The organism is Exiguobacterium acetylicum, from assembly GCF_022170825.1.
GTDB lineage: Bacteria > Bacillota > Bacilli > Exiguobacteriales > Exiguobacteriaceae > Exiguobacterium_A > Exiguobacterium_A acetylicum_B.
This window is the reverse complement of record NZ_CP081878.1, coordinates 1360092-1417762: the sequence shown is the minus strand read 5'-3', so window position 1 is coordinate 1417762 and position 57671 is coordinate 1360092. Positions and strand designations below refer to the sequence as shown.

The following is a 57671-nucleotide window of genomic DNA, read 5'->3' as shown; positions in this document are numbered from 1 at the left end:
ACGAAGGAGAGAAAATCAGTTGAAGACAGAATCAATTCAACAATTATCGTTCATGATCATCCTACATGCCGGAAATGCACGCTCAAGTGCGTTTGAAGCGCTTTCCGCTGCTAAACGCAGTGACGATGCACTCGTAAAGGAAAAGCTCAAAGAAGCTGAAACCTCGTTCCTTGAGGCACACAAGCTCCAGACAGAACTCTTACAAGAAGAAGCACGAGGAACCAGCAACGAGATGAGCGTCCTACTCGTCCATGCTCAAGATCATCTGATGACAGCGATGACGGTCAAGGAACTGGCGACTGAGATGATCGACATGATCACTAAAATCAACCGACTGGAGGAAACGAAATGAACATCTTACTCGTCTGCTCAGCAGGCATGTCCACTTCGATCTTAGTAGAAAAAATGCGTACGGAAGCCATAGCACGAGGTCTTGATGCAACAATCGAAGCGGTACCCGAATCGCGACTAAAGGAACATACGACGATGGACGTCATCTTGATCGGACCTCAAGTCCGGTACCTCGAGAATAAAATCCGCTCAGCGGTTAACGTTCCGGTTGCTGTGATCGACAACATGGCATACGGATTGATGAAGGGAGATCAAGTGCTTGATCAGGCACTCTCCCTGACCGGCACGGCGCATGCGTAAAACACGTGTGATCGTCAATGCTGATGATTTTGGTCTGACGACGGGTATCAACCAAGGCATCATTGAGAGTCATCTCAACGGTCCAGTCAATTCGACGACGATGATGATGAACGGACATGCGGTCGATGACGCCGTCCGACTTTCTGAGCAATACCCGGACCTCCATGTCGGCGTACATCTCGTACTCTCTTGGGGAAAACCGCTCGCGTCGACGAGTCATTCGTTAACGAAGGCGGACGGGACATTCCGTTTCACGAGTCGCTTTTTAGAAGAAAAGCCGCCAGCTCCTAACGATGTCTATCTGGAATGGAAAGCCCAGATTGAAGCTTTCCTTGCAACTGGTCTACCGCTTCACCATTTAGACAGCCATCATCATATCCATGGCTGGTCCACAATCGACTCCGTCATCGTTGAACTTGCTAATGAATATCAAACGATGTTTCGTGCTACAGGGAACGAGAACCATCAGGATCTCTGGCTTACGAGACGCTTCGATGATCGGTTTTATGGAGATGGTGTCTCGTTTGCGACCCTTGATTCGATTACACCCGGTTCATCCATCGAGGTCATGGTTCACCCTGCTAACATGGACACTTTACTTCCAAGTGTCACGTCTTATGTGAAGCAGCGACTCGTCGAGAAGGATCTTTTAACGCGCTATACTACACCGGACTGGTGGACATGAAAACAACATCCCTACTCTCTTGACGAAACGAGAAGTAGGGATGTTGTATTTCCTTCATGAAACATCAGGCTAAGAAACCGAGTTATTATTTGGAATTAATTTTACATATATCTTGTTTAATGACATACTAATGGTAATACTTTCATGAGGAGGAGATACCTTTGAAAAAACAACTCGCTTATGCTGGTTCTTTTGCGCTCTCAGCTATCGCTATCATCGCCGTTCTTAAATTAGTTGGAGTCGATATCTAAAATCATTACTTCAATCATGACAGAAAGAGAGGACCTCTTATGAACAAATCAGTGAAGTATCAATTTGCTTTTGGTGGTTCGACAGTTCTCGCCATGCTGATCATGTATGGCATTTTAAAATTATTCGGTGTTGATTTTTAATTGAATGATTCAAGCGCTGTTATGATGGATCGTCTTCCGATCATCTGTAACAGTTTTTTCTTGATTCATTGAGATGCAACGATCGGAAGTGATGAATTGAAAAAAATCGGAATCAATGTTTTGATTGTCTTCCTCTTATTAGGTGGACTGCTGTTTTACTTAGACGTCCGTTACGATGAACGATTCGAGCAGCATGTCAGTGCACAAGTCGAAACCTACGTCGAAAAAAAGTATGGTCCAGATCGCGTCGTCTCGCTCCACTCTGCTTACGACGACAAACACCGCGACAAGGAAAAACGCTATAAGATTGCCGTAAAAATCAGTGGTCAAGGGCTCCAAAAAGAGGAGTACTTGCTGTATCGTCTTCAAGACGATCGAGTCGTCGAGATGGGTACGACGACTAGTTTGCCGAAGCGAAGCTAGCTTTCGCGATGATGTCTTGTTTCACACTACATATCATGAAAGGTCAGTTGATTCCGTGTAACAAAGGAATCAACTGACCTTTTCATTTAATCTGTTTTATGACTCCGAAATACCATAAGCCAGTAACAACAAATAGGAGATCATAAATAATGAAATGAGATGGATACCAACGAATAGCCATTTTAGTAAGCAATGCTTTGCTTTGTACCCTGTGTACACACCTACTAACGGAACAACAAACAGAAGTAGGAGATAGGCAGATCCAAACCCGCTTAGACTGATTCCGCTCTTCATCACAATAAATAAGAGACAAAAACAGATGAATGCAGCTAACGAAAGCATACTGTAACGACTCATAAGCCCTCCTCCACTACAAACAAAGCTTAGCGATTTACCGTTTGAAGACCAAAGTATTCCGATAGCGGCACTACCCGCCCCTGTTCATGCCAATTCCGATATGCTTCGAAAGCGCGTAATACATCACCGTCATATCGTTCCTCGATGAGATAGTGGATCGCGAGAAAACTCCGCCAATAGTCGAACATGATACTCGACAGACTACCGGCATATGAGGCACTACCAAATTGATCGATCGACCGATTTCCGTACTCTTCTTGAAAAAGCTCAACGAGTTCCGTCTCGATTGCTGTGATCTGCTTGAATGCTTCGTCCGACAACAGGTGCTTCCGGGGTAAATACTCACACATTCCCTCTTCGAACCAGATTCCGTCTTCCCGTTCATCATCAAACTCATCAACGAACAAATCTAAATGATGAGTCAGTTCATGACCAGCAATCGTCAAGACGTGATCTTCGGCGAGCGTCTCATAGAACTCTTGAATATGCGGTACGTCTTTCCCGTCGAGTTGCGACAAAAATAACGTCCGCCATTCTGAGACATCTGGTGATATGTAAATCAAATTCTTGTTCGTAAATGCTGGAATCGGAATATCTGAGAATATGGTCGTCGCGAGTTCCGCAGAAGTCCAGACGATTCCTTTCGGTACGTCAATCAGTTGATACTTCTCTCGTAAGATGGTTTGATACTCGTCCAATCTTGTGCGAAAGCGATCCGTGATCGCTTCATATTTGGCATAGTCCGTTTTTGTCTCAAACGCAAACAGTTGCTTCATGATTTCAATCATCTCCCATCTTTAAAAATATACGATTTTATTTTAACATATTTTGGATGTTCAATTAAAAAACCACCTGTATCAGGTGGTTGGATGGATCACTCATCTGTTACTGAAATGACAACATTCCCGAACTTTTGTCCGGAATCAACGTAGCGATGGGCTTCGACGATTTCATCAAGCGGATAGATGCGGTCAATCACTGGTTTAAACTGTCCTGCTTCAAACTGTTCATTCAAATAGTGTAAATCCTCTTTCCGTTCTTTTGCGACACCTTGCCCTGCGACGGATGTGAACGAACCGTTTTGTTTGACATGCCGTTTCGCCTGCGTCTTGTTGATCTTCCCGGATGCATCGAAAACGGCATCATATTTGAGCAACAAGCCGTCATAACCGTCCTTCGTATAATCGATGACGTGATCGGCACCGAGTTCTTTAACACGCTCCAGATTTCGTCCACTACAGACTGCCGTCACCTGAAGTCCTTTTGCTTTGGCGATTTGAACAGCAGCCGTTCCGACAGCACCCGACGCACCGTAAATCAAGATCGTCTTCATCTGATCGAGCTGGAGTTTCCGGAAAAAATGAAGTGACGTCGTACCACCGAACGGGAGACAAACGGCTTCCGCGTAAGAGGCATGCTGCGAGATTTTAGACAAGCAACGCTTCTCAGATACACAGGCGTATTCCGCGTATCCACCGAAGCCAAATCCGGTCAAAGCATGGACGCGGTCGCCGACTTTAAACTGTTTGACGTCCTGACCGACTTCGACGACTTCTCCGGCAAGAACGACGCCAAGAATTGGTTGTCGCGGTCGCTTGAAACCAACAGCCAAACGCATCGGAAGTTTTCCTAACGCTGGAACATCGAGCGATCGCATGCGCCGGTCTCCGGAATGGACGGCGGATGCATACACTTTGATCAACAGTTCGGATGATTTCGGAACCGGGCTCGGCACTTCTTTGATGTGCAAGACGTCCGGCGGTCCGTAGCGAGTACAGATGGCTGCTTTCATCGTAATTCCTCCTCTGATTGAGATGATGGTATTACCTTAATCATACGCCGATACTCCTCCGAATCCCTGTTAATCTAGAGAAAGAAAGATTTTTTTGATTCACATCAATCAGTTTCACAACTGGTAAAATTTATATAACAATCTGATTTTGATCAACCATACTTACTGACGAAAGTAGGTGCCTGATGCATGCCGACACGTCGTTGGCTTTTCGCTTTTATTCTATTCCTTTGTATGCCGCTTGGTGCCTGTACACACGAAAATGATGCTCGTGTCGTCGAACAGATTGTCGGTGACACGCTTTTCGTCGCTCCTAGTGAACAGCAACCGGACGAACAATACACATTGACCGAGATTCGCATCACGCCGGACACGATCGTGTATGGTGAAACGGATAACACGGCTGCCATTCAGATGGGTGATACGATTCAAGTGACGCTTGCAAAGGACTTGATTGTTGCGACTGAAATCCGTCGAACAAAAGACTAAGAAAGGGGGTTATCCACGATGCGAACCTTATTCGATAAGCAGCCAGGCACGAAATTGACTGGAAATATAAATCATATGCTTCTGCTTTCACTACGCATGATACAAAAAACAAATTAAAATACATTACTTAGATCACAGATAAATAAGTAAATTTATATATTTTTTAAACATAATTCGTTAATATTATTTAAAAAGGATGGTTATATGAATATTTCTTTAATTTTATCTGCGACTCCTGGAGCCGTTGCAATACCTGTTACAGTAACAAAGGAGACTATAGATTTTCTTAGATATATATGGATATTACCAGTAGTTATAGGTTTCATTACATTTATTCTAACAAATTGGTATAACAGTAGAAAAGATAATAAAGAGTATAGATTAGAACACAGAGCATTTATTACAAATACCTTTTCGACTTATAAAAATCCTTTTAAATTAAGAGAAAATGACTTAAATAAAATATTAATTGTTAAAAATAGTTCAACTAATACTCTAACGAAAACAACAGACGATAGAGTAGTATATTTGAGGTTAGAGAATACTACTAAAAACAGCGTTTTTTATGTTAATATCTTTTGTGATATTAACGGTGAAAAAAATACTTATTTCTTACAATCTTGGAATTCTGATGTAACTCTTCTTATTCCTTTGAAAATAAATGAGCAAAATGAAGAGAGTAAACAACGCTATTCTAATTTTCGAATAACATACAGCACTGTAGCAGAAGAAAAATTTATAACCAAAATCTCTCAAAAAATAAGCGAGAACGGTCAAAGAACATCAAACGTATCAGTTTATTTAATTAAATATAAGATAATCAGAAAAAAAATTTTTTCTAATCTAGTAAAGGGTAATAATTCCGAAAGAACTTCGACAATAACGAGACTTCATGTCCCCAAAAAAATTGATGATACAGAAAACGGATAAAGTTATATTAAGTTAGCTTTACTTAAAACTAGTTTTTAAGTAAATTTTTTTTACAAATCATTACTTTAATATTTCCTGAGTCGACAGTTTTAAACTTTAATATTACTACATAAAAAAGCAGAATGTAGACTGACCTAGCAATATGAGACTCATATAAAACACCTTGATTAGGCTGCCAGTACACCGTATTTTTTCGGTATCAGGTAGCCTAATTTTTCTTAGATTCGTTCTTCATTATAGTAATTTAAGTAATTAGTAACGCGTTCAGAGACCTAATGGTCTCTTAGTGAATTAAATTTGACGTACTAAAACTCCTCAGACTTTAAATTAGAGTGGAACGATTCGATAGCTGCGTTGTCCCAACAGTTTCCTCTACGAGACATGCTTCTTGTTAGGTGATTCTTCTTAACGAATTCTTGAAATGCGTATGACGTATGGCATCCGTTGAGCTGAAATGATCGAAGATTGGCTACAGGAAGGTTCTATGATGAGAAAGTAATAGCGAACGACCTTAGAGAAATGCGGTATCATCTCTTACAGTCCAAGACTTAAAAAGTCAACAATAAGCCACATTGGCCTCAACTTCTTTGATGGTTTGTCGTATAGAAAAATTACCGAATACATATTGGAGAAGCACAATCTTTCTTAATTAAGCAAAAAAGTTCACTTTGTTTTCAGTCTGAAGTGAGCCTCAGGTGAGACTCACTTTTGTTCGTTATGACGAGACGACCTCTCCACCCGTCAAATCAATATGTCCTTCGCCCCACGCACACATCGCGTCAAGAATCGGCTTCAATGACCAGCCGTATTCCGATAACGAGTAGACGACTTTCGGTGGGACTTGTTCAAAGACGGTCCGAATGATGACGCCGTCTTCTTCTAACTCCCGCAATTGTTGCGTCAGCATCTTTTGCGTAATCGTCGGCATCAGCTTGCGGAGCTCACTCGTCCGGCGCTCGCCTTTAATCAAATGACACATGATGACGACCTTCCACTTTCCACCGATGACTTCAAGTGTCGCTTCGACTGGGATATTGTACGGCATGTTCGATCCTTCCTTTCGTGATTCCGTTGAGGGCATAGGTACTTTTTGGTGCCTATCGTACTTGAAAGTGCGTACTTCCCAAGCGGATTGACTGGCTATATGATAGCAATTGTCAACGGAAAGTACAACCTCCTTTTAGACATTGTGTCTTGAAGAAGGGGTAGGGTACTTTTAAGTGCCTATCGCACTTTAAAGTACGTACTTCCCGAAAGAAAGAACCCCCGTTATGCTGGGGTCATGTCAATCGGATCACGTTCGGTCGGGCCCACCAGACACGATCCCTACCGAAATCATTTTTAGGAGGAATCCCCATGAATCAACTAAACCCCCAGGTCCGGGAGGAACAGGTCCCAAGAAACGGCGGACTTGCCTTACTTGCCTTAGCAATCAGTGCCTTTGGGATCGGTACGACGGAGTTCGTTCCCGTCGGATTGCTCGCAGCAATCGCTGGTGACTTAAATATCGGTATTACACTCGCTGGTCTCATCATCTCTGGTTACGCGATCGGCGTTGCCGTCGGTGCGCCCCTGTTGACGGCACTGACGAATCGGATGAATCGGAAAACATTACTGATGGCATTAATGGTCGTCTTCATCGCCGGTAACCTTGTTTCTGCGATTTCACCGACGTTTGAATTATTAATCGTCGCCCGCTTCATCACGGCTTTCTCACATGGTGTCTTCTTCTCGATTGGTGCGACGATTGCCGTCCAGCTCGTACCCGAGCATAAAAAAGCGAGTGCTATTGCCTTGATGTTCACCGGTCTGACGGTCGCGACCGTCACAGGTGTCCCGCTCGGAACATTCATCGGTCAATCATTCGGCTGGCGCGCAACGTTCTTTGCTGTCGCCGCACTCGGAATCATCGCGATCATCGCAAGCTTCTTCTTGATTCCTAAAGACTTGAAACAATCACCACCTGCTAAGTTCTCTGACATGTTCAAACTGTTGACGAACGGACGTTTGATGCTCGGTTTCTTGATCACTGCCCTCGGTTATGGTGGGACGTTCGTCGCGTTTACGTACTTGACACCAATCATGCAGGACGTCACGAAAATCAGCCCAAGCTTGATCAGTATCATTCTACTCGTCTACGGAATCGCTGTTGCGATTGGGAACACGGTCGGCGGAAAACTCGCGAACGGTAACCCGATCAAAGCGTTGTTCTATATGTTCATTCTCCATGCGGTTGTCATGATCGCCTTGTCGTTCATGATTCCGTTTAAGGTCGCGGGCATCATCGGTATCATCTTGATGGGACTTCTCGCCTTTATGAACGTCCCTGGACTCCAGCTCTATATCGTCCAGTTGGCTGAAAAATATGTCCCGGCAGCAGTCGATGTCGCCTCTGCCTTGAATATCGCAGCCTTCAACATCGGAATCGCACTCGGAGCAACAATCGGTGGTCTCGTCGCCGATACGATCGGTCTCGTCCACACGCCATGGGTCGGCGGCATCATGGTCATTCTTGCCGTCATCTTGACAGGTGTCTCACGTCGTCTTGAGCGGCAGTAAGGAGGGTTTCTATGTTCAACGATCACACAAGTTATCAGCGGATGTACCGCGAGGGCGAGCTTACGCTCGGTCTCCACGTCCCGCTTGAGAATTTCAAGATGCGAACACCAACGCTCGATAAACAAGTCGAACTCGCGCAAAAAGCAGAGGACTATGGCTTTACGACACTTTGGTTACGTGACGTCCTACTGAAGGATCCTTATTTCCTCGATCCTGCTGTCGGACAGATTCACGACATGCTGATTTACGGTACGCATCTTCTTAGTCAGACGAAGCAGATCGCACTCGGAACATCAGCCCTTGTCTTGCCGCTTCGCCATCCGCTACGCTCCGCGAAGGAAGTTGCGACGATTAATGCGCTGTTCCCAGAACGTTTGATTCTCGGCGTCTCGTCCGGTGACCGGCAAGCCGATTTTCATGGACTTGGTATCGATCATCCAAGTCGTGGCGCTCAGTTCAAGGAAGCACTCCAGGTGATGGAACAAGCCTTATATGAAGATTATCCGCAAATCGATTCGACGTATGGAGAAGTCAGTGGTGCGACGCTCGTCCCACGACCAAAAAAGAGAATCCCGACGATGATCACTGGTTTTGCGCAGCAAAACATGGACTGGCTCGCGAAAAACGGTGACGGTTGGATGTATTATCCACAAGGTCCGTTCGAACAAGCGCGTGCCATCGAACAATGGCGTGCTGCCAGTCAAGAAGCCGGTAACACAACGTTCCGCCCGTTTTCGATGCCGATGCATCTCGACCTGTCCGCAGATCCGGATGAAGAAGCGACACCAATTCGACTCGGTTTCCGAATCGGTCGTAATCGATTGATTGAGTTGCTCGCATTGTACCGTGAGCTTGGCGTCAACCATCTGTTCTTCGCTTTGTTCGATGGTGAACGCTCAGCGGAAGACGTGATTGACGAACTCGGAACGTATGTCGTTCCACACTTCCCTCCGTTATCATAAAGCCTTAACAATCACCTTTAATCGAAAGTAAAAATCATGAAACCCAGTCTCCCTTTGGAACTGGGTTTCATGTCGTTTAATCGCACACTGAATCGAGTACATTTAGCCATTTTCGGGGATTGTTTTTTAATCAATTGCACATTCCGAACATTTACCACTTTACTTTTGAGTTCTCATGACCTTATAATAAATTCAAGATAACAATTACCTTTAAAGGAGGAAGCGCTGTTGACACTACTCATTGCTTTTCTAGCCATCGTTTTCATCATGCTTGCCCTTGACCTTGGAGTCTTCCATCGTAAGGCACATGAAGTTTCGCTTCGGGAGGCCTGGACGTGGACGTTCGTCTGGATCGCGATTGCGATCGCCTTCGGCGGCTGGCTCTACTTCGATCAAGGTAGCTCCGCTGCGATTGAATACACGAGCGTTTACTTCATCGAGAAGGCTCTCGCGATCGATAACGTTTTCGTCTTCTCACTCGTCTTCGCGTACTTCGCGATTCCATTGAAGTACCAGCACAAAGTTTTATTCTGGGGTATTCTCGGTGCAATCTTCTTCCGCGTCATCTTCATCGTCGCTGGTGTTTCGTTGCTTGAGAACTTCGCTTGGGTGTACTACATCTTCGGAGCGTTCCTCGTCTACACTGGTTGGATGATGTACAAGAACATCGGTCAAGAGACGTCACTCGAAGAGAACAAAACGATTCGTTGGTTAGAGAAACGTTTACCGATCACGCAAGACATCTCGTCTGGTAAGTTCGCAAAACGAATTGATGGGAAACTGTTCTTCACGCCACTCTTGATCGCGCTCGTCTTCATCGAGATCTCAGATATCGTCTTCGCCGTCGACTCGGTCGCAGCAAGCTTCGCGTACTCGCGTGACCCGTTCATCATCTTCTATGCGAACATCATGGCAATCCTTGGACTCCGTAGTCTCTACTTCGTCCTTGCGAACTTGATTGATCGCTTCTACTACTTGAAACACGGTCTTAGCTTCATGCTCGTCTTTATCGGAGCGAAGATGATCTTCAGTGACGTCTACAAAATGCCGATCTGGATGTCACTCGGTACGATCGTCCTCGTCATCCTGATCAGCGTCTTCTACAGCTTCTACAAGACGAAGCCAGGAAAATAATCAATCGTAATGCAACAGGGAGTGGATCCGTTGATCCACTCCCTGTTTGTGTTAGCCGACCTGTTCGAGCCGACCTTGATTGATCCGGTAGACAGAGTCACAAAGTGCGTCGATGTCCTGTTGATTGTGACTCGTCAAGACGATCGTCTTGCCTTCTGCTTTGAACGACAACAATAGTTCCCGCAGACGCAGTACACTGTCGTGATCGAGCGCATTGAATGCTTCGTCCAAAATCAAGATGTCTTGCTGTTCCATAATCGCTTGCGCAATCGCGAGCTTTTGTTTCATTCCGAGCGAATACTGTTTGACCTTCTGCCGATTTCCAGGCTGTAAGCCGACGGTCCGCATTGCTTGTTCGATGTCGGCATCTGTGATTACTTTCCGAATCGCCGCTAGTTGCTTCAAGTTCTCAAATCCAGATTTATGCGCGATATAGCCTGGTCGATCAATGATGACACCGACGTTTTCCGGAAAGCGTCGTGCCGGACCGAGCTGTTCATTCCGGACGGTGATCGTTCCCGCGTCTGGATGGATGAAACCGCAAATCATCTTGAATAAGACTGATTTTCCTGAACCGTTCGGTCCCGTGATGCCGACGATGTCTCCTTTTTGAATCGTCAAATCAACTTCTTCGAATAGCGGATTGCCTTGATACCCTTTCGTGACCTGCTCAAGCTTAATCATTTCCATGATACGTCCTCCTTATATCCGAATGCTTTTTTGAAACAGAACATATAACCAAACAAGTGAAAGTCCCAGATAGATCAACAAGATAATCAAAAGATGTGTCAGACTAAACGACTGCAGCTGGGCGAATCCATTTAATCCGGACGGAAAGATGCCATACCGATTGAAGTTCGGCAGTAAGAATACTGATAAGACGCCAAACAAACCGATCGTCGCGTATCCATCTGAAAATTGCCACAGTAAGATGAAGCTCAAGAGTGAATAGAGCATCAGTTGGAGCATCGAGATACCAATCAGTTGCAAAAGCAATTGGAGCGGTGAAATCGATAAGAGGCTGGTCGTCAGCGACAGCGATAGTCCTTTAATCGTCCCGACACCAAGCGTTCCGATGAAGAGTAACGCCAGTGCAAGTAGATAAAAGCGCCCTTCTTTAACGAAGACATGAAGCGCCCATTTCTCTAGTCGTTGATAACGCATCCACGTGAAGGGTCCGATTGCTGTCATTTGATCCTGCAGACGCAATTGACTTAAGTAAGCGAGTCCGAAGAACAGAATCAGATGTGACAAGAGTTGCAGAAACGAACTGTCCTCTGCACTGACACCGTAAAATACGACGACGAAGAGATCACCGATTGTTTGCAGATCAATGGACGCCCGGCTGCTACTCAGTAAGATGTATAGACTCGCAAGCATCGCATAAATTACATACGGGATGAACTCTTTTTGTGAAGAAAGTAGCTGACGAAACGAGCGAATCCATTGCGCCAGTAAATAGATCAGCATAATCACGAGACTGAGAATGACGAGAGCGATCCAGGGGGGCATGCTATTAGATACAGCCCCGACCGAGAAATACATGGCGGGTGAAAAGAACTCACCTACTCCAAACGATAATTTGAAACAGAAAATACACCACAGCATGACTCCCGCCGCCTGCAGCAGCAAGCCATTTCGCTTTTCGTGTAATAAAAATGCGAGACACATGAATCCATGTAAGGCAATGCTTGCGAGCAACCAAAGAAGCGGTTGTAAGAAAAACACTGTCAGTGGTGAAGCGAATGTCGCAATAAGATAATGGATGATGTTTCCACTAGTCGCTAGTTGACTGTATGCACTCCACTTGAGCGTAAACGGTTGATCAACGGCACAAAGAAGACTCAACAGCAAGACGAATCCGAGTAGCGGCAGGATCGCGCGAAAATACAGTTTTACCGAATAATATAGCCAGTTCCGAAATGAGCCGACCCGAATCAAGATCGTCGGTTCATACTGCTGTTCAATCGTTCGAAATGAGAGGAACAACAATAAAGGCATCAGGAAAAAGAGTATTAGGTACATATCATTTTGAATCGCAAACGTGATATCCCACGCGTTGACGTTTCTGCCGAACTCCTGCGCCTTGGTCAGTACTTCCTGGCGTCTATACCAACCGACGTAGCTGATCACGAGGATGAATAAACTTTTTAATAAAATCGAGATGCTTCGTTTTCTCATCATGATGTAAAGATCCACTCCGGTTTCGGTCGAATCAACGTCAAGTACAGTATTACGTTAACGATAGTCAAGACAGTAAACGGTACGAATACCGTCCAAAGCGGCTGTTCCGTGATGTTAAACGGAAAGACCGTACTGATGGGTGAGAATTGTGGTGCTTGCATGATACCCGAGACGAAATTAAAGATATGATAAGCAACGAACGGTAACGACATCGCGAGATAGACTTGTTCGAGTGCTAAGATCAGCAGGTAAGCAAGTGTTGCGTATAACGCTCCGTTTAAAGCGATCCAAGCAGAATAAATAACGGCATAGAGTAACGGATGGATGTCTGCTAAGAACGAAAATGCATTTGAGGTCTCATATGTCTTCTCGCTAAGAGACCAATAATCTACGAAAGCGAAGATGGGTTCGACGTAATGAATGAAAAGGAACGTAACGATCGTCATCAAAAAAAGGATGAGTCCTGTCAGTAGCGCATTGACGATTCCGACAGCAAGCAAATAATCCTTCAGACTCGCACGCGTTCGTACATATGTAAGATAGTTATCCTTGTATTCCGCAATAAAGATTGGCAAGAAGATCAAGACGGCAAGTATCGGAAACAGCATCGGAATCGCCCCTGAAATCGTCTCCTGGAATACTTCTATCGATAAGAAGAACTGATAGCCCTCATAAATGAAACTGAATTGAAGAGCCGGTAACCCGAGAATGATCAGAAGATATAGCACGCATCGCTTCATCGAGAATGCTTGCGCCCACATGAGCTTGATTTGTTGCGACATCTAAACCCCTCCTATTTTCGTAATGACCAAAACCAATAACCGAGCACGTTAAAGACTATGACTGAGACGATGCTCAATAGATGTAAACGTCCTGCATGATAGAGCTTGATAACGCTCCAGATGATCGATGTCACGAGATAGACCGTTAATCCGATCAATGCAAGTACGACACCGAATTTCGTGACATCAAAGCTTTCCGTCGTCGTCAGGTGTTGTTCGTCAATCAGATAGATACCGTGCGAAGTGAACAACTCCGGTAACCAAATCGACCGGTGAACGGTGAAGTCGCGTGAGGACGTAGCATCTTGTCCAGAAATCGATAGTAATAACAAATTATCCTCTAAAATGTGCTCGTAGGATTCAATCGAGCGTTCGCTGTCATAAATGGCATTCGCATACGCGAGTGACTGTTGCTGGCTCAATATGATCGTGCCAATGAAAAACAACATCGTTACTGCGGCTACACTAATCCCGATCCGGAGTAACCACGAAGCGAACGTCCGCTCTTTTCGATAGACCCATGTCAGAATTTGATCGACGTGTTCCTTGTTCCCATAGCGGTACATGGCGAGTTTCGTCGCTTCTTCTTCCGAATGACCTTGAATCATCAAGTCCCGCACCGATTGCTCGAGGTGACTTCGCGTCTCTTCGATGACGTCGATGATTTCTGGATCCGTCGTATCCGCATCCTGATACAAGTCACGGACGAAATGATCAAGCTTATTCAAGCGCACCGTCCCCCTCTTCAAGAAACTTCGGGAGTAGTTGTTTGAGAAAACGCCATTCGAGACGTTTTTTTGCGAGGAGGAGCTTTCCTTCCGTCGTCAGCGCATAATATTTACGCCGTCCGCCGCCCGCTGCTTCATCACTCCAATAGGATGTGACGCAGCCTTTTTTCTCGAGTCGTTTCAGTGACAAATAGAGTGTCGCCTCTTTTAGTTCGAATTGCTCGTCTGACGTTTGCCGAATTGTCTTCGCGATTTCATACCCGTATCGGTCCTGTTCGTTCAGCAACGACAAAATGATCGTGTCGACGTGCCCCTTTAACAGTTCTTTGTCGATTTCCATCCCGTCCAACCCCTTCCTTATTTTGGATGTATTAGTACCTTAACGATAAACTGAATTACTCTGTAATGCAAAGTACTTTTTACAACTTATGGTAATGATTCAACAAAAAAAAGCACGCTCTTTTTCAAGAGCATGCCCGGTCGGTTCAGTTCAATAAGTCGTTTACTTTCTTTGAATCTTCGATAAAAGGCTTCGTGAAACTCTTCAGCGCTTTCTCATTATCATACGTCGTAAAGTCTTTTCCATACCAGTCGCGCAGCTGTTGTTTCGTGAAATGATACGAAGCATCTTCGATCGTTACATTCACTTGATCGACATTCGGAATCAGTGTGAAAAGTGCTGTTGCATTATAGATTGCCGTGCGATTACTTTTTTGTTCGACTTGTCCTTCTTCATAACCTGCATATCGTAAGGTCAATTGATAGGGCTTCTCTTTCGTCGCAAGTTCCATTTTCTTTAACTGATCGCCGTGTGGTAGTCGTTGGACGATGTCTCGTACGCTATTGTTGTCACCCAGATATGTTCCTTGTTGTTCAAATAAATCGGTTTGTGTCGCTGCTGTTCCACAACCACCGAGTATTAGCATGCCGCTTGCTAGAGCGAACGCGCCTATTGTCTTTTTCATGTTTATGTCTCCAATAATTTGACTTGTCCTCATCTTAATAAACGGATCAATCAAAGAAAAGTTTCAAAATAAAGGAAAATTTTATTCCTATCATAACTTTATCAACTCTTTTAATAAAAACCTCTAAAACAATAATCATTTTATTATATATTGTTAATTGCTATGTTACTCTATTACTATTCGATTGTTCGAAAATTTAGCTATACATATTCACGGAGGTCTTTGATGCTACAACTGTCTAAATTACTCATTATGCTTTTCTTATTTATCCTAATGACATGCGGATTTGTTTTCGCGTTATTCTGGTTCATCAAAAAAGTCAAATCGTAATCACAAAACAACCCGGTCTCTCAGATGAGAGAAACCGGGTTGTTGTTCGTTTCATACAGCTGTAAGATACGATCTACGATTTCATTCGCTGTTTCCGGTACAGGCGGCATCCAGAGTCCCGTCACCGGACCGTAGACAACAGGATTGATTGACACTTCGTAGCCACCATACGGATATTCTTCTGCTGTCGGTAAGTAGCCGATGTAACCGTTCGTATAGCCCCCGAAAAACGCGAGTTCTGTTTGACGAGTCTGTTGGATCTGTAATGCAGTCTCACAAAACGGCTCCATTGGGATACCGGAGAACGAACCTTCATTTAACTCGAATAACTGAATCTCAATCGGAATCGTAAATGACGTTCCTGATTTCTCTTGTACGTACGCCAACCAACGTGCTGCACTGACTCCCCATGTCTGTTCAGCGTAATCCGCCATGTCTTGTAATTGGTTCGTCGTTGGTAATTCTGTTAAGTGCATCGGGTGAATGATTGACTGAATCCGGTGGTACGTTAACGGTTGATACGACACGTCTGGAATCGTCGTTAAGACATGACCACTTAAAGCAAACGCCATCTTCTGTATGCTTGCTAGGTCACCGCGATATTTCGCATTGATGTTCCCCGTCGCCCCTTGGACGATTACAACGGGACAGCCGAGCGCCTGTTCAAGCAACGTTCGGGCGACACCGGGATAATCATTCGATAGAACGACGCTGTCTGATTTCAAGACGTTCGGATGCGCCGTACAAAAGACGAAAGCTCCAACAAAACGCAAATCGTCAGTCCGCCGTATTAATAATGTCCCGATCCGGTCGTCCGTCACGCCAAGTGGATCTGTTCCCATCACTGCTTGCCCGTCTCTCTTTTCCCGTCGGTTGACACCAAGTTTTCCCTTTGTGACACCCCAGCCGATCTCAACCGGTTGCATCGCTTCACGCGCTTTGACAGCTGTCGCAATCGCTTGTTGCGTCAAAATCGTTTTGTAAGCGACAATCAACGTCTCATCTCCTGCTGTCGCTGGTCCAGAATGCGTATGCGTATAGACAACTGTCACCTGTTCCTTAGATACGTTCAAACGATCGGCAATTCCTTCACGAATGACATCCGTATCAGCAACAAGCATTCCGATATTATCGATGCTGACGAAGATCGACGTCGTCTGCTCACTTTCGAAGATGCTCGCTGTGACATAGAGCGAATCGTGAACGGCTGCGACACCATTTTGCCGGTGATAACCAATGAACGATGCGCCGAGTGGCGGATTAATCAACTCTTTTTGAATTCCAAAACGGCTCATGACTGATTCTCCTTCTTGAACAATCGTATCCTTCTTCCATATACTAACATTAACTACATTAGAAGAGGATATGAAGATGTCGATTCGTTGGAAGGAAAAGATGCTTCAGTTCGAGACGTTACGTGAAGCCGAGGTCTGGGCAGACTCGATTGCGAATGAGATGCACGATCGTTCGATTACTGGTTATGGTACGCCAGACTTTAAGGTTGCTACGATCCTTGTCTTTTATTTAGCACAAGTTCCTGAATCTCGAGTTCATACTGCGATTGTTCCACTCGATGCAGAGATGTTCTATCAAGTCTGGATTGAAATCGAAGATAATTTATAAAATTTATGCTCTTTCGTATAGATCAATCATCGCTTCAACTGCCGCGTCCATCCGCTCCTCTAAACCAATCTTATTCAAGACGACGAGTCCTTCCGTGAAGACAAATAGTAACGCCGTTTGCTTAGCAACGTCTTCGTCTTCCGCTGGCACATATATCTGTTTGATCCAGTCGTCGAATGATTCTCCGATCATCCGCGTGATTGATGTATACGGCTCACCCTGACTCGTTGCGAGATGGGTGATCTCGAACCAGAGATTCAAATATGGTTTAATCCGCGGCTCATCAATTGCTTGTCGTAAGAAACGGACGAATGCCGTGAACTCAAGCTTAAGATTCGGTTGTTGCAACAGTTCGATCAGCTCTTGGCTGATCGCGGTCAACACGGCTGTCTCGATGTCCTGTTTATCCTTGAAGTAATGCATCAGCATCCGGTCACTCGTTCCGGCAGCGGTCGCCATCTTCTTCAGACTCATCTCCTTGATGCTTGATGCTAACGTCGCTTGCGCGATGTGATGCGTATAATCTTGTCGTTTTTGTTCAAACTTGTCCACTTTCGATCGACTCCTTCCCTTCCCATCATACTCGTTTTTTCCGAGACGGACACTACGCAAAAAAGCATCCGCGAAGGATGCTTCATTTTAAAAATCGACTACTTATCTTCTTAAAGCTGAGATCCAGTCGGACGTTCTCGTCTTTCGTCAGCTGTTTCGCGTCTTCAAAAACAACTGAAGCTTCGTCGAATTTGTTTTCATAAATCAAAATCGTCACTTTCCCACGTTCCGGTCCGACGCGTTCACTTGACTTCTCCCGCTCTCGTAACATTGCCTCTGCTGCTCGATCCAAGCGCTCGATCCGGTCTTGCTTACTGATTTTTTTCTTCATCAGTTTTCGTTCGAGTTCCTGTACGTAAGGAAGTGATTTAATCAACGTCAATGCTGGATCAAGGGGTCCATATTGGGCGACGAACGCTTGCATCTGCTGTCGCTCGTACTCCATGACCTCTTGATACAATGGTTTGCTTTCCTTCGCTAGTGCCTGCTCGACTTTGACCAGTCGTTTGACTTCCGTTTTCATCGCAGTCATTCGTTTGTCGAACGCTTTTTTCTCAGACGATGTATCGACTGCTTTTAGATCGACACGCATCGCTCTGATTTTTCTTGATTCCTTAACTTGATCTGAATCGTATTTTTCCGCTTTCGGATTATACTGTTCCACCGCAGTCCGATACGTTTCGTTTTGATAATAAGAAGGAATTTTGATTTGGGGTTTGGAGCTAAGATCCGATAAGATGTTGCCGTACTTCGTGATGACCTTCAATTGGTCAGCACGATATTTTTTATAATCGAACGCTTTTTTCGCCTGAACCACTTTTGCTTCGACATGACTGCTTCCACTTCCGATACTCACTCCACTCATCAATACTGCTACAGCCGCACTAATGGCGAAAATCGTTCGCAATCGCTTTCCATTCATCTTTTTGTTCCTTCCTTTCTCGCTATGCTACGCCTCTTTTTCCGTATTATACCAAATTGATAGTCGTCACTATTCATCCTTTAATGATTCATGGGAATACATTCACTTCTATATCCTCGATTGACGTTTCATTGTAGTACATGCTACATTTAATTGTAGTAATCACTACATTAACTAAGGAGGACTATTCATATGAATGATTCAAATGCTTCGTTCGTAGACGTTATTCCCAAACCGTTAATTGCACTCCTCACGATCGCCTTCGCAATTTTAACTGCTTTTTCGATTCTTGACTTTGGTGTGCTCGGCATCTTCGTTGAAGCGACAAAAAACACAGCGACACTTCAAATCTTCATTGACCTCATTCTCTGTGCTCTCTTCATCATCGTTTGGCTTCGCCACGATACACGTCGCATAGGGCGAAGCTTTCCGCTTTGGGCGATTATCACGCTTGCGATTGGTGCATTTGGTCCATTGTTGTATTTATTAACGAGAAAATCATGATCCTCCCACAAGTGCTGCGTCTTCAGTACGTGTTTTTCTTAAGGCAAACTTAAGAAAACAACTACGTCCATCATAAGAACTCGACCGTATCATGAGGAGTAGATTAACGCATAAAGGAGTTTGACCTCATGAAGAAAGCCATCTTTGATACAATCGTTCACTTAAACGCTAGACCAGCAGTCGCCAATACCTTGAAACGGTTTGCGATGAGTCGCTTCAGTAAACCATTAATCCGACCATTCATTCGCACCTATCAGATTCAGACGGATCAAGCGCTTAAGCCCGTCGATTCGTTTAATTCTTTACACGATTGTTTCGTACGCGAGTTACGTCCCGGGATGCGACCGATCGCATCAGCACCAGATGCCTTTGTCAGTCCGAGCGACGCTGTGCTCTCAATCGTTCCGGCGTTAACGGAAGATAGTCGTTTTACAATCAAAGGACAGGACTATACCGTTGCCGAATTGATTGGTTCGACCGAGCGCGCGCAGGATTATGCGAACGGTGTTGCCTTGATCTTCTATCTCAGCCCAACCGATTATCATCGTGTGCACTCCCCGATCACAGGCAAAATCACGAATAGTTATACGCTCGGACGAGAATCGGCACCCGTTAATGACATGGGGCTACGGTTCAGCAAACGTCCATTGACGCGGAATTATCGTCGCGTCATGCGCTTGCAAGTCGACCATCGCTCGATCGAACATGTCATGGTCGGCGCACTGAACGTCAATACGATCGTTCAGACACACCAAGGACGTCTGCTGGAACGTGGAGCAGAGTTCGGCTACTTCTCGTTCGGCTCGACCGTCATCCTCGTCTTGCCACCAGACACTGTTGAACTCGCACCAGGCATCGAGCGCAGCGTGCAGATGGGCGAACAAATCGGACGCTGGATCCCGTAAAAATGGATTCCCTTTTTCTTAAGATTCATGACTAAGTAAAGCATTTGAATTTGCTAGACTAAAGGAAATGACTGTCCAGGAGTGACCTCTATGTCCAAGCGCTTATTCAAGCGAACCATACTGATTGCATTCTTACTTTTCCTCACGCTTTTCACGTTCTATGGCATTCACCGCGCTTCAGCGACACTTGAACCCGAACTTCTCATCTTTCAGGCAAAAGGCGAGTCCTGGAACGCCGTGATTCATGTACGGCAAGTTAAAGAGCGCCCTTTATCCTACCGAGTAAGCGAAGGCTACGCCCTAACATATATCGGAAAGGATCTGAAACGAATGGAACACCAACAGAAACCTGTGACCTGGTTTGTCGATAGTCAGTTGTCAGATGGTCGACATGCTAAACACTCTAGCCATTTCCAAAGCTTCATTGGAACTGAAAGAGATGGCGCAACCTTTGAGACAAGTGCCGCCTTACAGATCTTTAAAGATACTGACACGTACCATGTACGAATCAAATGGGATGGTGATCGTGAAGAACAGTTGACGTTAACATGTATCGACATGGAATAACATACAAAAACGAGAAAGAGGTTATGTCATGAAAAAAGTCGTTTTAATATGCGCTTTCTCGATCATAACTGTATGGATGTTAGTTGCTTGTAGTAATGAGGAGACAATGCAAAGTTCTAGTGAAAAACCGACGGCTTCAGAAGTATTAGATGAGGATTCTAATGCTGACATTTTTCAATTCAATGATACGATCTACAAATCAGATGTAGAATGGGCAGAGAAAACCGAAGTCACTCAGAATAAAAAAGTTGGAGTAATAAAAAGAATGAATTCTGATAAAGACGATTTTGATAATGGGACTGCTACGAAACTCTCTAAGGGTACCGTCATATACTCTACTAAAGAGAGGGAAGAAATTCTTTTAGTGAGTTTTAAAGGGAAGTTAAAAAAATACGTTGCGTTAGGTGAGGGATAAATTTATTAATGCATGTAGAAAACCCCTCATTTCGATTACGAAATGAGGGGTTTTCTACATATTGAGGCATCCTCAGATGGGATGCCTTTTCTTATTTAGATACGATGCTGATCAGCCGTTGACGACCTTTTCAGACACTGCTTCATTCATCGACTGACGATTGATTGACAGTTGCTCGCCCTCTTTCAAACGTTTTCTGTAATCAGCTGTCGCCGTGAACAGAACGTCTGTTGACGAATTGAGCGCTGTCTCAAATGAATCTTGCAAGACACCGATAACGAATCCAACAGCGACGACTTGCATCGCAACGTCATTCGGAATCCCGAATAAGCTACATGCGAGCGGAATCAAGAGAAGCGATCCCCCAGCGACACCAGAAGCACCGCACGCACAGACAGCAGCGAGGACACTTAAGATAATTGCTGTCGGAATATCAACTTGAATGCCGAGCGTATTGACGGCAGCAAGTGTTAGGACCGTGATTGTAATCGCTGCACCCGCCATGTTGATCGTTGCGCCAAGCGGAATTGAAATTCCGTATGTCTCTTTATCGAGACCAAGCTTCTTAGACAATTCCATGTTGACCGGAATATTCGCAGCCGAACTGCGTGTAAAGAATGCCGTGATCCCACTCTCGCGTAGACACTTAAAGACGAGCGGATATGGGTTTTGGCGAACGTTGATATAGACGATCAATGGATTGACGATCAGTGCGACGACAAGCATCGTGCCAATCAGTAACCCTAGCAAGCTCACGTAATCAAGAAGTGACGAGAGACCGTTCTCCGTAATCGAACCGATGACAAGCCCCATGATACCGAGCGGTGCAAGCTTGATGATCCATCCAACCATTTTTGCAAGTGCGTCTGAGAAATTCGAAATGAATGTTTTTGTTGAATCTGACGCATTTTTTAGCGCTAATCCTAAGATGATCGCCCATGTCAAAATGCCGATGTAGTTCGCTTGGACTAATGCATTGACAGGGTTATCGACCATGTTGAGGACGAGTGTCTTGAGGACTTCGACCGCGTTACCCGGTGCTGTCAGTTCCTCCGTGCTCTCCTTGAGTGTAATCGTCACCGGGAACAGGAAGCTGACGATGACCGCAATCGCTCCAGCTAAGAACGTACCGAGTAGATACAAAAAGATGATTGATTTCATGTTCGTTTGCTGTCCCTTTTTATGTTGCACAATCGAAGCCATGACTAGGAAAAAGACCAAAATCGGCGCGACTGCCTTTAGTGAGGAGACAAATAATGTTCCAAAGATGGTCAATGAACTCGCTACTTCAGGAATCGTGACGGCTAAGATAACCCCTACGATCAAGCCAATCGCGATTTGTTTCACTAAACTGATTTGGTTCCACATCTTCAACAATTTCATACGTTCCCCTCCAGGCTTTCAAAAAATAAAGTATTTAGAATTCGAAAAATGATGACTTCTCTCTTCTACTCAAAAGGATGAATAGTCTAGCCATTCACTTTTCTAAAAATTCTCGCAGTTTGTTGTGTTCTATTTTTGCATAAATCGTGTGAAATAAAAACTAGTTTTTTGCAAGAAATATGATTCCTTTTCCTGGATATCGCATGAGCATACGAATGCAATCGATTGCATAATTACAAAAAAAGTAGCAAACGACTCATGCCGTTCCCTACTTCATTATGTAAACTAAATTGTTTCATAAACGTTGATTGACCTTTATTTTCTCTTCAGCAGTAATCTCGAATTTCGTGCTGACAGGTATCGTTAACGCTCTTTTTGAGTTCAATCAGTTATCGCTTTTATCCCTTTGATCGTCCGCTTGAATTTCGGATGATCCTCAATCCGATGGGTGAAGTTTTGAATCCAGTGTTCTATAACGTCCGAATCTTCATGCCACTTCATCACACGTAACATCGTTAAAAATTCCGGTGCATACGCAAGCTCCATCGATTCGACGATCGTCAATCCTTCTAAGAAACACTGACTTGCTTCTTTCTCTTCACCTAGTTCAAGATGCAACATCCCGATATAAAGAATCGTACTTGATCTTGCCAGTGGTTCTTCTAACTGCTTGACATGCCTCGACAATAAATCAATCGCACGTCGTCTCATATCAAATATTGCTAACCCAACAGTAGCACGGGTAATCCAAGTGTAACGATTCATAATAAAATTCTACTCCTCAAGAGATAGTTGATTTTTTACGTTTAACGATCAATAGAACGATCACGAACAGAATTTCAAGAATCGTAAAGATACCGGCGAAGAAATAGACGACTAATACCTGACTGATACCATCGACTGCGATCGTGTAAAACCAAAGTAATGAAATACCAATTGTGTACAAAAGATTAACGATCGTTCCACTAATCAGACTAGATTTTAAGCTTTTCTTACTCCGAGCCTGACTCACGATGATGATGATGGCACCGATTGCCCAGACGATTAATATGAGTTCAAGGATAGATTTGTCATTCCATTGTACATGCATTCCTAATTCTCCTTTTCAGTAGACTGACTAAAATAATTTAAGTGATAACTATATTTTACAGCACTATAAAGTCTTGCAGTCTTCTGAAAGTTGAGTGAATACATTTTTAAAGATCTAAGTCATCAGGATAGTCCTTCATTTTCCTAACCCGAACACTTTCCTCCTGACCGATGTGATCGGTTTCTTTCAAACGATGTTGCACAACGAGCAGAACCAACACGACTGCTGATAGCACACAAATCGTCGCATAGTACGGTTGCACGATGCGCTCGAATTCTAAAGCCGATAGCACCTGTAAGATCGTCAATCCAGCTAACATCCCGTGGAAATATCTCTGATAATTGCGCGGCATTCCCGCTTGCCCAAACGTCTCATACCAGACGTACAATCCGAGTCCGAACGCGAGTCCGTTTAGGATCGGCGAAGGCAGGAGAAACAGAAGGATTCCAAGAGCAAGCATTAACCAAGCGTACCGAATAGCTGGCTTGAAGAAAGCAGGATCGAGCGTCGGTTCTTCTTCCTCGATGACAGGCGCTGCTTTCTCTTCTTCGGTCAGCGGTCGAAAACCAAGTGCTTCTCTCTCTTCTGCTAACTCGAGCATCCGTTTTTTCATTCCGAAATAGAACGGAAAACGTTCTTTAATGATCTCCCCTTCATCCGTTTGATCATCGGCTCGTTCTTGTACGGATACCTGGTAAAGCGTACGCCCCATTCGGTAGCTAACCCAGTACTCGGTCGTTTGTCCATTATTGCGTTTAAGTTCAATCACCTTCGCTTGTTGATTCGTCATGATACGTGATTCCTTTCGTCGCTAGGTCTTTTAATTGTTCCGCAGCATATAACAGGAGAATGAATCCTGAAACGAGACAGACGACTCCGTTAATCGAGAGATTAATCGATGATAAATAGTTTTTCGATGAGCCGGCTAACGCGAACATGAAAAGTGCTCCTGACCATCGATAAATGCGTACACGCGCAGATTTTCCTTCGAGATGCATCGGCCAGAAAAGCATCAGTACAACGAGTGTTATGTATCCTGGAATCGGTAAGATATCAGTCAGCGTCAGTAATCCACTCAATAAGATCAATAAAGCGCTTAAAATGCGCAACTTTATGATCCGTCGGTCTGCTCGAAAATCCATCACTTCAGACATCGCAAACGGCGATTTCATGTATCCATCGTCTAATTTTTCACGTACCCATGCTTTCTTCTGACGATATGCGCGCAATGGATTTTTGAAGACGATTCGTTTCGTCGCGGACTCTTCATTCGTTTCCATCATATCCTCGCTATCGATCGCCTGCTCTTTTCGGGCAACTCCTTCCCGGCAGAACAAGGTGCGACCTTCTTGGTAGAAGACGATATGGTACACGCGATCGTCGACTTGTTTTAGTAATTGAATCATGATTTGAGCTCCTCTTTTACCTTGCTGTATCGCTTCTTTTAAAGATTTACCATGCTGCACTGACACCGTATAGAGTGAACAATCCACCTAATACACAGATGTAACCGTAATGCCTGACAGTCAATGAACAAAATAGGATGACACCAATTGACATAATGATGCCGAGAACGAATGAGTCGACGCTATCTCCATGTCCCGCTAGCAGTGTCTTTTTCGCATGCTTCGACCGAATGAAGTAGATGCCTAACGTCAGCAAAACTAATCCGATAGTAAGACCAAGAAACGGTAACACCATAGACGTATCCTCCGACATATAGATTTGTGTAATGTAGTAAGTAATTATGGTTCATAAAATTATTATACAACTAATAAATACGATATTTTCCTTATTTAAGTTCCATTTTCTAATTTTTTCCAATAAATCAATTAAGTATTATTCAGTAAATAGCTGGACATGTATCCTATAATTAAAATTCATTCATTTTTAAGCCATTTCCTATAAACGCTGCAAATGATATGCGAATATATGAGCTTACTTTTTACGAATCATACTCCAATTATGCTATATTTCGTTTTGGTAATTCTTTTACGAACTACTCTGTCATTGTATTTAACTTTATTGGATAAAGGGGTCATCGTTTTGAGTAAATTTAGTATTCCTGTCGAAGCAGCTTTAAAAGTAATCGGTGGGAAGTGGAAAGTCGTCATCTTATGCCACTTGTTTAAAGATAAGTACCGGACGAGCGAGTTGAAACGTCGCATGCCGAACGTCTCTCAAAAAATGCTCGTTCAACAGTTGAGGGAGTTAGAACAGGACGGCGTCATTCGACGGGTTATTTATCACCAAGCTCCACCTAAAGTCGAATATGAGTTAACGGATTATGGTCGGTCGTTAAAATCGACCATGGATGTCTTATGTGACTGGGGAGAGCAGCATCTCCAAAATGAACACTTGAAAAATAGCTGTTAATTTTTCTGTATTTCCATAAACAGCCCTGCATTTTCGAATGCAGGGCTGTTTGCTGTTTGATTTTTTTAACTTTTGCCCTTCCCTCGTCCCAGTAATCTAGGAAAAGTCACTTTTTGGTGACTATGGAACTTTAAAGTGCCGTCTTCTTATTTCTGATTGCTCCCGATATGATGATGTCACACATACAGCACGATTTTTTTGCTGTAATTTTGATAAAGGAGCTAGATGAATATGAAAATCTCTACAGTACGATTAAACAACGGTGTGGACATGCCACAAGTCGGATATGGCGTATTTCGTGTCGAGGACGGTGCGGATCTCGAGCAAGCGATCGTAACTGCGATTCGCGAAGGCTATCGCAGTATCGATACTGCAGCCATCTATGGCAACGAACAAAGTGTCGGAAAAGGCATTGCGAAGGCTATCGAAGAAGGACTCGTAACACGCGAAGAACTATTCGTGACATCAAAAGTCTGGAATGCACATGGATCATATGAAAAAACACTTGCTGCTTACGCAGAATCCTTAGAAAAAATGCAGTTAGAGTATCTTGATCTCTACTTGATCCATTGGCCAGGGAAAGCTAAGTATCAAGCTCCTTGGAAAGCACTTGAAGAATTGTATCAAACGGACAAGGTCCGTGCGATTGGTGTGAGTAATTTTCAAATCCACCATCTCGAGGACTTACTGCAACATGCAACGATCACACCTGTCGTCAATCAAATCGAACTCCATCCGAAACTAACTCAGTCGGAGTTACGTCAATTCTGTAGCGAACATGGTATTCAAATTGAAGCCTGGTCACCGCTTATGAATGCGGAACTTCTAGAAAATGAGGTCGTTCAGTCGCTCGCTACACAATACAAGAAATCAGCTGCTCAAATCATTCTACGATGGGATATTCAACAGGGCATCATCACGATTCCTAAGTCGATGACACCTTCACGGATGCAAGAAAATCTGTGCATTACTGATTTCGAACTCCTTTCAGAAGATATGGAACGATTAAACAAATTGAATGAAAATCTGCGGAGTGGACCGGATCCAGATACGTTTGACTTTTAATCAAAATGGATACTCTAACCCATCTTAAAAGGAGCTTACCGATGTCTATTGAAGATTTGATACAACAGACCCACCAGGAAGAACATACTTTACGATTTAACCGATTCACACATGATGATATCTTTCCGTTAGGATTGACTTTGATTAAAGAAGCACAGAAAAACAATGTATCCATCGCCGTTGATATCACAGTCAATGGTATCTCGATGTTCCATTATAAAATGCCAGGTACGACCCGTATCAACAGCGAATGGATCGAACGAAAAAAACGAGTCGTCGACTACCATCTCCACAGTTCTTACTTCATGCAATTATGGGCTGCACGTAGTGAGGTGACGTATAACGAGGAACATCGACTAGACTCAAGCTTTGCTGCTTTCGGCGGTTCTTTCCCGATCACACTGGATGGAGGACTGATTGTCGGAATGATCACCGTTTCAGGTCTAACTCCTGAAGAAGACCATGAGCTCGTAGTAAATTCGATGCGCACATACCTAAAAGAACAAGAGGTATTCTGATGCCATTACTTTCTCTAAATACTTGGCCTGCGATGTCACGTGATACGAAACGACAACTCATCCATCAACTGACGAATACTACGGTCGAGACATTGAACATGATTCCTGACAAGATTCAAATCTTGATTCACGAACAAGAACCAGAAAACTTTGGAAAGGCAGGTGCCATGGCATCCGACCCGACCTTTTCTTTTGATAGTCGCATAACGAATTGGCAGACACGAGTTTCTTATGGAACAGACGCCTCTCCTGTCGCTTCAATGGCTATCTTGACAATTGATGTGTGGGATACGTTCCATCAAGAAACAAAAGATGCTTGGGTGAACAAGTTAACGGAAGATCTTTCACTTTTCACCCATGCACCGGGAGATAAAATATTGATTCTTATTCGAGAAATGCCCCCAGGAAACTGGGCGCAAAACGGAGTGACAGGTATCCATGAAGATTTTTTAACGAAAAGTAGAAGAGTTTATGATCTACTTTCATATTTTTTAGATTGAATCGCACTTACCTAGAATATTTACAATTTGAATTTCAGCTCTTCAAAGAATCATTATTCAGGATTATAGCCCAATCCTATGTACTAAAACCTCACTTTGTATTACAATGTATTACAAAGGAGATGATATTCATGAGCACCATTTCTGTCCGTCTGGATGATCAGGATACACGACTCATCAAGGAATATGCGAAGGCAAAGAACATCACGATTTCTACACTTGTTCGCGATGCCGTCCTCGACCGTATCGAAGACGAAATCGATTTACAACTCTATCATGATTCCATGGCAGCACACCGTAAAAAATCAGAAGCGATATCTTTCGACGACATGATGAAGGAACTTGATTTAGAATGACAGCTTATAATGTAGAGTTCGAGCGCGGAGCTCAAAAGTCTCTCAAAAAGATGGACCCACAACAAGCGCGGATCATCATGTCCTGGATCAAGAAAAACCTTGTCGGGACGGATGATCCGCGTCGTCATGGGAAAGGACTCGTCTCGAATCGCTCTGGCGAATGGCGTTATCGCATCGGCGACTATCGTCTGATTGCTGACATCCAGGATGAGAAAGTCGTGATTTTGATCCTTGAGATAGGGCATCGTCGTGATATCTATAAATAAGATGACTAAAATATATGAATGAACTGAACCCCGAATGATACATTTTTTCAAGTGTCTATCATTCGGGGTTCAATTCATATAGAAATATGTATACGCTTTTTTCTATCCAAACATCATTAAGTCATTTGATGGAGTTTCACATGACTTTTTAAGAAGACGATAATTTAGCTAGACTAAAGAATCGTTGTAAGTTTTTGATAGACGATTTTTAGAATACACTCATTCGTCCATCAAAATGAAAGACTCAATCCCTAGCCTTCAGAGATTGAGTCTTAAGGTTTTACCATCGATCAAAACCATTGTTTAAATGCCGTGGTCGCCGTGTCCTTCTTTTTTTAAATATAAAATAATCATGCTACTTACAAAAATCAAAAAACAGACAAACATGACATACGTATTCAAATTGAAGAACTGTGAATTCATAAAAGGAGAAAAAATACCACTGGTTATGCTATCTATATAATCCAAATCTTTAGTCACGCCTTCAGCTAATACTATCTCTTTAACCAAGTTCTTGTATCTTGAATACTCATTTGATTGATACAAGAATCCAACGATCACATACGACAAAGATAGAATTATCATAGTTACTAAAAAACCTAATTTTAATCTTAGATTTTTTAAAGTAATCATTATGAAATAAATAAAAATAGGAATAATGAAAACAAGTGCAATCATAGAAAGAATCGCTAGATTACCATTCCCACTGCTACTTCCAGGAGCAGCAGTCATCTTATTTCCAAAATAAAATAGAAAACCAGATATGATTAGTAGTACTATCAATATCACTTCTGGATTTTTATTAGAATTCATGATTGGTGCACTCCATTTCAGTTCATCATCAATTTAATTTTAACGGCTATTGCAATTAGCACGAATCATCGTCAGATAATCATTGCAAGTGTTCCATTCATACCAACGATTATCTTTATTATTTGCACCATGGTCAGGTTCTTTAATAGCAAAACAAGCGCTGAACGGAGTATACTCATACCCAACATCTAATATGAAATGATAATCAAAATCCTCTGCTTTAGGATTACCATAGTTTGATGCATACAAGATGCGGTAATAACACCGTTAACTAATCCTAGATATTCTTTTTCTCTTCATAATTCATGACTCGATTGAATATCCTATGAACCTGACCACATCAATTTTATAGGGTCTAATCATGGATAGCGATACAAGACGTATTATACCTGACGCTCTGGATCTTCTAGGAAGCGCAGCAAATCTTCCTCTCCATGTACACAATCTAATAGATAAATGTACACTGTGATATCTTCACTCGTGTAGCGGAATATCCTCTGATCCACAGCGAAGTTCTCAACGAGTGGATATATGACAATTACTTGTTCACTCACGTACTTCTTAGCATATGCAAACATCTGATACATATCGGATTGTGAAATCCCCAAATTATTTACCTTAGGATTAAGAAGCTTCCATTTCATATCAATGATTCGTGTCTTTGTTACTTTATCGACAGGACATACATACTTCATAACGATGTCTGGAATGAGTCTAAACGATCCGCTATCGAATAGATACTTTGCTGGTTTCTTAAGTGATACTTCCCAGCCTTCTCCAGTATGACGTTCGATGAGTCTTCCGACGTAACTTTCAAACAACTGATTCATTGAAAAAAGGAGAGACTGAGTCCGCGTATGGCCCACCATATTTGAAATATTGAAGTCATTTAGTAAGAGTCGCGACCATTCTAAGGAATTCGTATAATATCTAGTCTTTCGATTTTTAATAACACTCGCGAACTCTTGATCAAGCGCATGACTCTCCGTAACACCATCAAAATAATGTAAGAGACGACGTGCCTCGTGACGATTCCTTGGATCTAATGCTATCAGCATAGCCTTTATCAATGCTTTTTTAAGAATTCGATTCTCTGGACAATCGATGCTGTATTCATCAAACGCAACATAAAATCGTTCTTTATGGACATGGTTGATGGTAAGCTGACGCGCAAAATTCATCTTACCTTTATAGAAGCGTACATTTTCTTCTTTCGTCCGATAGTCAGACTTCAATCCTCGCTTCACTACCCTAGATACTTCACGAAGAAAAAGAATTATATAGACTTCAAACATTGTCATTTTCGAGGTACCGAGTTCCGTTGCATCAAAGGATTTACTCGGGAATGTACGTAATGTTTTCAGCATTTTAAGCATCGCTGTGCGAGCATCTGCGTTTGTTGCATCAATTTTTGGAAGGATTTGAAGTTGTCTGCCGCTTGGCATCTGTAAGACACCAACATAATTCCTCGCGCGAATCACCTTTCCGACACCTTTTCTTAAGGAAAGCGTCAAGAAATCTAACCCATCCCATCCTTCTTCCGATAGTTCGAGCATGAGACTTTCTAGTTCCTTAAAGGTTTTTTTATCGACATTACGACGTGGTCCTGTACACGTGATGTCTTCATATTCCATTACCTCAATAACGTCATACGTTTGCATATCGATTTCCATAAATCGCTTGATATGTCTCCGGTTGAGTAAGAATGGCATGATTGATACGATAGCTCGTCTCTAAATCATTTGGATCAATTGAGGAGTCAAACAACCCAAAGGCTGGCACATCTTGAATGAGAATTGGATAAGTCCTATCATTTCCGAATATAGCGTTTATTTTTTCAACATTATCAAAGAAGTACTCTTGCAATAAAGGAATAATTGATTTTAAAAAGATTTGCTGCAATGCACTTATATCGTCACTTGATGACAGTGACGAGAAGTAGGCATGACCGATCATATGATCTCGATCATATAGTGCTGCAATCCGCCGATTCATAATATCGAGGACATATTCTAAATGTACACCTTCGATAGAAACACCTCGAAGCAGACGCGAATCAGGAGCCATTTCGATAAACTGGAAGCGTCTCCGCAACGCAGTATCCATTAACGCAATAGAACGGTCAGCCGTATTCATTGTCCCAATAATATAGATGTTACTCGGAACACCAAACTCCTTTTTGGAGTATGGGAGCTTAACAAGCGTCTCTTCCATTTCTCCAAGGCGTTTTGACGGTTCAATGAGCGTAATCAACTCTCCTAGGATTTTCGAAATATTCCCACGGTTAATTTCATCGATGATGAATACATACGGTTTTTCGCTTTGAACGTTTACATTCGAGATACCGTATTCAATTTCAAGCATGCGTTCGACTTGCGAGACAGACAAACGATCTAATGGATACACGGTCTTCCGTGTCAAATTTTTCCGCATATTCATTTCATGTATATCAAGTGAGATATGTTTAGCAAGCCAGTTCACTTTCCGGCTACGTTTGTAGTGGTCTTCCTCTTCTAACCACTCGACTTCCCCATCAATGATTCCAATACCATCAATATGTCGTTCATCTTTCAATGATAGAACAATATCGCCTATTTTCATCGTTTCGTAAAAATATGTTAAAACACTTCGTTCAGAAGGATTCATGGAAACCGTACTATTAAATGGTTCTTCTCCATATTGATCCCACCCGATCCGCATGATATCTTTTTCAAAGCAAACTTTCTTGAGAGGATGATCTCCTGATCCTCCAAGAGAAACTTTCCAAATACGCGCCTCACTATCAATTGAAACATCATACCCACCAAATCGTCGTCCGGTAGCAGAAAGGTCGCAAAACTCCTTAAAAATACCAGACTCGATGTTAAATCCAATCTCGTTCTGATCCGCTGCTACGACGGGTTTGATGCCTTCAATAAACTCTTCATATCCATATGATTGATGGAATGTCGTAAAGGCGATTCGGTTCTCGTCTCGATATTTTGCGTATCTTCTCTTCACTTCCGGGTATCCATCCTTCTGAATTTCATCGATAGACTTTCCTTCAATGATGGCGACGGCGTATAAGACCGTATGATAGGTTTTGCCCGTTCCTGGTGGACCTTGTAAAATCATATTCTTAGGATGCATTATTACCCCTCCTTTAACATTGTCAACTATAGCTGGTGCTTGCTCCTTAGTGAATGCAGGGGCAGCCTCTAAAATCGATTCGTATCTTAGAATCATTTGATCAATCGCTTCACGTAGAATATTAGTTAAATCTTTGACTTGATTCTCTTCGCGGTTGTTCACAGTATGCGTAAACACTAACTCTATGTTCTTATTTGGCTCATGTTCAACTTGTTTTTTTAACGTACCCGGCCTTTCAATTTCCGACTGTGATTCATAATGGAATCCATTCTCATTAAGATAAGGCATGCTTAAAAGCCGACTATGCCGGATTAAATCTTCATCCGAAGGATAACGTTTTTTTGTTCCTGTTCCATAGCGACACTGAAGTACAATACGAACAACAACCTGCTCTTCTTCCCGATTCCATCGAAGGTCTACTTGTAGTCCATGAGGAAGTTCTTCATATCCTTTCTTTTTGAGGACTCCCCATAATCGTTTTCGTCTATTTATTAATCTGTTCCCATCCGCTAATACCAAGTTGCTATTAACAATTAAATTCTCATAAAAGTATTTCTCTGCTTCTTGTATAGCGATAGCTTCCTCATTTGATACGTCACCTTCTCCCGACAGATACTCGAAGAGAATCGTTGTAACTTCATTTTTCATTTTTTTACTCCTTCCCAACCATCCCTCGATCGTCGTAAGTAAGTTGTACATCACCTTATAGATAATGGTATGTTCCTCAGTATTTAAATGATTTCAAAGTATTATTCTTACAAAAGGACTATATAGATTTATTTTCATTAAGATTTTAAAAACAAAGTGCGTTTATATAAATAACACTTATGAGAATCAAAGGTTGTTTCTGCTTTATGCATAGATTTTTCTAAACTTAAAAGATTTGAAGAGATACGATTCAAGAGTTTTTGCATTCATTTCAGCATCAGTTTTTAAATGATTTATAGCTTTCAATTCCATATGATTTATGAACTATCCTTCATAAAAATTTCAGGCAACTCCTCCTGTCGAGTGAATTTTATTACGAAATGATGGTTGCAAAAGTACATGCTATCGCAGACATCGTCTAAGTACAAGATTAAATCATCTAAAGCAACGCCGCTGTTGACTAGCATTTTTTCTTCCTTACGCGTTTACGATCATTTATCTACTACACTGATCTTTCCAAAATGCGCAATCTTACCATTCGTACAAAAGTGATCGAGCATGCCAAATCGACCCGTTGCATCGCGCGTCACGATGAAGTTATACGCCATCAATAACGAGAATTCAGACATGAAGTCCTCCAGCGTTTGTTCTGAGGAATGCGAAGATTTCCCTATCGTCACTTCTCTTCGATTCAGCAAATGCAATAAATGTTCTTCAAATACCGTTTGCCAATTGGTATCGTGCAATGTCATCACGTGAATCGAATCAGCATTATCTAGAACATCCCGACCACAAAAGACGACCTCGACCGGAAACGCTGCGTTTGGTAAGACCGCATCGAAAAAGTTCTCATATTCTGTACCTGATTCATCAAGCTCCTCATATGCAACTCTATACATCGATACACAATCGTTCGTGACCCGGACGATGCCTTGTCCTTGTTTTTGGACGATGAGTGTCAGTTCTGCTTCAGTCGCCATTTCCCGCTGTTCGATGACAAGATGTTCGAGAAATCTTTCAAGCTGTGAAGCATCGGTCATGATGAAATGGGACTGGACCGTCCAATCCGAAAAATCGCCGATGTTTGGATTTTGCTTGAGTGGTCGTTCTAATAACTTTACTTCAAACGGATACGTATGCTGATTTACTTGAAGACGGACGAGGTTTTGCCAATCGTCGCGTGGCAGCAGTTCTCGGAACACATCAATCCATTCGTTTTGTTGAAAGGTCAATTTCACCTCAATCACCCTCTTCGGATTTCATTCATAAAAATGTCTGTCCCTTGGAACGCAGAAATCATATCTTCTCCAAACATAGTGATACTACCCTCCCACGGATGACCGAGGTAACCCCATCGGAAATCGCGAGCGATGAAAAAGGAATAGTCGCCATCTGGAACGGCTGGAATCATCCAGTCTCCTTCTTCATTTCGAAGAAACGGACGTCTTGGGTCAATCCAGTATCCTTGATGATTCCAATCGAGTGCCATAACGCGTTCTCCGTCAACGGTCAGCTCAGTCAGAATACGTTTTAGCTCCCGCTCGATCTCTTCTCGTTTCTCATAATCCACTTCGTATGTAATGAACGGACTTGGGGCATGGAAGGATGGAAAAACCGTCGTACTAGGCGAGAATTGAAATTGTTGATCGATGACGTGCCACACCTTTTCGTCCTCCGCTTGCGTCATCGGAATCCAGCTCCACGGTTTCCCCTCACCAATCAAATCAAACGTCGCTCCTTCAGGATAGAGAACGGTGTACACTTCTCCTTCTTGTACTGCAATTTTTGGTTCGTCTTGTACATCGCGTGCTTTCATTTCTTCAAAGATCAGTGCGACGGCTGCTTCGACATCAAGGACATAGTAAAAGATATTTGTCGTACCACTACCAATATCTCCTCCTTCGCAGTATCCGTTCCCCATATGAAGCAAACTATCATTGATTACTTCTTCCATCATGTGACGTCGCTCGAGTGCTGCTTCTTCCTGACCTTTCTCATAAGAAAACTGAACAACCAGTCCGGTATAATCGGTCTCGTTCAGCTCGCGGTAACCTTGCCGTTCTAACTCCTCAACCAGCTGCAAAATCTGTACACCTAATCGTTTGAAGCGAGAAACGCGCATCTGTTTTACGTCTTCTGCTTTCACCCACGCTCCAACGATCCCTTGATGCTGCACAATGGTGCGTCCTTCCGTATAAATCGTTTGGTAGAGCATATCTGAGCCGTTTTGTTTTGTCAGCTGTATCATATGGCTTCTCCTTAGACTCATTATATTTTCAGTTTCGTCACTCTTTTCTTTATTCACTCCCACTGACACGATACGCTTTGATACGTTTCAAACTGTAGATACACGAGTTGATTCGTACCAAGGTGAGTGAGTCTGAGTGATTGTTGTGATGGTTGCGTGTAAGGCAATTCGAATCTGACACCTTCGACTTTTTTCAATAAAAAATAAGCCCAGTGCCGATCGTATTCATTCTCGGACAGTGCCTCCCATAACGCATCCTTACAATGATTCGCCTCGTAGGTATACAATTTCATGATCGTATTCTCTGCTATCAAGGGTAACTCCGAGAATACGGGAGGGTTCGGAATTCGTGGTTTCTGAATGACCAAGGTATAGCCATCTTTCAGAAGACGATCCAATTGTTCTCGGCTATCCGAAATCTCCTCTTCGATGACAGAAGCCGGAAGTTCTCTGATCCTGATCGGTAATCCCACATCATATTCAAAAGGATCTTCGAGTGCGAGTAAGTCTTCACGAGAATAGATTATTTTCATGAGATCATCCTCACATTCTTTTATGTAGTGCTTTAAGGTTACAAGCGCGCCATGCATCACGGACGATATCTTGGAAAGTCGTCGCTTGGCGTTTGAGTTTAAGTGTCCGGTAGTCAAAACAATAGACGGCTTCTTCTGGTCGCTCTTTCAATACCGCATAGTATTCATCCTGTCTAAACGACGATCCAAAAAAGAAATACTTGTCACGGATCGCATCGAACTCGGTTAACGCGTATTCCTCGAGACTGACGGAGAGATTGCCTTGGATCTCATGCGATAACCCGTTCCAGCTCGTCAGCGGAATACCATATAAGTTCAACTCTTCGGCAATACTTACACCGTTACAAACCCGTAAAATCTCTTTATACCAATCTGGAATCGTGAAATGATTGGTCTCAAACGCTTGAATACGCGCTTCTGGACAGGAACTCTCCACTGCCACTTGATAGTTTTGAATGGAGGATGAATAATCATACAAATACAGTTTGTGCTCCACCTTCTGACCTTCGATCGGAATACTGTACTTCAAGGATTTTTGATCGTTCACATAAAATAATCGCATCGCCTGAAGGATACTCGTAAGAAAGGCATCGTCAGGCAAAGCAGTGTTCTGATGATTCAGTCGTGGTACGTCGACGTCTTCCAGCGATATTTCTTCCCCGTCATCGTGCTCTTCAAAATCGTCATGTTCTCCGAGGACGATCGCGATACCTGTCACGTTCCCGTCTTCTCGTCGGACGAGGACTTCATAGTGTCCGTCCCCCATCAACTGAACGGCGACACCGAACGGAAACAGAAAGATCTCGTCTTCCATCATTTTGTCTGAAATCGCGATATAGAACGGGTCGATTTCTTCGTCGAACTCCAACGTATTTCGAATCTCCCAGTCGATGGCTTCCCGTCTTCCGTAATCCGCTATGTTCATAACGACGAGCTGCGCTGAATCGACAACGACTAGATCGGATAACGGCTCGAAATCGGGTGGATCCATCTTCATTTTTTCGTTCACCGTCAGGTAAAGCAGATTGATTGATTCGAACTCGTCTTCGTCATAGAAGACCGTCCAAATCGAACCTTGTTCAACCGGAATCGTCACGTTGTATTCTATATCTGGCTCAAGGAAAGCCGGGTCCGAGACGATTAGATTGCCTTCCTGACTTGTAAATTCACCTAGTTTTTTCATGGTTTATAACTCCTTAGATCCATTTATATTATCCTTCACTTTTATTCAGACGATGCGTTCAATTTGATATGTTGTTTTTTGAAAAGATATAACCATAACAACATCCCTGTTCCAATCGATAGAATCGGAAATAGATGTGGAATATACTGCACTTGTCGAAAACTGATATGCATCAAGAAGTAATCGATGAAACAGATGACACGTAACCATAGCGGTAACTGATTTTTACTGAGGAATGCTAAGAACATCAGAATGATACCAATACTTAATACGACGATTGGCAAAATAGTGAACGGAGTCACGAACTGGAACAGACCGAGCCCCATAAGAAGATAAGCGAGCCATGACGTCCGTCTCCGAAACTTCTCGCGTTCCTTTCGTCCGGGTTGCATCCCGTAAATATCATCTTGTCTATATCCTTCCGCCTGTTTCTCTGCAACTAATTCTCTCAGTCGTCGTTTTGCTTGACGCCGAAATGTATACCGTTCTTCGATTGAATCGTTGACATCTTGATCGAGTTTCCATTGCTCGGTGACACCGTGATACATCTGAATTGTCCGTCCATCGCGGTACATGAACCAAAAATAGGTGATGCCATCTACTTGTTTACTGAGTGTGACGATCATTTTTTATCATCCTTAATCCATTAAGTTAATCTTCTACAGTTTTTGTCCATGGCGATAGATAAGCCACACATCTGACATTCCATCGACTTGTTTCAAAACGCCAAAATCCTATTAACCTTCTAAATCGGCTAAGACATCTTCCGGGTCAAGCTCGAGTCCGACGAGCTCTGGTCCCCAGTTCAAGCCACAATACAGTCCGTCGTCACTCATGTTCGGTAACCAGCCATCCATGAATAAATCTAGCTCCAAACGAATCAAGTGATAGTTCGCCCATTCCTTCGTTTGCAATGACTTTGCGGCTTCTTTTGTCGAAAAGAATAACAGTACGTCTGTCTCCTCTTGATTCGACGGACAATATGCCCAGCCCGACTGTTCAAACTTTGATAAACCATAGACAGTTCCTGTCTCAATAACCGTTTGTACGAAGAGTTCTGCTTGTTCCGCACTCTGCTCCATTTGTTGTTCCTTTTCAATGAACGCCTTCAACGTCGGTGCTATCGGAAATAACTCTTGTTCCTCGTGGTCCCACAAGACGATCGTCTCTGTGTCCGGTAACTGATATCCGAGTTCGTCACCTGTTCCGTCCGCCGCAATCCGCAAGAACCCTTCTGGATAATCTTCTGCATCCTCCGCATTGAAACGAACGAGGTCGTCCCATGTCCGCTTGATATACTGCTCGTCCTTGATCGGATGAAACTCCCATTCGCCGACGCTGAACTTGTTTTCACGTTTGTATCGGTTTCGTAGTTCTTTAGGAAGCTCGAAGCCGAGTACTGCCTCTACCTCTTTTAGTCTTTCTTCCGTGACACCAGGTAATCCACTCTGATATGTCATTCTATATGACTCCTTTTATCTTAAATTCAATTATTCGAAAGTATTTAGTACATGATCAATCTGATACTCCGTTGGTAAAACCACTTTTAGCTGATCGACGGTTTGAAAAGCATCTCCATTCGAAAACCACATGAAACCGAGCGCATCATGCGAAGGAAGGAGAAACGGTAGTCCATCACGTGCATCAATTACATGCGTGTATTTCGCTTCTTTAAAGATCCATTTTCCAGAAGTTTTCAACTCAAACGCGGATCGAGCGAACGTGATAAGGTACGTTTCACTATAAGCAGACCGAAAGAAAGACTCTTTTAAGACGAAACGTAAATCGTTCGCATTCAACACTTCGATACAACAGTAAAAGCTGGTGCGTCGCTGATCGCCTTCGTACCGCGGATGTTCGCAGCACACGAATGGTCGCGATTTTAAACGCTCTAAGAGATCCATCTCATCTTCCATCTTCTCATCAAAATTAGTCGTGATATACAAAGGAAAATGATTGTAGCGAACTAGCGTTTCATACAGTACTTTTTCCGTCAATTCACTCGTAAAGACACCTACTGTATGGTCAAAACACATGATTTCGTAGATAGTTTGCAGTTGACTAAGCACATTAATTTCATATATCCGAAGCTTTCGCTGAATATATTTTGTCTGAAAGCCTTGTTCAAAGATTGTCAGCTCGTTCATCCTGTCCCTCCTACCTGTGTCGTCATTGCTCAATTTTTCCGGTTAAAATTTTTTCCTGCCGGATAGAGCCCAGTCAAGCGTCTGCCATAATGAACCTTTGCCTGCCCCATTCGGATTTTCTTCACATTAAACTGTTCCTTAAAATAATCAATGACGGGTTCGACGATATAAGACGGTTCCAAGACATGAAGGACGAATTCGATCGTCTCTGGACCATAATCATCCTCAACAAAATAACCGTTTCCGATTTGAAAAAGAAATCCGTTGAGGTCTTCTTCAATGTTCGAACGATGTTCACTAATAAGATCATATTCCTTATCCTGACAAAAGATCTCGACGACAACTTCGTGGTAATCCGCTTCTTGAACAACGGTGTATCCGTCTTGTTCTTTCTCAGCTACGAGCTCTCGAATATAAGCATCCAGATTAAAAAAGCGCGAGAACTTCTGCTCGCTCATTGGTTCTTCTAACCGCTCTCCCATGATGCCGTGAAACGTGTGGAGTGTCCGTCCATCCTTTTCGAACAGCCAAAAATGATTCTGACCGTTAATTGGTTTGATGAGTTGCATATTGTCACACGATCCTTTACGTAATAAATCGATGAAATTTATAGTGTCTTATCAATAGTTGTTTTCTTAAAATTAATTTCTCTACTTCATTATAAAATCTATAACCATTTATGGGAATTTTTATTTTTTTGCGAAAAAGCGCGCCCTCTTTGTTTATTCATACAGGCAGAGCTACCATAAATCAAAATCCAATTCAGTCGATATATTCCAATTTGATTACAATTCAAAATTAACGTGTTTTTATGTAAGCGTTATCATTATACTGAATACGGTACTTATTCTTTATTTAGGAGTTGGATCAAATGGATACGGTCATCAGTCATTATTCGAAATTTAAGTGTCCGCGCTGCCGTGAGAAATTCAAGGATGAGATTCTGATTGAAGATTTACATAGTGTATCGTACGAAGAACGCCGCTTAGGTATCGAAATTCAGTATGATTTCTCCTCGGAAGTCGCTTGTCCGAACTGCCATCATCAATGGCCCATTGAAGGAAACGTCTGGGAGTATCCTGAAGGCGTCATCGATGCCATCGAACTATAATGTGATCACCATGAAACACTTCCCTTTTTCTCAAGTGCACTACATATGAAGTACTACCTTGATGTACACTATCGTTAATACAAAAAGTGTATTTCGGAGGTGTTCGCATTTGAAAGTGAAACTTTTATCGATACTGCTCTTTCTGGTAATCTGCCTAGCGGGATGCAGTGATTACGATCAAGACGGAAATACGACGAGTGAGAAAGCAAAACAGAAATATGATGCAGCCATCAACCAAGTCTTTAAATCTGAAAACCAATACTTAACGAAACAACAGGACAACCGACAATTGAAGAGAAATACCGGTGAAACGGGCGTCATCGTTTATGAGGATCAAGGTCTCATTGAAATTTATTACGACCAATTATCTGGACGAGAGACAGCCATTTATCAAAAAGACGGATCGACTTACGTGCGAAAGACATATACGAAACAAATCAACAATAAAATTGATGCTTCTGAAAAAAAATACCTTGAGAACATTGGCATCAAATGATTCCAATCCTATAAGGCTACTGTGTTACTTGTTTAAATGGTCGATGACTCTATTCTATAATGGAGTCATCGACCTTTTTCGTGTTTTCTTACCCTTCTCTTTCATGCAGCCATCCGTTTTGTGGTACAGTTCAGTTGGTATTTTTTTAAATATTTTGTTTAAGGTGGGAATTCCTATTGGAAAAAATCATATCAATCATCATTCCTGTATACAATAAAGCCGCTTACTTATCGACTTGTATCGAGTCAATTCAGGCACTCACGCTCTATTACTCAACAATCGAAGCGATTTTCGTTGATGACGGTTCGACGGACGAATCGTTATCGATTCTCCATACGGCTGCCAAAACGATGGATTTCATTCGCATCATCGAACTCCCTGAAAATACGGGCAGTCCTGCACAACCGCGAAACGTCGGAATTGAAGAAGCGACAGGTACATACGTCACTTTCTTAGATGCTGATGATCGCCTTGATTCGGTCGGATTCCCTCAACTCGTCGCACAAGCCGCTTCGAACGATGCCGATATCGCATTCGGTCAAACAATCAAACATACCGACACGTCGATTCAAAAAGTTGGTCGCTTCGCATCGTTTACGACAGCGAATCAGCTGGTTCCGTATGAAATCGACAAAGTGTTCCGCGCAGTTGGACCTCCAGGAAAAATCCTAAAGCGCTCCGTCTTGATCGAGCATAACATCCGGTTCAGTCCGATGAAGTTCGGTGAAGATAAACTCTTCTTCTTTGAAGCCATCTCAAAATGCCAAACGGCTTCGATGAATCCGGCACCGGTCTATCACGTCAATCGATTCGCGATGAATGATTCGCTTGTCGGGCAAACAAGTATTTTCGAAAAGACGGCCTTCAATTTACAGGTGCTTGAAAAAACGCTCGAACTTGATATTCCAGCAGTCGCTAAAACGCATGCTTTGAGTCGCTTGATCGAGATGGACTTCCTCTCCCGACTGTTCAACAACAAGCGTTTCCTTGAGCATCCACAACATCAGACCTTTTTCGACCTGTTCCACGAGATGATTGCCGTCTTTGAACGCCATAATGCAGATCCGGCGGATTTCATTTTCGATGACATCTTCCAAAAACAATACGCCTTGCTTCAGCAAGAAGATTACGACAGCTTCGTCGCCTTCATCACGCTTCTTGTCCAAAAACATAAAGCACCGCGTTATACATCGGAGGGTCGTCTCTATTACCGGATGCCGGAATCGTTACACCATCTCGGACCTGTCCTTGAGCCGTTCTTCGCTACGTACGCCGGCACACGACTCGTCGATGACGTCTTTTATGAAGTCGTGCAATTGCTCAAAGACGACACAACTTCAGTCGATCACGTTCTCTTGATTGCGCCTAACGACGAAGCAACGGAAACCGACGTTCCGTTCCGCGTCAAAGGGAACGAACTGTTCATTCCGACAGAGGCACTCGAACGGCATTCACATCCATTCCAATTGATGCTGATCCATGACGACTATCATCCGTTCGTCGTGCGAATGACGTTACCAAGTAGTGTCGACGGGATGCATTTGCATTATCAGCAACTCAAAGCCGAATTTCGTCCAGAGGAACAAAAATCACCGTTACAGAAAATCGACGCGACGAAGTATCATGTCGAAGCACCAACGCAAGTTGTCGTACTCGAGAAAGCCTTCTTGTATGATGACCTCGAGTTCGAACATAAGCAGACGGCTCTTGAAGTCGGTCAACTCCTGACGATCAGTGATCTTCAGTTGACGATTGCTGGCACACCACGACTCGTCACTGCTGATGGGGCTTACGTCACGGCAAACAAAAAATATGTCCATCTCCCACCTGCGATTGATGACGAGACCTATCTGACAGTACCGCCGAAAACGGTCCGGATTTTGAAGACATGTAAACAGTACGCCGATCGTGACTTTAAAAATGAACTGCCGACGAAAAATACACCCGACACGGTACTTCAAATTGAGAAGGTCGTCCTGTCATCGAAAGGAACACCACGTTTGAAAACGGCTCAGGATACGTACATCACAGCCAATCGATCATTCGTTCAATCCGTCAATGAAGCTTAACGTTACGCCTAGGGACATCTCCGTGCCCCTAGGTTCCTTATTATTCCAACAAATTATGCTATAGTATGGGCAAGGTTCACCAATGTGACCTGCATTTCATGTCGTCGTTTAAAAATTGTAAGCGCTATATAAGGAGATGCCTATGAAACGAGATTTGTTTTTTACATTGAACATGTTAGCTGCCCAGCGTGGTGGTTTATCAAAAGCAGTCATCAAACGAGCGAACGCCATCGTCGCCGCTGATCCGGAGCGAAACGTGACACTCGTGACGTTAGGAATTCAACCGAATCTTGAAACGATACGCCAAGAGATGGTCGAAGCACGGTTGCTTGACGCTCGCGTTCAGGTCGTCAACGTCATCAATTATTTAGCCCGTCGACAGCCAGACAAACGATCCGTCGTCTCTTCAAAAGCAGAACTGATTCCACGCTGGAAAAAACGGTATACGTTATTCCTCGATGCGAGTCGCGCGGAAAAGGATTCCTATCGGTTGTTCGACAATGGTACATACGTCCAGTACGCCCGGTTCGATGCTCATGATCAGCTCGCTTTCATCGATTATTTTTCAGAAAATCGTCATCGCCTGCGCCGCGAAGAATATCTCGCTAACGGTCAGTTGGTTCAGACGATCCAGTACTCGTTTACGTCGAACAAGCCGGTCTCTCGTTCCTTCTTCCACAGTGACGGGACGTGTTATTTGACGATTTGGCATAAAATCAACTCGACAGACTGGAGCCATCTGTTTTATTTCGAAGCCGGTCAGGAAAAACAATTCAATGATCCAGCAACCTTTAATACGTTCGTCTTGAACAAAGTGTTAAGTCAACATGAAGCGGTATTGATTTCTTCTGAATACCGGGATCGTCTTGCCAACCTTCCGAAAAAGAACTTGGATGCGGTCATCCTAGACATCAAGCATCCGAATATTAAAAAGATTGCCTTCGGGCATAGTAATCACTTCGTAGCACCATTTAACGAGACAGCAACGGTCAGTGGTGTCTGGGATACGTTATTTGGTCGCCTCGACGAATGGGATCGAGTCATCACGGCAACACCTCGGCAACAAGCGCATATGACCCATCAATTTGGTCATTCGAAAACGTTCCATGCGATTCCACACGGTGTTGGTGCGGTGCCGGAAGCGGATTACACATCACTTCCTGAACCTGATCCGAATCGGTTTATCGTCGTCTCGCGCATTCAAATCAAAAAGGATGTCGCTGCGAGTGTCAGAGTCATGCGGAAGATCGTCGACCATAATCCGAACGCCTTCCTCGACTTTTATGGTTTTGGTTACAACGACCAGCTCGAAAAGGATCTCCACGCTTTGATCAAGGAATTGTCATTGACGAAACAGATCCGTTTCAAAGGGTTTGTCACGAACATTCAAGACGCTTATCATGGTGCCGTCGCAACGATCTTTACGTCGCAATCCGAAGGGTTCGGAATGGCGATTCTTGAAAGCATGGGCTACGGTGTTCCGGTCATTGCCTACGACGTTTGTTATGGTCCCCGTGAAATCATTGAGCATGGAACGACTGGTTTTATCATTCCACCTGGAGATTCGTCAGCCTTTGCTGACGCAGCGATTCGCTTGATGGAGCAACCATCCCTCAGACGTCAAATCGGCGAAGCAGCGCTACATTCGATTGATCGTTTCTCGGATGATGTGTTTACGACAAGATGGCTCGCGCTTTTGAACCAGCTCGACGAATAGTTCGTCGACCTCCTCCCCTGTGAGGAGGTTTTTTCGTGTATCCGTCAAAGTCAGTATTGTTTTTCAAAAATTGGGATGTTTTAGCTGGTGATTATGATAGAATGCTAATGGAAGATAACGCTTTCATAAAACATCATCTAGTAGGAGGTTCCTTGATTAAATGCTGTTTAAATCTGTTCTCCGGGCGCTCCAATTCGGGCACACCGTACTTCCGAAAAAACAGAAGAAACTCAAACGATCGGCATTAAAAGAGTCGTTACAGATTCAATCTTCGCCGACAGACTATACGCTATCCGGTCAATTGAATGACCCGTTATTGACGATCACGTCCTTACTCATCCGCGATCGCTTGCAAGAGACGGTCCTTGAAGTGACCAACCAACAGCACGATCATCGCTTCACGTTTCAGCTGCCGCATACGCTCGTTGCGCAATTGAGTCAGCACGCTGCTCACATGCAGGAAGAACCAGACATCCCGACGGTCGAGGAGGATGGTCTTGCTGAGATCGAGTCCGTCGAAGCGGATCAAGACTCACCCTATCCGGTCGGACGGTTTTCCCTTTGGCTTAAATTCACGAAAAAAGTCGAACATCTCACACCGGAGCAACTACAGAAATGGGAAGCTGACGGGTTACCGAGCCATGCTACGCTTGACGCGTCCGCCTTCACTCGTGAAATCCTGTTAGGACGGTTCGTCGATACGAAGATCACGGCTCCTCTAGCGCCATTGATGGATGAGACGTTCAATGAATTCGTCCACTTGTATACGGATTTAAAAGGCAATCTGCGTCTGTTGCTGAATAAAGAACCGCAAATCAAACCTAAAATCCAAATCGATGCTGTCCGCAACGAGACGAAAGCGACGACCGTCATCAGCGGGAAAGCTTTCACGCGCCATGCGTTCATCAAGACAGGACGGTTACTCCTCGTTCACCGCGAGAGTGGCGCTCAAGTGCCGGTCGCGATTGATTGGCTGTATCAAAATGAGACGAGTGCGAAAAAATTCGGATTGTATCGTTATCACTACACGGCGACAATCAACTGGTCGCAACTCTATCAAGCATCGCAATTGCAAGAAGGCGTCTACGATGCCTTCATCGCACTCGATTTCTATCATCGGTCGGAACCAAAGTTGCAACGTCTCGGTCGCGCTCGCTACATCACACGTCAATTGACACCGGAAGCATTAGGGAAAGATGAGACGTCGACGATGCACATCATCCCGTACTATACGGTCGGTCACCGGAATCTATCGTTTGAGATGACGGAGTTCACGAACGAAAATTACGCTTATTTGAATCATTTGATGACATTTGCTCCCCTCTACCGGCTGTTCGCTGAAAAGAACACATGGCTTGTCGGAGAACGTCCGTATAAAGCGCAGGACAATGGCTATCATTTCTTCAAATACATGCGCGAGAGCTATCCGGAGCGACCGATCTATTACGTCATCGATCCGACATCAAACGAATATGCGCAAGTCGCTCCGCTTGGAAACGTCTTGCCGATCAAATCGAAGGAACACATTTATCACTCTTTGATGGCGAAGAAGGTCATCGGGACACATCACGCCGAGTACTTGTACCCGCTTCGCTCAGAGCCGTTCAAACGAAAGATGCGCGCGGATCGTGTCTTCATCCAACACGGGGTTCTCGGAACGAAGAAGATGAATGATCAGTACGGGAAATTTGCCGCCGCCTTCGACACGGATTTGTTCCTTGTCAGCTCGGAGCGAGAAAAACGACTCGTCACGCAGGATATGGGATATGCCGATCGAGAGGTCAAAATTACTGGTTTGTCTCGCTTTGATGCACTCTTGAACGACGACGTATCGGTCAAACGTCAGATGCTCGTCATTCCGACGTGGCGGTCGTGGCTACAGACGCCACTCCAGTTCTTCGAATCGGAATACTATCAGCAGTATCAAGCGTTCTTATCAAGTGATCGTTTGCACGCGTATGCGAAACAGCATCGTCTCGAGATCGTTCTTTGCCTGCATCCGAACATGCAACAATATTCAAGTCACTTCGAGAACTTACCGATCACGGTCATCCACCAAGGCGAACGTGATGTTCAAGGGTTGTTAAAAGAGAGCCTGTTGCTCGTCACCGACTACTCCAGTGTCGCTTTTGACTTCAGTTTCTTGAAACGACCGGTTCACTATCTCCAGTTCGATCCGAAACGCTTCATCGGTCCACTCGGTTCGTATCTCGATCTCGAGAACGAATTACCAGGTCGAATCTCAAAAACGATTGATGACCTGTTCGAGGATCTTGACGCAACGGCACGCCGTGATTTTGAGATGGATGACAAATACAAACGACGGGCTGACGTCTTCTTGACGAAAACGGATACGACCTATTCCGATCAGGTCTATCAAACGATCACGAACTACACGAAACAGACGAGCCTCGTTGAAAAGATCCAGACGAACGAAGCGGCGAACATCCTCTTTAAGATCTATCGCCGAAGCCGGTTCTACTTCCCGACGATGAAGGCAGGATATCGACTCATGCAACGCGTCTTACCGGTCGATCCGAAACTCGTCGTCTTCGAGAGCGGACTCGGGAAACATTATGCGGACAGTCCGCGTTACATTTACGAGGAACTGAAGCAACAAGCGCTTGGCTATAAAGTCGTCTGGATCTACAACAAAAAGCTCTATCTCGGTGATCCAAATGCAAAAGTTGTCAAACGCTTATCTCCTGCCTACTTCTATTACATGGCGACAGCGAAATTCTGGGTCAACAATCAGAATTTCCCGCATTACATGACGCGACGGGAAGAGACGACGTACATCCAGACGTGGCACGGTACACCTTTAAAGAAGATGTTGTTTGACTTAGATGAGATCCATGGACGGGACGAAGGCTACGTCGAGCGCGTAACGAACGCGATCAAACAATGGAGCGTCCTCTTGTCTCCGAGCCCTTACGCGACGAACATCTTTAGAAATGCGTTCCAATATAGCGGTCCTGTCGTCGAATCTGGTTATCCGCGAAACGATCTCTTCTTTACGGCGAATAATGAGGCGACGATCGAACGGATTCGGACGCAACTTCAACTGCCGGAAGACAAGAAGGTCATCTTGTATGCACCGACGTTCCGTGACCATCAGTCGCTCGGTAAAGGAAAGTTCTACTTCGACTATCCGTTTGATTTCGACCGGGTCGCAGAAGCGCTAGGCGAGGAGTATGTCTTCTTGATTCGGACGCACGTGCTCATCACGAAAAAGCCGAAGATTCCAGCGCAGCACCGGGAACAATTCATCGACGTGACGGCGTATCCAGATATTCAAGAACTGTACTCGATCACCGATTTGCTGATCACAGACTATTCTTCTGTGTTCTTCGACTTCGCGAACATGAATCGTCCGATGATGTTCTATGCCTATGACCTCGATCTTTATCGGGATACGTTACGCGGCTTTTACCTGGATTACTACAATGACCTTCCGGGACCAATCTTAGAGACGGAAGAAGCATTGCTTCACGCCCTATCAGACATTCCGCGTCTAACGAAAATGTATCAAGCACAACTCGATACGTTCCGTGCGACGTACGGTCCGATGGAGGATGGTTTTGCCGCTTCTCGTGTCGTCAATGCGTACTTCGGAACGAATTCAAAGGTTCGCGCTGAAGCCCTTGATTTACTCGAACAACTAGACGGCAGTTACTCTGTTTAACCTATGATACGAAAAACGGCTTGCACCCTTTTCTGAATGCAAGCCGTTTTATATGCTTATTTGCCCGTCGCTAACTTTTCTGCGAGGACCTCGTTGAGCTTTTTCTTAAACATCGGAGCAAAACTTTCCGCGTACGTATTCGTCATGTGGCTGTTGTCGCGATAGATGACGACATTGCCGATGACAGGGCGATATTCCCCTTTGACGTGGAAGTAACGCGTCAAATCCAACTTATAGAGTGATTGATTCGTTTTTTCAAACTGTTTCCAATACGTCTCATCCGTTTGATTCGGTTGTGTGTTCATCCGTTTCGTCGTATCAGCGATGCTTGTCGTTTCCAGTGCCTCGAGCACGTTGAAATCGTACCGTGGATTATCCCGAAGCGCCAACCCATCAATGCCATACTCGTCTTTGACGAACTGCATCTGATCGACCATTTGTTGATGGATGCTGTCTTTTGAAGCATCCGCTGCTGTCACGTGCGAGATGATCAAATCAACATCGGCATCTTTCAAGTAGTTCAAGACGTTCTGATTCCAGATGCCTTTTAACGAGTCCGATTCGTACCCGGTCGAAAAACGTGTTCCCGACCGCGTCAGATTGAGCAAACGAATGTCCGCCCCTTTGACCGCTTCATGCAAGGCACCAAACCATTGCTCTGAGTGCGAGCTACCGACGAGTGCAATCGTTGCTTTATAATCCTTCGTCTTCCCGTATTCCCCGACCTTTGCTTCCGTCTTTTGTAGCCCTTGGTTGCTACCATCCGTATGGACGAGTGGCAAGTCGTTAAAGACGTTCGCATACGATGGGAACGGATCTTGTTTTGGTACAGTCAGTGCCTGTTCGATCGCTAAGGCACCTGGATATTTATTCTTGCTGACAGCTTGTTTTAGCTCTTGCTCTTCCATGTAAGAGAGTCCAAGTAATGACCCGATCAACAAGACGTTGACTGACAACATCAACCCTAACTTCTTGAACGCGGTCCGGTTGACGGTCGCTGTCCGAATCGGTTTTTCAATCCATTCCGTCATCAGGTAGGATAAGCCGATCGACGAGACGATGATCAATGTGCCGACGAGCAGACCAGGTGTTTGTTGGACGTTGTAGCGATAGAACTCAAGCAGTACCCAGTGCCAGAGGTAAATCCCGAAGGCAATCCCACCGAGCTTGACCATTGGCTTAGATCCGAGGAATCGTTTTAATCCGAACCGTGTCTCTTGCGTTCCTGATAATACGATCATTAAGGCACATGTCATCGGCCAGAGTGCGATATAACCAGGGAACATTTGCGAGACATTAAACAGGACACCGGTCGTTAGCAATCCAATCAGACCCACCCATCCGATGATCGTCGCCACTACTTTCGGGACACGAATCGCGGATAAGTTCACGCATAACAAGCTACCTAAGGCAAATTCCCAAACGCGCGTCGGTGTAATGAAATACGCCCAAGGCTGATTGACTTCTGTCAGATAAATCGAATATGCAAGTGACGTGACAAACAAGAACCCGAGTAGACCATTGAGGACGGCTTTGATCGACCGGATCTGATACTTGTTCATCATCCATAAGATGAATGAGAACAGAACAAACCAAATCATATAAAACTGCCACTGGATCGATAATGCCCAAAAATGTTCGACGGGTGATTTCATTTGCGTCGCGTCCAAGTAATCGGTACTTGAAACGGCGAGTTGCCAGTTTTGATAGAAGAACATCGAGGCGACGACTTCACGAATCGTTTTACCGAGAATCGATGCTGGTAATAAAAACGTACTTAATACTAAAACGACGCCTAAAATGAACAAAACGGAAGGCAACAGTCGTTTCAGTAACTTTGTGACGTACGGCAGGAACTTAAACTCCCCTGTCCGGTTAATCGTTGAGATGATCGATGTCGTAATCAAAAAACCTGAGATGACGAAGAAGACATCGACTCCTCCAGAGACACGATTGAACCAAATATGATAAATCGCAACGAGTAAAGCAGCTACCGTTCGTAACCCTTCGATTTCTGGACGAAACCGACTTTCGATATCAATCCGCTTCGGTCCAGACTGACCAGATACTTTCCATTCTTGCATACTTCTATGTCCCTCCAACTACTCCTACGCTAACGAATCCTAATGATCGCAACGCATTTCTTGTACAGTTCGGTATGTACTCACCATATTAAGAAAACGTTTCCATTCACTATGATAGAACATATTTCAAAAAATACAATGCTAATGAACTATATTGTCACAAGAAACTTGGAAAATATGTAAAAGAAGTGTGGAGATTACGAATTACGTTAGAAACTGATGCAAATAGTCGTCAAAAATCCGTTGCATGACTTTTGGCGTATTTTCGATATAAATCCGCATCTGCTCGAGGTTTGCCTCGACGGCGTCTTCTTCCTTCTCTTCGGTCGGAAAATCGGAGATGCCTTTGATGATGATACATTCAACTGCGTTTTTCTGACAGATGTAAGCAATAGCCCCTGCTTCCGTATCGGCAATCGTCAGGCCGTTATCTCGCAACTCAACGTAATCTCGCCACATGACGACGGCACGGTCTGCCGTTCCGATTGTTCCGAGATGAAAGTCATTGCCGTACTTTGACACGTCAAGATCGACGACGAACGAAGGTTTGATGAGTGGTTCGATTTCCTTGACCGTGCAATCATATTGAACAGCTCGATTCGGAACGATGATGTCCAGTACATCATGTCGTGGATCGATCCCGGCACACGTTCCGGCGACGATGATCTTCGTCAATGGAAAACGGAGGATCATATATTGATTTGCACCAATCCCATTCACTTTTCGAACCCCTGTGCTGTAAAACAGAAGTGATTTTCCATTCATTTCTCGCGTGAAGTATTCACCATATGGATAAGCGATTCGCTCTTCCGACGAAACACGAAAATACGCGAGTGTCGCGTCAAACTCCCATGTGGTGGCGATGCTGATTCCGATCATGTCGTATTCCTCCCTTAAGTTCTTCTACCCAATGTATGTTTTATTTTACGATAATTTATTCTGTTTTAAACTGGTTTTTCCCAGAAGATAGCAATTATTATCAAAAAAGGTTTCCAACTCGGGTCTATAATAAAGAGGTAAACAAAACAGAAAAGGAGTCCTGCCGATGATTCTCGATTTATTGACGTCCATTGTAGCCGAAATATTGCATAGTCTGATGTACTCATCTTCTACGAAGCGCTCGGAATTACCTGAACGATGACTGCCATTGATGTCATCCTCAAAGATATCGAAGCGCATCTATTCGATGAATGGTTACTCGAACAACTCGCAGAGCGCCATCACTACTCCACGTTTCATTTCGGACGACTTTTCAAACGACAAATCGGTCAGACGCTCGGGGAATATGTCCGTTTACGCCGTTTGTCAGTCAGCGCCACTCTTTTAAGAGATGGTGTCGACTTGCTCGAAGTTGCATTGATGTGCGGGTATCAATCGCAAGAAGCATATACGCGGGCGTTCAAAGGGTTATATCATTTACCTCCACGAAAATATGTAAAGTTGATGGAACTCATGACGAATAAGGAGATGGTGCAAATGGAAGAACAGCATGTTGAAGGTTGGTTTTTAAGCGGCAGTCATGCCGGATCCTATACACTTAGCATCGATTCAGACATCGTCCATCAAGGACGGAGCTCCGGAAAAATCAGATGCACAACTGACACGGAAGAAGCGGGGATGTTCGGTACGATGATGCAAAGCATACAAGCGACCACCTATCGAGAGAAACGAATCATGGTCGCAGGCTTTTTGCGAACGGAAGCAGTCGGTCAAGCAGCCATCTGGTTCCGTGTCGATGACATCCACGGCGATCCGTTACAGTTCGATAACATGACGAATCGTGGATTGACCGGTGATCAAGACTGGACGTATTGTGCCTGCGTCCTTGACGTTCCCCTTGAAGCAGCATCACTTCACTTCGGTGTATTACTTGAAGGACCCGGTACGGTTTGGGCGGATTCGTTCACCTGTCACGAAGTTCAATTGTCCACTCCATCCACGAATCAATTACATCAGGAGGTTCTCCCGTTACATCCGACCAATCTATCGTTCGAAATGACGATATGATACCAAGACGAAAAAATCCAACGAAGATGGACCATCCCTCGGTCTTCTGCGTTGGATCTTTTTTTCACTTCATATCATGACATCGCATCAATCTCTTTTTGTCGCAAAATCTCAGCAATCTGATGGTGTTCATTCTCAAGTGCCGCGTCCCGCGCCGTTCGTCCGTCTGCGTTTCGATGAAGTGAATCAGCTCCGTAAGAAAGTAATATCCGAACAACGCGTTCATAGCCGTAAGCACTCGCTAAAGCGAGCACTGCCGTATCACCATCCGCGACATTTTCTGCCTCGATGTCTGCCCCTGCCTGTAAGAGAACCTTCACGGCTTTTGGACGATTATTCCCGACTGCCAGGTACAGCGGTGTGAAACCATCTAATCCAACAGCATCAACCTCTGCTCCCGCTTCGAGTAACAGTTTGACTTTTTTCGCCTTACCTTCTTGCGCTGCGTAGTGTAGCGGTGTCACACCTTCCCCGTCATCGGTCCGTTGATGTAACAACTCCACATTTTGCGCTAGTTTCCGTAAGACTTTTTTATTACCGGATCGTCCTGCTACTAAATGAAGCGCTGAGAAGCCGTACTCATTTAAATCAAGATGGGCTCCCCGCTTGATCAACAGCAACGCGATGTCCGTCTTTTGATCATACAGTGCAATATGCAGCGGTGACATCCCGTCTTGATTCGGAAGGTTCACATCCGCCCCGTGGTCGAGCAACAATTCGACGATCCGCAAGTATCCTTCCTGAATTGCCCAATGAAGTGCCGCAAACCCTTCTTCATCGAGTTCATTCAGATCATCACCGCGTTCGATGCACCGCATTACCTGTTTCCGTTTCCCCAAAAAAGCCGCATCTTGAATGGATCGCTTCGTCATGTCTGTTCGCCCCTTACCTGTTCCGTCGTTGTCTTTCTTATTTTACATCAAGAACATCGAGAAATGCGCGAAAACGACTTTGAATATCAGCTGTCTATTGTAGCAAGTTTGGTTCGTCCATCATTACATATATTTATTTTAAGGTAATCAATAGAATAAGATGTAAAATAAAAGAAAATCTATTAAAGGAGCTACTTTTCATGATCATGAAGAACAAGCTGATTCGTCTCACTCTAGTTGCCTCTGCCGTTACGATGCTTTACGGTTTTTCAAATGATTCCACGGCGCATGACGCAGAATTCAAAGTAATCTCTACGAGTTATTCGAAACCCTTTACGTCCATTCAAGTTTTTAAAAATTTTAAAATGGTCGAGACGAAACAATACAACATTTCAGGAGTAACCAAAATCAGTGACGGTTTGATTTTTGATATGTATGGAGATACGTTGATTGATTTGAAATCAAAGGATAAATCCGTACATAAGACTGAGGTAAATCCACTAAACATCAAGAGAGTCAATGATGGACTCGTTTCATTAAACAACTCGAATTTAAATGAGTTTTCGATTACCAAATATACGACTAATTACAAAAAGAGCCAAGGTACGAAACGGTTCGTAGGTCATGCGAGGGATTTCATAATCGACCAAAGTAACATCTATGTCTTGGCAAATGTCTACGGTGAGACAAGTCGGGACGTTACGCTTTATACGATTGACCGGAAAAGTTTAAAAGTAAAGAGTGTAAAAATCATCCCGCAACTTACTTTTGGATTCTACTTTAAAAAGATTGATCAGCAGATCAAGATTTACGGAAACCTGACGGAAGAAAACGAAGAGTTAGCAATCAGTACGTATAACATCAAGACGAAGTCTAGTGAATTGACTCTCACAGTACCCGAAAGTGTGATGTGGGTCAGTAAAACAAAGCAAATCTCAAATCAGAAAGAGCTTCTATTAAATGTGTATTCTTTACTCGAAGTCGATTATAAGACGAAACAGGTGAAGCGAGCTTATGCTTCCAAAAATGCGTTGATTGATTTTCGATATCACGACCTAAACCGATGCTATTACGTCCTAGAAGGAGATTTTGAGCGAAAAGTATATACCGTCACTATACTCAATCAGAAGATGAAGAAGATCAAAAGTTCCATCATCACACCACCGCCACATACGTTCCCCGTTAAACTTTCACTGTAAGCAATACTTTTTTTGAATTCGCAACAATACATCTCACACAAAAAAGACCACCAACAACAGGTGGTCTTTCGTGTATCTCTTACTTTTCACTCGACTTATCCTGCATGAAGCGCTCCATTAATAGCACGAAAACGACCGCTGTTAGGACGCCAAGCACGCCTGGTATCACCGAAACGACTGGATCGCTGAAAAAGGCGGTCGGGATGAGTTCTGACATGACCCACTTCACACCATTCAAGATCGTTAGCGCTAGGAGTAAGATTAGAAAAATTGTTTTCTTTTTTACACCGGCGAAGAATTGTCGTTCTGACTTTTGGTCATTCTTTAAACCAAGCCACGTTAACACATGTAGCACCTCTCTTCTCATTTCTACTACGTTTCGACTAGACAGGTGGGTTTCATGATTTACAAAAAACCACCCTGAAGTTTTTCAGAGTGGTTCACCTTTTTAGATGTCTAATGATTTAATGAATGCTTTCAGTTCATCTTTCATTTCCGCATCTTTCAACGCATATTCAATCGTTGTCTTGACGAAACCTAGTTTCTCTCCGACATCATAGCGGTTCCCTTCAAAGTCATACGCAAAGACTTGACTATCGGCATTCAAGCGCTCAATCGCATCTGTCAATTGGATTTCGCCGCCTGCACCTTCTTCTTGATTTGCTAGATAATCAAAGATATCCGGTGTCAGCACGTAACGCCCCATGATGGCGAGGTTCGATGGTGCCGTTCCTGGAGCCGGTTTTTCGACGAATTTCTTTACGTCATACAGTCGCTCGTTCTTTGATTTCGGATCGATGATGCCGTAACGATGCGTATCTTCCGGACGGACTTCTTGTACACCGATGACCGATTTTTCCGTCTGTTCGTAGACGTCCATCAATTGTTTAATTGCCGGATCGTCCGACTCGACGATATCATCTCCGAGTAAGACCGCGAACGGTTCGTTGCCGATGAATTGTTTCGCTGTCAGGATCGCATGCCCGAGACCTTTTTGTTCCTTTTGGCGAACGTAAAAGATATTCGCGAGGTTCGTTGAGAATTGCACTTTCTCGAGTAATTCCGTTTTTCCGGAATTTTCGAGTGTAATCTCAAGTTCTTTCTGATTATCGAAATGATCCTCGATTGCTCGTTTATGTTTACCGGTGACGATGATGATATCTTCGATTCCGGCTTTCGCTGCTTCTTCAACGATATACTGAATCGTCGGTTTATCGAGAATCGGTAACATCTCTTTTGGCATGGCTTTGGTCGCAGGTAAGAAACGTGTCCCGAGTCCTGCTGCTGGAATAATGGCTTTTGTGATTTTTTTCATATCGTTCATCCTCTTCATCGTTCAAGTAGTAGATTTAGTTCTTTAACTCTTCAAGTAACCGTCCATAATTCTTTACCGCTGTTTCAAGATATAGAGATGGTTTCGTCTCGACCTTCTCAAGCGGTTGTTCGACGAGTCGAACCATCGCTTCAGCGAACGCTTCCATATCGTTAGCCGGAACAAGGTATCCGTTCTCCCCGTGAGCGATGATTTCGCGTGGTCCGTATTTGACGTCATAAGAGATAACCGGGCAACCGACATTGATACTTTCCATGACCGTCAATCCGAATCCTTCAAATTCACTCGTTAACAACGAGGCCTTTGATTCACGGAAGACTTCTGCCGGATTCGACGTGAATCCATGGATTTCGATATCATCTTGTAGGCCGAGCTCTTTGATTAAGCTTTCCATCATCGCGAGTTGTCCTTGCTCATCCATTCCATAGAGGACAAGTTTTGTCGCGTGACCTGACTGTTTAAAGATCGCATAACTCTTGATCAAATGATCCATCTGTTTTTGCAGACCGAATCGACCGATGAAACAGAATTGATCTTTGACTTGTTCCCGCCGCTGTACTTGCTCTGGCACGATGAAGTGCGGAATGATTGAGATTTTCTCTTCTGGAATGTTGTACCGATCCAAGATATCTTCTTTTTGATGGTTCGTCAGACTGATGAAACGGGTCACCTTCTCGGACTCCGAGAACATCGTCGCGTACGAACCTTTAACGGTCGAACCATCTAAGTGCGAGTTATGAATGACCATGACACGTTTGACATTCGCTTTGATATTCAGAATCGAGCGATCAAGCAAACGCGCATCGACGAATAAGACATCGCCATCCTTAAATAGACGATTGAAGTAGTACTCAAATAAGTCTTTCTCTTTTTTAAAAGCTTTATACATTCTGCCGTTCCGGTATAACTGAATCAAGACGAGCTTCGGACGAGCCATTTCATTGTAGAACTTCTTACAATAAACATTGCCTTCCGAATCGTACAGTTCTTCCATCATTTTTCCGTGATGGACAGGAGAGTAGATTGTTTTCCGGTGCAATTGACCGTAGACGTTATATTCCCAGCGCTCAACTTTTTTAGGAGAGGCATTCGTCATGAAGTCTTCGAACTCGACGACTTGCGTTCCTGGATAAAATCGACGGTACAGGACATACTCATCCTCATCATCATAATAGCGGACAGCGTCACTGCCTTTTTTCTCAACGCTTTTCAATCCTTCGATTTCACGCGCCGTTTCTTTAATGATCGGCTTATTTCGAAAACGAGTTGTCGGAATACTTAACAGTTTGTAATCAGACAGCCAATCGTAAATATTTTCGAACTGGACCATCGGACCAACCTTCTCTTCCGTTCGGAACAGCTCGTAGACTTCCATATAGTTTGCATTGTAGTTCGTCGTAACGATCGTCGATCCAGCACCGAGTTCTTTTTCCATAAGCGCAATCCGACTCAACAACGATTTCGTTCTGCCACCATGTTTCGGCGGTAATGTCGATGTAACCGTATACAGCATCTGTAATTACTCTCCTTCAACCTTTAAGATTGATCCCTGTTTTTTTATATGAGGTCAACCTCTGTATATAACCATTTTTATTTCTTTTTAAACCTATTCTTATACAAATCGTCATAATCAATACAATTTCTATTTATCCCCTTTTTGACGAACAAAGTCAATTGGTTTTGCATAATATCCAATCATTGTCACACTTCTGCAACTAGTGGTCGTCGCAAAGCGATTTAATTGGTTTAGATTCAGACTACATCTTTGCAGAAAACGGAAGATATTGTATGGTGTAGGATATAGTTTAAAAACTGAATGAATCAAAGTGAGAAGGGAAACCGTGCACCAATGAAAATCACATGTCAGGATCACACATTTTTAATTGAGAACCTACCGCAACAAACATTATTTTTAGCCATCAATGAACAACCGATACCTGTGCAACAAACAGAAACAGGCTTCTCGCTATCCATCGATACATTACTCGATGT

64 protein-coding genes (2 of these 64 cut by a window edge) are annotated in these 57671 nt (G+C 43.7%); 29 read left to right on the top strand and 35 right to left on the bottom strand.

Features of this window, described 5'->3' with window-relative positions; all coding sequences use genetic code 11:
• The 5 genes from celB to K6T22_RS07290 form a co-directional block, all read left to right on the top strand.
• Positions 1–23: the 3' portion of a PTS cellobiose transporter subunit IIC gene (gene celB, locus K6T22_RS07310; protein ID WP_238239716.1), read on the top strand. The gene continues 1297 nt to the left of window position 1, outside the view; the window shows 23 of its 1320 coding nt (coding positions 1298–1320); its start codon lies off the left edge, out of view; its stop codon occupies positions 21–23.
• Positions 20–352: a PTS sugar transporter subunit IIA gene (locus tag K6T22_RS07305; protein ID WP_283205705.1), complete on the top strand. Its 333-nt coding sequence runs from the start codon at positions 20–22 to the stop codon at positions 350–352. The genes celB and K6T22_RS07305 overlap by 4 nt, the downstream gene beginning before the upstream one ends.
• The gene (locus K6T22_RS07300) at positions 349–651 is read left to right on the top strand and encodes a PTS sugar transporter subunit IIB (RefSeq protein ID WP_023468108.1); all 303 of its coding nucleotides are present in this window, start codon (positions 349–351) and stop codon (positions 649–651) included. The genes K6T22_RS07305 and K6T22_RS07300 overlap by 4 nt, the downstream gene beginning before the upstream one ends.
• A complete protein-coding gene (gene chbG, locus K6T22_RS07295; protein ID WP_238239715.1) occupies positions 644–1336 on the top strand; it encodes a chitin disaccharide deacetylase in 693 nt (230 codons plus the stop codon). The genes K6T22_RS07300 and chbG overlap by 8 nt, the downstream gene beginning before the upstream one ends.
• Before the next feature lie 488 nt (positions 1337–1824).
• Positions 1825–2151: a hypothetical protein gene (locus K6T22_RS07290; protein ID WP_238239714.1), complete on the top strand. Its 327-nt coding sequence runs from the start codon at positions 1825–1827 to the stop codon at positions 2149–2151.
• 383 nt (positions 2152–2534) lie between these two features.
• Here the strand turns inward: K6T22_RS07290 and K6T22_RS07285 are convergent, their stop codons facing one another.
• Entirely contained in the window at positions 2535–3284 is a 750-nt protein-coding gene (locus tag K6T22_RS07285; protein WP_238239713.1) for a collagenase, read from the bottom strand.
• Positions 3285–3382: 98 nt separating this feature from the next.
• Complete coding sequence (locus tag K6T22_RS07280; protein ID WP_238239712.1) at positions 3383–4300, bottom strand: NAD(P)-dependent alcohol dehydrogenase; 918 nt, start codon at positions 4298–4300, stop codon at positions 3383–3385.
• Between the two features lie 189 nt (positions 4301–4489).
• Here K6T22_RS07280 and K6T22_RS07275 point away from each other — a divergent pair, with 189 nt between their 5' ends.
• Both K6T22_RS07275 and K6T22_RS07270 read left to right on the top strand, forming a co-directional pair.
• Positions 4490–4789, top strand: a complete 300-nt coding sequence (locus K6T22_RS07275; RefSeq protein WP_238239711.1) for a hypothetical protein — start codon at positions 4490–4492, stop codon at positions 4787–4789.
• 204 nt (positions 4790–4993) lie between these two features.
• The gene (locus tag K6T22_RS07270; protein WP_238239710.1) at positions 4994–5719 is read left to right on the top strand and encodes a hypothetical protein; all 726 of its coding nucleotides are present in this window, start codon (positions 4994–4996) and stop codon (positions 5717–5719) included.
• Positions 5720–6434: 715 nt separating this feature from the next.
• Here K6T22_RS07270 and K6T22_RS07260 read toward each other — a convergent pair.
• Positions 6435–6764 (bottom strand): winged helix-turn-helix transcriptional regulator, encoded by a 330-nt coding sequence (locus K6T22_RS07260; protein ID WP_023468096.1) that lies wholly within the window; start codon positions 6762–6764, stop codon positions 6435–6437.
• A 311-nt stretch (positions 6765–7075) separates the two neighbouring features.
• Here K6T22_RS07260 and K6T22_RS07255 point away from each other — a divergent pair, with 311 nt between their 5' ends.
• The 3 genes from K6T22_RS07255 (at position 7076) to K6T22_RS07245 (ending at position 10374) form a co-directional block, all read left to right on the top strand.
• Positions 7076–8278 (top strand): MFS transporter, encoded by a 1203-nt coding sequence (locus K6T22_RS07255; protein WP_238239709.1) that lies wholly within the window; start codon positions 7076–7078, stop codon positions 8276–8278.
• A gap of 11 nt (positions 8279–8289) precedes the next feature.
• Positions 8290–9240, top strand: coding sequence for a TIGR03571 family LLM class oxidoreductase (locus K6T22_RS07250; protein WP_238239708.1), 951 nt, complete (start codon positions 8290–8292; stop codon positions 9238–9240).
• A 228-nt stretch (positions 9241–9468) separates the two neighbouring features.
• Complete coding sequence (locus K6T22_RS07245) at positions 9469–10374, top strand: TerC family protein (RefSeq protein WP_214804804.1); 906 nt, start codon at positions 9469–9471, stop codon at positions 10372–10374.
• Between the two features lie 51 nt (positions 10375–10425).
• Here K6T22_RS07245 and K6T22_RS07240 read toward each other — a convergent pair whose 3' ends face one another.
• From K6T22_RS07240 to K6T22_RS07210, 7 genes are all read right to left on the bottom strand, one after another.
• Positions 10426–11064, bottom strand: coding sequence for an ATP-binding cassette domain-containing protein (locus tag K6T22_RS07240; RefSeq protein WP_238239706.1), 639 nt, complete (start codon positions 11062–11064; stop codon positions 10426–10428).
• Positions 11065–11076: 12 nt separating this feature from the next.
• A complete protein-coding gene (locus K6T22_RS07235) occupies positions 11077–12558 on the bottom strand; it encodes a hypothetical protein (protein ID WP_238239705.1) in 1482 nt (493 codons plus the stop codon).
• The gene (locus K6T22_RS07230; RefSeq protein ID WP_238239704.1) at positions 12555–13340 is read right to left on the bottom strand and encodes an ABC transporter permease; all 786 of its coding nucleotides are present in this window, start codon (positions 13338–13340) and stop codon (positions 12555–12557) included. Before K6T22_RS07230 ends, K6T22_RS07235 begins: the two co-directional genes overlap by 4 nt.
• 11 nt (positions 13341–13351) lie before the next feature.
• Positions 13352–14068, bottom strand: a complete 717-nt coding sequence (locus K6T22_RS07225) for a hypothetical protein (RefSeq protein ID WP_238239703.1) — start codon at positions 14066–14068, stop codon at positions 13352–13354.
• Positions 14061–14408, bottom strand: a complete 348-nt coding sequence (locus K6T22_RS07220) for a PadR family transcriptional regulator (protein ID WP_238239702.1) — start codon at positions 14406–14408, stop codon at positions 14061–14063. The genes K6T22_RS07225 and K6T22_RS07220 overlap by 8 nt, the downstream gene beginning before the upstream one ends.
• 145 nt (positions 14409–14553) lie before the next feature.
• The gene (locus K6T22_RS07215) at positions 14554–15033 is read right to left on the bottom strand and encodes a DUF4825 domain-containing protein (protein ID WP_238239701.1); all 480 of its coding nucleotides are present in this window, start codon (positions 15031–15033) and stop codon (positions 14554–14556) included.
• A 350-nt stretch (positions 15034–15383) separates the two neighbouring features.
• Entirely contained in the window at positions 15384–16658 is a 1275-nt protein-coding gene (locus K6T22_RS07210; RefSeq protein ID WP_238239700.1) for an alkaline ceramidase, read from the bottom strand.
• A gap of 82 nt (positions 16659–16740) precedes the next feature.
• Between K6T22_RS07210 and K6T22_RS07205 the strand changes: the two genes are divergently transcribed.
• Positions 16741–16986: a hypothetical protein gene (locus K6T22_RS07205; RefSeq protein WP_238240058.1), complete on the top strand. Its 246-nt coding sequence runs from the start codon at positions 16741–16743 to the stop codon at positions 16984–16986.
• A gap of 3 nt (positions 16987–16989) precedes the next feature.
• Here K6T22_RS07205 and K6T22_RS07200 read toward each other — a convergent pair whose 3' ends face one another.
• Together K6T22_RS07200 and K6T22_RS07195 are read right to left on the bottom strand one after the other, a co-directional pair.
• Positions 16990–17538, bottom strand: a complete 549-nt coding sequence (locus K6T22_RS07200; protein WP_238239699.1) for a TetR/AcrR family transcriptional regulator — start codon at positions 17536–17538, stop codon at positions 16990–16992.
• An 82-nt stretch (positions 17539–17620) separates the two neighbouring features.
• Positions 17621–18460, bottom strand: coding sequence for a hypothetical protein (locus K6T22_RS07195; protein ID WP_238239698.1), 840 nt, complete (start codon positions 18458–18460; stop codon positions 17621–17623).
• 192 nt (positions 18461–18652) lie between these two features.
• Between K6T22_RS07195 and K6T22_RS07190 the strand changes: the two genes are divergently transcribed.
• The 4 genes from K6T22_RS07190 (at position 18653) to K6T22_RS07175 (ending at position 20851) form a co-directional block, all read left to right on the top strand.
• Complete coding sequence (locus K6T22_RS07190) at positions 18653–18964, top strand: DUF2834 domain-containing protein (protein WP_238239697.1); 312 nt, start codon at positions 18653–18655, stop codon at positions 18962–18964.
• A gap of 128 nt (positions 18965–19092) precedes the next feature.
• Positions 19093–19869: a phosphatidylserine decarboxylase gene (locus tag K6T22_RS07185; protein ID WP_238239696.1), complete on the top strand. Its 777-nt coding sequence runs from the start codon at positions 19093–19095 to the stop codon at positions 19867–19869.
• A 90-nt stretch (positions 19870–19959) separates the two neighbouring features.
• Positions 19960–20436, top strand: coding sequence for a hypothetical protein (locus K6T22_RS07180; RefSeq protein ID WP_238239694.1), 477 nt, complete (start codon positions 19960–19962; stop codon positions 20434–20436).
• Between the two features lie 28 nt (positions 20437–20464).
• Positions 20465–20851 (top strand): hypothetical protein, encoded by a 387-nt coding sequence (locus K6T22_RS07175; RefSeq protein WP_238239693.1) that lies wholly within the window; start codon positions 20465–20467, stop codon positions 20849–20851.
• A gap of 111 nt (positions 20852–20962) precedes the next feature.
• On the opposite strand, the gene sstT is transcribed toward K6T22_RS07175, so the two are convergent.
• From sstT to K6T22_RS07145, 6 genes are all read right to left on the bottom strand, one after another.
• Positions 20963–22234: a serine/threonine transporter SstT gene (gene sstT, locus K6T22_RS07170; protein WP_238239691.1), complete on the bottom strand. Its 1272-nt coding sequence runs from the start codon at positions 22232–22234 to the stop codon at positions 20963–20965.
• Positions 22235–22615: 381 nt separating this feature from the next.
• A complete protein-coding gene (locus tag K6T22_RS07165; protein WP_238239689.1) occupies positions 22616–22999 on the bottom strand; it encodes a hypothetical protein in 384 nt (127 codons plus the stop codon).
• Positions 23000–23015: 16 nt separating this feature from the next.
• The gene (locus K6T22_RS07160; protein ID WP_238239687.1) at positions 23016–23324 is read right to left on the bottom strand and encodes a hypothetical protein; all 309 of its coding nucleotides are present in this window, start codon (positions 23322–23324) and stop codon (positions 23016–23018) included.
• Between the two features lie 106 nt (positions 23325–23430).
• Positions 23431–24114 (bottom strand): hypothetical protein, encoded by a 684-nt coding sequence (locus K6T22_RS07155; protein WP_238239686.1) that lies wholly within the window; start codon positions 24112–24114, stop codon positions 23431–23433.
• Positions 24086–24730, bottom strand: a complete 645-nt coding sequence (locus tag K6T22_RS07150; protein ID WP_238239684.1) for a hypothetical protein — start codon at positions 24728–24730, stop codon at positions 24086–24088. The genes K6T22_RS07155 and K6T22_RS07150 overlap by 29 nt, the downstream gene beginning before the upstream one ends.
• A 46-nt stretch (positions 24731–24776) precedes the next feature.
• Positions 24777–25025 carry a hypothetical protein gene (locus K6T22_RS07145; protein ID WP_238239683.1) on the bottom strand — a complete coding sequence of 83 codons (249 nt, stop codon included), beginning with the start codon at positions 25023–25025 and terminating at the stop codon, positions 24777–24779.
• 345 nt (positions 25026–25370) lie between these two features.
• Here K6T22_RS07145 and K6T22_RS07140 point away from each other — a divergent pair, with 345 nt between their 5' ends.
• The 6 genes from K6T22_RS07140 (at position 25371) to K6T22_RS07115 (ending at position 28405) form a co-directional block, all read left to right on the top strand.
• Positions 25371–25700, top strand: a complete 330-nt coding sequence (locus tag K6T22_RS07140) for a winged helix-turn-helix transcriptional regulator (RefSeq protein WP_058705278.1) — start codon at positions 25371–25373, stop codon at positions 25698–25700.
• A gap of 231 nt (positions 25701–25931) precedes the next feature.
• Positions 25932–26765, top strand: a complete 834-nt coding sequence (locus K6T22_RS07135) for an aldo/keto reductase (RefSeq protein ID WP_283205704.1) — start codon at positions 25932–25934, stop codon at positions 26763–26765.
• A 41-nt stretch (positions 26766–26806) separates the two neighbouring features.
• Positions 26807–27283, top strand: a complete 477-nt coding sequence (locus tag K6T22_RS07130; RefSeq protein WP_238239680.1) for a heme-degrading domain-containing protein — start codon at positions 26807–26809, stop codon at positions 27281–27283.
• Complete coding sequence (locus K6T22_RS07125; protein WP_238239679.1) at positions 27283–27783, top strand: tautomerase family protein; 501 nt, start codon at positions 27283–27285, stop codon at positions 27781–27783. The genes K6T22_RS07130 and K6T22_RS07125 overlap by 1 nt, the downstream gene beginning before the upstream one ends.
• Positions 27784–27914: 131 nt before the next feature.
• On the top strand, positions 27915–28139 hold the full coding sequence (gene relB / locus K6T22_RS07120) for a type II toxin-antitoxin system RelB family antitoxin (RefSeq protein ID WP_026829710.1): 225 nt from the start codon (positions 27915–27917) through the stop codon (positions 28137–28139).
• On the top strand, positions 28136–28405 hold the full coding sequence (locus K6T22_RS07115; protein ID WP_035408288.1) for a type II toxin-antitoxin system RelE family toxin: 270 nt from the start codon (positions 28136–28138) through the stop codon (positions 28403–28405). The genes relB and K6T22_RS07115 overlap by 4 nt, the downstream gene beginning before the upstream one ends.
• Positions 28406–28708: 303 nt before the next feature.
• Here K6T22_RS07115 and K6T22_RS07110 read toward each other — a convergent pair whose 3' ends face one another.
• The 11 genes from K6T22_RS07110 to K6T22_RS07060 all read right to left on the bottom strand — a co-directional run bounded on the left by K6T22_RS07110 (position 28709) and on the right by K6T22_RS07060 (position 39675).
• On the bottom strand, positions 28709–29218 hold the full coding sequence (locus K6T22_RS07110) for a hypothetical protein (protein ID WP_238239678.1): 510 nt from the start codon (positions 29216–29218) through the stop codon (positions 28709–28711).
• Between the two features lie 383 nt (positions 29219–29601).
• On the bottom strand, positions 29602–30879 hold the full coding sequence (locus K6T22_RS07105; RefSeq protein ID WP_238239677.1) for an McrC family protein: 1278 nt from the start codon (positions 30877–30879) through the stop codon (positions 29602–29604).
• A complete protein-coding gene (locus K6T22_RS07100) occupies positions 30866–32995 on the bottom strand; it encodes an AAA family ATPase (protein ID WP_238239676.1) in 2130 nt (709 codons plus the stop codon). The genes K6T22_RS07105 and K6T22_RS07100 overlap by 14 nt, the downstream gene beginning before the upstream one ends.
• A gap of 491 nt (positions 32996–33486) precedes the next feature.
• Positions 33487–34233: a hypothetical protein gene (locus K6T22_RS07095; RefSeq protein ID WP_238239675.1), complete on the bottom strand. Its 747-nt coding sequence runs from the start codon at positions 34231–34233 to the stop codon at positions 33487–33489.
• A 5-nt stretch (positions 34234–34238) separates the two neighbouring features.
• The gene (locus tag K6T22_RS07090) at positions 34239–35243 is read right to left on the bottom strand and encodes a DUF2716 domain-containing protein (RefSeq protein ID WP_238239674.1); all 1005 of its coding nucleotides are present in this window, start codon (positions 35241–35243) and stop codon (positions 34239–34241) included.
• A gap of 53 nt (positions 35244–35296) precedes the next feature.
• Positions 35297–35776 (bottom strand): hypothetical protein, encoded by a 480-nt coding sequence (locus tag K6T22_RS07085; RefSeq protein ID WP_238239673.1) that lies wholly within the window; start codon positions 35774–35776, stop codon positions 35297–35299.
• Between the two features lie 10 nt (positions 35777–35786).
• Positions 35787–36959, bottom strand: coding sequence for an SMI1/KNR4 family protein (locus tag K6T22_RS07080; protein ID WP_238239672.1), 1173 nt, complete (start codon positions 36957–36959; stop codon positions 35787–35789).
• Between the two features lie 41 nt (positions 36960–37000).
• Complete coding sequence (locus K6T22_RS07075) at positions 37001–37585, bottom strand: hypothetical protein (protein WP_238239671.1); 585 nt, start codon at positions 37583–37585, stop codon at positions 37001–37003.
• Positions 37586–37696: 111 nt separating this feature from the next.
• On the bottom strand, positions 37697–38419 hold the full coding sequence (locus tag K6T22_RS07070; protein WP_238239669.1) for a DUF2750 domain-containing protein: 723 nt from the start codon (positions 38417–38419) through the stop codon (positions 37697–37699).
• A gap of 30 nt (positions 38420–38449) precedes the next feature.
• Positions 38450–39106, bottom strand: coding sequence for a hypothetical protein (locus tag K6T22_RS07065; RefSeq protein WP_238239668.1), 657 nt, complete (start codon positions 39104–39106; stop codon positions 38450–38452).
• 29 nt (positions 39107–39135) lie between these two features.
• A complete protein-coding gene (locus K6T22_RS07060) occupies positions 39136–39675 on the bottom strand; it encodes a hypothetical protein (RefSeq protein ID WP_238239666.1) in 540 nt (179 codons plus the stop codon).
• Positions 39676–39977: 302 nt separating this feature from the next.
• Here K6T22_RS07060 and K6T22_RS07055 point away from each other — a divergent pair, with 302 nt between their 5' ends.
• The 5 genes from K6T22_RS07055 to K6T22_RS07035 all read left to right on the top strand — a co-directional run bounded on the left by K6T22_RS07055 (position 39978) and on the right by K6T22_RS07035 (position 48184).
• Entirely contained in the window at positions 39978–40217 is a 240-nt protein-coding gene (locus tag K6T22_RS07055) for a hypothetical protein (protein WP_238239664.1), read from the top strand.
• A 109-nt stretch (positions 40218–40326) separates the two neighbouring features.
• The gene (locus K6T22_RS07050; protein WP_238239663.1) at positions 40327–40713 is read left to right on the top strand and encodes a hypothetical protein; all 387 of its coding nucleotides are present in this window, start codon (positions 40327–40329) and stop codon (positions 40711–40713) included.
• Positions 40714–40889: 176 nt separating this feature from the next.
• Positions 40890–42782 (top strand): glycosyltransferase family 2 protein, encoded by a 1893-nt coding sequence (locus K6T22_RS07045; RefSeq protein ID WP_238239662.1) that lies wholly within the window; start codon positions 40890–40892, stop codon positions 42780–42782.
• A 142-nt stretch (positions 42783–42924) separates the two neighbouring features.
• Complete coding sequence (locus K6T22_RS07040) at positions 42925–44499, top strand: glycosyltransferase (protein ID WP_238239661.1); 1575 nt, start codon at positions 42925–42927, stop codon at positions 44497–44499.
• A gap of 160 nt (positions 44500–44659) precedes the next feature.
• The gene (locus K6T22_RS07035) at positions 44660–48184 is read left to right on the top strand and encodes a CDP-glycerol glycerophosphotransferase family protein (protein ID WP_238239660.1); all 3525 of its coding nucleotides are present in this window, start codon (positions 44660–44662) and stop codon (positions 48182–48184) included.
• Positions 48185–48240: 56 nt separating this feature from the next.
• Here K6T22_RS07035 and K6T22_RS07030 read toward each other — a convergent pair whose 3' ends face one another.
• Entirely contained in the window at positions 48241–50268 is a 2028-nt protein-coding gene (locus tag K6T22_RS07030; RefSeq protein WP_238239659.1) for an acyltransferase family protein, read from the bottom strand.
• A 204-nt stretch (positions 50269–50472) separates the two neighbouring features.
• Positions 50473–51147, bottom strand: a complete 675-nt coding sequence (locus K6T22_RS07025; RefSeq protein WP_238239658.1) for a 5'-methylthioadenosine/S-adenosylhomocysteine nucleosidase family protein — start codon at positions 51145–51147, stop codon at positions 50473–50475.
• A gap of 258 nt (positions 51148–51405) precedes the next feature.
• Between K6T22_RS07025 and K6T22_RS07020 the strand changes: the two genes are divergently transcribed.
• Positions 51406–52275, top strand: a complete 870-nt coding sequence (locus K6T22_RS07020; RefSeq protein ID WP_238239657.1) for a helix-turn-helix transcriptional regulator — start codon at positions 51406–51408, stop codon at positions 52273–52275.
• Positions 52276–52349: 74 nt separating this feature from the next.
• On the opposite strand, the gene K6T22_RS07015 is transcribed toward K6T22_RS07020, so the two are convergent.
• A complete protein-coding gene (locus K6T22_RS07015) occupies positions 52350–53147 on the bottom strand; it encodes an ankyrin repeat domain-containing protein (protein ID WP_238239656.1) in 798 nt (265 codons plus the stop codon).
• Between the two features lie 200 nt (positions 53148–53347).
• On the opposite strand from K6T22_RS07015, the gene K6T22_RS07010 reads away from it, so the two are divergent.
• Positions 53348–54346, top strand: a complete 999-nt coding sequence (locus tag K6T22_RS07010; protein ID WP_238239655.1) for a hypothetical protein — start codon at positions 53348–53350, stop codon at positions 54344–54346.
• A gap of 79 nt (positions 54347–54425) precedes the next feature.
• Here K6T22_RS07010 and K6T22_RS07005 read toward each other — a convergent pair whose 3' ends face one another.
• From K6T22_RS07005 to K6T22_RS06995, 3 genes are all read right to left on the bottom strand, one after another.
• Complete coding sequence (locus K6T22_RS07005; RefSeq protein ID WP_238239654.1) at positions 54426–54701, bottom strand: hypothetical protein; 276 nt, start codon at positions 54699–54701, stop codon at positions 54426–54428.
• Between the two features lie 93 nt (positions 54702–54794).
• On the bottom strand, positions 54795–55661 hold the full coding sequence (galU, locus tag K6T22_RS07000) for a UTP--glucose-1-phosphate uridylyltransferase GalU (protein ID WP_238239652.1): 867 nt from the start codon (positions 55659–55661) through the stop codon (positions 54795–54797).
• Between the two features lie 34 nt (positions 55662–55695).
• Positions 55696–57192 (bottom strand): glycosyltransferase, encoded by a 1497-nt coding sequence (locus K6T22_RS06995; protein WP_238239650.1) that lies wholly within the window; start codon positions 57190–57192, stop codon positions 55696–55698.
• A gap of 336 nt (positions 57193–57528) precedes the next feature.
• Between K6T22_RS06995 and K6T22_RS06990 the strand changes: the two genes are divergently transcribed.
• Positions 57529–57671: the beginning of a CDP-glycerol glycerophosphotransferase family protein gene (locus tag K6T22_RS06990; protein WP_238239648.1), read on the top strand. It continues 1801 nt past the right edge of the window; 143 of the gene's 1944 nt are visible here — the first part of the coding sequence; the start codon lies at positions 57529–57531; its stop codon lies beyond the right edge, outside the window.

Excerpts from the sequence above, each read along its gene's own strand:
- K6T22_RS07040 (WP_238239661.1), top strand. The coding sequence starts at position 42,925 with ATGAAACGAGATTTGTTTTTTACATTGAACATGTTAGCTGCCCAGCGT.
- K6T22_RS07145 (WP_238239683.1), bottom strand. The coding sequence starts at position 25,025 with ATGGTGTTACCGTTTCTTGGTCTTACTATCGGATTAGTTTTGCTGACG.
- K6T22_RS07125 (WP_238239679.1), top strand. The coding sequence starts at position 27,283 with ATGCCATTACTTTCTCTAAATACTTGGCCTGCGATGTCACGTGATACG.
- K6T22_RS07100 (WP_238239676.1), bottom strand. The coding sequence starts at position 32,995 with ATGAAAAATGAAGTTACAACGATTCTCTTCGAGTATCTGTCGGGAGAA.
- K6T22_RS07080 (WP_238239672.1), bottom strand. The coding sequence starts at position 36,959 with ATGAAAAAACTAGGTGAATTTACAAGTCAGGAAGGCAATCTAATCGTC.
- K6T22_RS07055 (WP_238239664.1), top strand. The coding sequence starts at position 39,978 with ATGGATACGGTCATCAGTCATTATTCGAAATTTAAGTGTCCGCGCTGC.
- relB (WP_026829710.1), top strand. The coding sequence starts at position 27,915 with ATGAGCACCATTTCTGTCCGTCTGGATGATCAGGATACACGACTCATC.
- K6T22_RS07020 (WP_238239657.1), top strand. The coding sequence starts at position 51,406 with ATGACTGCCATTGATGTCATCCTCAAAGATATCGAAGCGCATCTATTC.
- K6T22_RS07210 (WP_238239700.1), bottom strand. The coding sequence starts at position 16,658 with ATGAGCCGTTTTGGAATTCAAAAAGAGTTGATTAATCCGCCACTCGGC.
- K6T22_RS06995 (WP_238239650.1), bottom strand. The coding sequence starts at position 57,192 with ATGCTGTATACGGTTACATCGACATTACCGCCGAAACATGGTGGCAGA.
- K6T22_RS07180 (WP_238239694.1), top strand. The coding sequence starts at position 19,960 with ATGTCCAAGCGCTTATTCAAGCGAACCATACTGATTGCATTCTTACTT.
- K6T22_RS07105 (WP_238239677.1), bottom strand. The coding sequence starts at position 30,879 with ATGCAAACGTATGACGTTATTGAGGTAATGGAATATGAAGACATCACG.
- K6T22_RS07130 (WP_238239680.1), top strand. The coding sequence starts at position 26,807 with ATGTCTATTGAAGATTTGATACAACAGACCCACCAGGAAGAACATACT.
- K6T22_RS07090 (WP_238239674.1), bottom strand. The coding sequence starts at position 35,243 with ATGATACAGCTGACAAAACAAAACGGCTCAGATATGCTCTACCAAACG.
- K6T22_RS07110 (WP_238239678.1), bottom strand. The coding sequence starts at position 29,218 with ATGAATTCTAATAAAAATCCAGAAGTGATATTGATAGTACTACTAATC.
- K6T22_RS07135 (WP_283205704.1), top strand. The coding sequence starts at position 25,932 with ATGAAAATCTCTACAGTACGATTAAACAACGGTGTGGACATGCCACAA.
- K6T22_RS07300 (WP_023468108.1), top strand. The coding sequence starts at position 349 with ATGAACATCTTACTCGTCTGCTCAGCAGGCATGTCCACTTCGATCTTA.
- K6T22_RS07030 (WP_238239659.1), bottom strand. The coding sequence starts at position 50,268 with ATGCAAGAATGGAAAGTATCTGGTCAGTCTGGACCGAAGCGGATTGAT.
- K6T22_RS07070 (WP_238239669.1), bottom strand. The coding sequence starts at position 38,419 with ATGACATATCAGAGTGGATTACCTGGTGTCACGGAAGAAAGACTAAAA.
- K6T22_RS07035 (WP_238239660.1), top strand. The coding sequence starts at position 44,660 with ATGCTGTTTAAATCTGTTCTCCGGGCGCTCCAATTCGGGCACACCGTA.
- sstT (WP_238239691.1), bottom strand. The coding sequence starts at position 22,234 with ATGAAATTGTTGAAGATGTGGAACCAAATCAGTTTAGTGAAACAAATC.
- K6T22_RS07195 (WP_238239698.1), bottom strand. The coding sequence starts at position 18,460 with ATGAATGGAAAGCGATTGCGAACGATTTTCGCCATTAGTGCGGCTGTA.
- K6T22_RS07220 (WP_238239702.1), bottom strand. The coding sequence starts at position 14,408 with ATGGAAATCGACAAAGAACTGTTAAAGGGGCACGTCGACACGATCATT.
- K6T22_RS07015 (WP_238239656.1), bottom strand. The coding sequence starts at position 53,147 with ATGACGAAGCGATCCATTCAAGATGCGGCTTTTTTGGGGAAACGGAAA.
- K6T22_RS07065 (WP_238239668.1), bottom strand. The coding sequence starts at position 39,106 with ATGAACGAGCTGACAATCTTTGAACAAGGCTTTCAGACAAAATATATT.
- K6T22_RS07010 (WP_238239655.1), top strand. The coding sequence starts at position 53,348 with ATGATCATGAAGAACAAGCTGATTCGTCTCACTCTAGTTGCCTCTGCC.
- chbG (WP_238239715.1), top strand. The coding sequence starts at position 644 with ATGCGTAAAACACGTGTGATCGTCAATGCTGATGATTTTGGTCTGACG.
- K6T22_RS07060 (WP_238239666.1), bottom strand. The coding sequence starts at position 39,675 with ATGCAACTCATCAAACCAATTAACGGTCAGAATCATTTTTGGCTGTTC.
- K6T22_RS07230 (WP_238239704.1), bottom strand. The coding sequence starts at position 13,340 with ATGTCGCAACAAATCAAGCTCATGTGGGCGCAAGCATTCTCGATGAAG.
- K6T22_RS07270 (WP_238239710.1), top strand. The coding sequence starts at position 4,994 with ATGAATATTTCTTTAATTTTATCTGCGACTCCTGGAGCCGTTGCAATA.
- K6T22_RS07275 (WP_238239711.1), top strand. The coding sequence starts at position 4,490 with ATGCCGACACGTCGTTGGCTTTTCGCTTTTATTCTATTCCTTTGTATG.
- K6T22_RS07150 (WP_238239684.1), bottom strand. The coding sequence starts at position 24,730 with ATGATTCAATTACTAAAACAAGTCGACGATCGCGTGTACCATATCGTC.
- K6T22_RS07255 (WP_238239709.1), top strand. The coding sequence starts at position 7,076 with ATGAATCAACTAAACCCCCAGGTCCGGGAGGAACAGGTCCCAAGAAAC.
- K6T22_RS07175 (WP_238239693.1), top strand. The coding sequence starts at position 20,465 with ATGAAAAAAGTCGTTTTAATATGCGCTTTCTCGATCATAACTGTATGG.
- K6T22_RS07075 (WP_238239671.1), bottom strand. The coding sequence starts at position 37,585 with ATGATCGTCACACTCAGTAAACAAGTAGATGGCATCACCTATTTTTGG.
- K6T22_RS07280 (WP_238239712.1), bottom strand. The coding sequence starts at position 4,300 with ATGAAAGCAGCCATCTGTACTCGCTACGGACCGCCGGACGTCTTGCAC.
- galU (WP_238239652.1), bottom strand. The coding sequence starts at position 55,661 with ATGAAAAAAATCACAAAAGCCATTATTCCAGCAGCAGGACTCGGGACA.
- K6T22_RS07190 (WP_238239697.1), top strand. The coding sequence starts at position 18,653 with ATGAATGATTCAAATGCTTCGTTCGTAGACGTTATTCCCAAACCGTTA.
- K6T22_RS07160 (WP_238239687.1), bottom strand. The coding sequence starts at position 23,324 with ATGCATGTACAATGGAATGACAAATCTATCCTTGAACTCATATTAATC.
- K6T22_RS07235 (WP_238239705.1), bottom strand. The coding sequence starts at position 12,558 with ATGATGAGAAAACGAAGCATCTCGATTTTATTAAAAAGTTTATTCATC.
- K6T22_RS07185 (WP_238239696.1), top strand. The coding sequence starts at position 19,093 with ATGAAGAAAGCCATCTTTGATACAATCGTTCACTTAAACGCTAGACCA.
- K6T22_RS07155 (WP_238239686.1), bottom strand. The coding sequence starts at position 24,114 with ATGACGAATCAACAAGCGAAGGTGATTGAACTTAAACGCAATAATGGA.
- K6T22_RS07025 (WP_238239658.1), bottom strand. The coding sequence starts at position 51,147 with ATGATCGGAATCAGCATCGCCACCACATGGGAGTTTGACGCGACACTC.
- K6T22_RS07115 (WP_035408288.1), top strand. The coding sequence starts at position 28,136 with ATGACAGCTTATAATGTAGAGTTCGAGCGCGGAGCTCAAAAGTCTCTC.
- K6T22_RS07285 (WP_238239713.1), bottom strand. The coding sequence starts at position 3,284 with ATGAAGCAACTGTTTGCGTTTGAGACAAAAACGGACTATGCCAAATAT.
- K6T22_RS07085 (WP_238239673.1), bottom strand. The coding sequence starts at position 35,776 with ATGAAAATAATCTATTCTCGTGAAGACTTACTCGCACTCGAAGATCCT.
- K6T22_RS07260 (WP_023468096.1), bottom strand. The coding sequence starts at position 6,764 with ATGCCGTACAATATCCCAGTCGAAGCGACACTTGAAGTCATCGGTGGA.
- K6T22_RS07250 (WP_238239708.1), top strand. The coding sequence starts at position 8,290 with ATGTTCAACGATCACACAAGTTATCAGCGGATGTACCGCGAGGGCGAG.
- K6T22_RS07165 (WP_238239689.1), bottom strand. The coding sequence starts at position 22,999 with ATGAATCGTTACACTTGGATTACCCGTGCTACTGTTGGGTTAGCAATA.
- K6T22_RS07240 (WP_238239706.1), bottom strand. The coding sequence starts at position 11,064 with ATGGAAATGATTAAGCTTGAGCAGGTCACGAAAGGGTATCAAGGCAAT.
- K6T22_RS07215 (WP_238239701.1), bottom strand. The coding sequence starts at position 15,033 with ATGAAAAAGACAATAGGCGCGTTCGCTCTAGCAAGCGGCATGCTAATA.